Origin of the sequence: Variovorax sp. RTB1, from assembly GCF_035018765.1 — a bacterium.
Taxonomy (GTDB): domain Bacteria; phylum Pseudomonadota; class Gammaproteobacteria; order Burkholderiales; family Burkholderiaceae_C; genus Variovorax.
Genome location: NZ_JASJXG010000038.1, coordinates 1 through 49,951 on the forward strand (window position 1 = coordinate 1; position 49,951 = coordinate 49,951).

Genomic DNA, 49,951 nt, shown 5'->3' on the forward strand with positions numbered 1-49,951 from the left:
GGACGGGGCCGCGGGGACGGAGCCGGCGCGGTGATGCGAGGAACAGCCGGGATCGCTGGCGGCGACGGCACGACGCCGGACGGCATCACGGGAGTGACCACCGGCGGTGCTACGGCCGCTGTGACCTGGGCGGAGATCACCGGCTTCGCTTCAGGCACATGCACATGCACAGGCACAGGCACAGGGGCCAGGGTCGCAGCGGGCGTGGACTCCGTCGCCGCCGGCTTGACCGGCATCGAGATACGTCCAGCGCTATTCGCGGGCATCGCCGCGGCGACAGGCAGGCGCCGCGTCGGAAACGCGAACGCCGCTGTCGGCGGAGCGGCAAGCAGCGTAAGTGGCGCAGTCGAAGCTGAAGCCAGGCCCGTTTCCACTGCGACCAGTCGTCGCTCCAGCAAGTCGATTCGTCGCTGCAACGCGACGATGTCAGGTTCCGGCACCGGTCCGGCTTCGGACAGTGGCACCCCTGCCTTGCTTACCCTGCCCGTCTTGGCGACGAGCGGCAAAACGATCGCGCCGATCGCGCCGATGGCGCCGAGCACGAGTGCCGCGCCCATAGATTGAAAAACCGCACCGGCCAACAGCCCGGCTAGCAAACCGACAAACCACATCCCTGAACCTCGCTCTTTTTCGGCGAGTCTACGGTCGGCTCCTGAGGGGAAAGGCTAAACCGGCGTCAGCTTGGCCACCGATAGCGCCAACCATTTCACGCCGTGACGCGGAAAGTTGATCTGCGCACGCGCGTCGTCGCCGGTGCCTTCGAGGCCCAGCACGGTGCCCTCTCCAAACTTGTTGTGGAACACCTGCATACCCGAGCGCAGGCCGTGCGACGGCGCAGTCTTTTGCGGTGGCACCGGTGGGCTGGCGAACGAATCTTTCGAGAAGCCAGCGCCGCCGACCGGACGTGACGTCGCATAGCCGCCGCCATAGCCGAACGCCGATGGCGTAAAGCCCTGATTCTTCGGCGTAAGCCACTTCAACGCGCCTTCGGGCAGCTCATCGAAGAAGCGGCTCCTGACGTTGTAGCGCGTCTGGCCGTGCAGCATGCGCGTCTGTGAGTGGCTCAGGTACAGACGTTTGCGGGCCCGGGTGATCGCGACGTACGCCAGCCGGCGTTCTTCCTCGAGGCTCTCGTAGTCGTTCATCGAGTTTTCGTGCGGAAACAGGCCCTCTTCCATGCCGGTGATGAACACGCAATCGAACTCGAGGCCCTTGGCCGCATGAACCGTCATCAGTTGCACTGCGTCTTGGCCTGTCTTGGCCTGGTTGTCGCCGGACTCCAGCGCCGCGTGCGTGAGGAATGCGGCCAGCGGACTCAGCGTTTCGCCGGTTTCCGAATCGGGCGCCAGCGGCTCATCGATAACGGGCAAATTCGGGTCGAGCCCCTGGCTGACGAGCGACTGCCGCAGCTCGTCTATCGGCAGCGCCACCGCATCGCGGCCGAAGCCTTCCTGCGTGACGAAGCTCTCGGCCGCGTTCACCAGCTCTTCCAGATTCTCGATGCGGTCGGCGCCTTCGCGGTCGGCCTTGTAATGCTCGACAAGCCCGCTGTGGTCCAGCACCAGATCGATGATCTCGCGCAGGCTGATGCCTTGCGTCTGCTCGCGCAGCACGTCGATCTTGGCGACGAAGCCGGTCAGGTTGGAGCCGGCCTTGCCGGCCACTGCACCGACCGAGTCATGCATCGACTTGCCCGCTGCACGCGCCGCGTCCTGCAATTGCTCGATGGTGCGGGCACCGATGCCGCGGGGCGGAAAGTTGACGACGCGCAGAAAGCTGGTGTCGTCATCCTTGTTTTCGAGCAGTCGCAAATACGCCAGCGCATGCTTGATTTCGGCGCGTTCGAAAAATCGCAAGCCGCCGTAGACGCGGTACGGCACGGCCGCGTTGAAGAGCGCCGTTTCGATCACGCGACTCTGCGCATTGCTGCGGTAGAGCACCGCCATCTCTTTTCGGTCGAAGCCGTCGCGCACCAGTTGGCGCATCTCTTCGACCATCCATTGCGCCTCCGCGAAATCGCTGGTCGACTCGTACACGCGCACCGGCTCGCCGGGGCCTTGGTCTGTTCGCAGGTTCTTGCCGAGCCGCTTCTTGTTGTGGCTGATCAGCTCGTTGGCCGAGTCGAGGATGTTGCTGTAGCTGCGGTAGTTCTGCTCCAACTTGACCTGGTGCGTCACATGGAACTCGCGTACGAAATCGGCCATGTTGCCGACGCGCGCGCCGCGAAACGCATAGATGCTCTGGTCGTCGTCGCCCACTGCGATCACGCTGTTGTCGCCGGGGATGAAGGTGCCGTCGACGATGTTGCCCGACAGCATCTTGATCCACGCGTATTGCAGGCGGTTGGTGTCCTGAAACTCGTCGATCAGGATGTGCCGGAAGCGCCGCTGGTAGTGCTCGCGAATCGGATCGTTGTCGCGCAGCAGCTCGTAGCTGCGCAGCATGAGTTCGCCGAAATCGACCACGCCTTCGCGCTGGCACTGCTCTTCGTAGAGCTGATACAGCTCGACCTTCTTGCGGTCGTCGTCGCTGCGCACTTCGACATCGCGTGGGCGCAAGCCGTCTTCCTTGGCGCCGGCAATGAACCATTGCGTCTGCTTGGCCGGAAAGCGCTCGTCGTCGACCGCGTACTGCTTCATCAGCCGTTTGATGGCCGAAAGCTGGTCTTGCGTGTCGAGGATCTGAAACGTCGAGGGCAGGCCGGCCAGCTTCCAGTGCGCGCGCAACAAGCGGTTGCACAGCCCGTGAAAGGTGCCGATCCACATGCCGCGCACATTCACCGGCAGCATGGCCATCAGCCGCGCGGTCATTTCCTTGGCGGCCTTGTTGGTGAAGGTGACGGCCAGGATGCCGCCCGGCGACACCTGCCCCGTCTGAAGGAGCCAGGCGATGCGCGTGGTGAGAACGCGGGTCTTACCGGAGCCGGCGCCGGCCAGGATGAGGGCATTGCCGGCCGGCAGTGCCACGGCAGCGCGTTGCTCGGGGTTGAGGTGCTGGAGCAGCGGCGATTCCGCTGATTCGGAGGCAGTCGCGAGATCGATAAACATGCCCCGATTGTAGAAACCGCAGCGTGCGGTGGTTATATGAAATGCCATCGCCCCACGTCCAAACGACCGCGTAAACTCAGACACCGGGCCCAAGTTTTTTGCGCCCGGTTTTTTGTGGGCGCCTTATTGAGGCGGATGCTGCGAAAACCGGCCGGACCAAGCGCTCGTTCGTTATTTCAAACGACCTTCACAGGAGCTTGGGACCTTAGCTATGCAGATTTTCGACTACGACAACATCCTCTTGCTTCCGCGCAAATGCCGCGTGGAAAGCCGCTCGGAATGCGACGCCAGCGTCACTCTGGGCCCCCGCAGTTTCCGCATTCCGGTGGTCCCCGCCAACATGAAGACGGTGATCGACAAGACCATCAGCCTGTGGCTCGCCAAGAACGGTTACTTCTACGTGATGCACCGCTTCGACCTCGACAACGTGCACTTCGTGAAGCACATGCACGCGCAAGGCGTCTTCGCCTCGATTTCGCTGGGCGTGAAGAAGGCCGACTACGACACCGTCGACCTGCTGGCCGCTGAGGGTCTGGTGCCCGAATACATCACGATCGACATCGCGCACGGCCATGCCGACAGCGTGAAGAACATGATCGGCTACCTGAAGCAGAAGCTGCCGAAATCGTTCGTCATTGCAGGCAACGTCGGGACCCCCGAAGCGGTGATCGATCTGGAGAACTGGGGCGCTGACGCGACCAAGGTTGGCATTGGCCCGGGCAAGGTCTGCATCACCAAGCTCAAGACCGGCTTTGGCACCGGCGGCTGGCAACTGTCGGCGTTGAAGTGGTGCGCCCGCGTCGCGACGAAACCGATCATTGCCGACGGCGGGATTCGCGACCACGGCGACATCGCCAAGAGCGTTCGCTTCGGTGCATCGATGGTCATGATCGGCTCGCTGTTCGCCGGCCACGAAGAGTCGCCCGGCAAGACGGTCGAAGTCGACGGCGCGCTTTTCAAGGAGTACTACGGCTCGGCCAGCGACTACAACAAGGGCGAGTACAAACACGTCGAAGGCAAGCGCATCCTGGAGCCGATCAAGGGCAAGCTGGCCGACACCCTGATCGAGATGGAGCAGGACGTGCAGAGCTCCATAAGTTACTCGGGCGGGCAGAAGCTGATGGACATTCGCAAGGTCAACTACGTGACCCTGGGCGGCGGGGACAACGCGGGCGAACACCTGCTGATGTAGACCACGACCGCGGCGACACGGCTCACGCGCCCAGCAACCGCGATGCGTGCTGGTGCAGACGGTGAGTCGGGTCGATCAATGCATCGAGCACGCTGAAGTGATGCAGCCCCGGCAGGATGTCGCAGACCGGCACGGTGGCTTTGCCCCATGCGTCCTGAATTAGGCGCGCTTGCGAGGCGAATGCTTCGCTTTCATCACCGCCGGCCACGGCATACAGCGTGCGCGCCTTGGGCGCAGGAAACAGCGCCGGGCTTGCGCGCTGCGCATCGACTTCGTTCAGCCGCAGCGCGTCCATCAGGAACGGCGTGTGCTGAATCGGCCGAAGGTCGTGCACGCCGGAAATCGACAGGGCGTTTCGCACCAGGTTCGTCGGCAACTTGGCGGCGACCGCGCCCCACTCACACGCCAGCAGCGTCGCCGCCAGATGGCCGCCGGCCGAGTGCCCTGCCACGGTGATGCGCGACGGGTCGCCACCGTATTCGGCGATGTGCCGCCACGTCCATTCCAGCGCGCGCACCATGCACAAGACGATGTCCGGGATGCAGACGGGGCGATCCGGCGTGCCAGGGCAGAGCGGGTAGTTCGGCATCACGACGCATGCCCCTTCGCGCGTGAAGCTCGGCGCTATGAACGAGTGGCCGCTCTTGTCGAGCGAGCGCCAATAGCCGCCGTGGATGAAGACCAGGACCGGCGCGGAGGTCCTGGCATTCGCGTCTTCGGTTGCCGGAAAGATATCGAGCGTCTCGCGCGGCCCGTTGCCATAGGGCAAGTCCAGCGTGCAAGGCTCAATGGCTCGAACCTGCTCGGATTCGGTCGTCCAGCGCGCGAGGAATTCGGCATGATCGGGCACCAGCGCACGGTTGTTGTAGACACGATCGAGCCAGGCGGGGTCTTGCAAAGTCATGCGCAGATTCTGATCGATCGCAGTAGAATTTTTCTTGCTTGTTGGGGGGGTAGCTCAGCTGGGAGAGCGCCGCGTTCGCAATGCGGAGGTCGTGAGTTCGATCCTCATCCTCTCCACCAACATTCCCTTCAAACCGAACCGCTCGGGCACTGGCCTTCAACGTGCCCGCTGAACCGGTTGCGCTTTTCGACAACGAATCGGAGACAACATGACTCACAACACCTCCCCCGCCAAAGTAGCCCTCGTCATCGGCGCAGGCGATTCCACCGGTGGCGCCATTGCCAAACGCTTTGCAGCGGGCGGCTATACGGCGTGCATGACGCGGCGCGATTCGGAAAAGCTCAAGCCGCTGATCGAAGGCATCGAGGCAACCGGCGGCAAGGCGCATGGCTTTGGCTCCGATGCGCGCAAGGAAGAAGAAGTGATCGCGCTGTTCGACACCATCGAACGCGACATCGGGCCGGTCGAGGTGCTGGTCTTCAACATCGGCGCCAACGTACCGACACCGGTGGTCGACGAGACCGCGCGCAAGTACTACAAGATCTGGGAGATGGCCTGCTTCGGCGGCTTCTTGAACGGCCGTGAAGCCGCGCGGCGCATGAGCGAGCGCGGGCGTGGGACGATCATCTTCACCGGCGCGACCGCCGCATTGCGCGGCTCGGCCAACTTCGCGGCGTTCGCTGGCGCCAAGCACGCGTTGCGTGCGTTGTCGCAGAGCATGGCGCGCGAGCTGGGGCCGAAGAACATCCATGTCGCGCACGTCGTGGTCGATGGCGCCATCGACACCGAGTTCATCCGCACCAACTTCCCCGAGAAGTACGCGACCAAAGACCAGGACGGCATCCTGAACCCGGATCACATCGCCGAGAACTACTGGTTCCTGCACACGCAGCCACGCGACGCGTGGACCTACGAACTCGACCTGCGGCCCTGGAACGAGCGCTGGTAACTCACGCCACTTGCAACGCGGCCGCTGGCCGAGGTCGCGCCCTTAGCCGATCGTCATCAAGGTCGCGTTGCCACCCGCAGCCGCGGTGTTCACGCTCAACGCGCGTTCGACCACCAGGCTTTCAAGCGCGATGCCGACTGCGCCATGCGTCAGCGACCTGACGCCGACGATCGGCCCTGCGCGTCCTGCCAACGCCTGATTGATCTGCTTCAACGACGCAGCATCTCCATGGTGAAGCACCGCATCGAACATCACCGTATCGGCACGCCAGTCTTGCGCCATGACGATCGACTGCTGCACTGCAGGCGGTAGCGAGGCACGCAACCTTTCGACATGCGATCCGGCTGGCCAGACGGCCGTGCTGCCAACTGCAAACACGGCGGCGAGTTGCACCATGCGGTCGGCATCATCCTCGGCCAGGCACAACACGGCCTCGCGCGGCAGCAGCGTGTAGACGTTGCGCTCACCGGTCGGGCCGACCAGCGTGCGGGCATAGCCGCTGCGCGACAGGCCGGCGAAACGTCGGCATTGCGCAGCAAGCGATTCGCGACCCTCGCGCTGCGCCCAAGCCACGAGTGCCTTCATCGCCACACTCGACCCGCCGTCCGCCGAGCCATCGCTTTCATCGACCGCAACTGCATTGCCCGGACCCGCATCCGCCATCGCGCGCGCCATCACATCGTCCGGCCGTGCCGCCAGCATCCGGTACATGTACAACGGACCGCCCGCCTTCGGTCCCGTTCCCGACAACCCCTCGCCACCAAAAGGCTGCACGCCGACCACCGCGCCGACGATATTCCGGTTCACATAAACATTGCCCACCTTGGCCTGCTCGACCACTTGCGCGATCGTCTCGTCGATGCGCGTGTGCACACCCAGCGTCAATCCATAGCCGGTGCCGTTGATCCGGGCGATAAGCGCACCGAGATCGCGGCGCCGGTAGCGCACGACGTGCAGCACCGGCCCGAAAACCTCGCGCTGCAGCTCCGACAAGCTGTCGAGCTCGATCAGCGTCGGCACGACAAAAGTACCGTGCTGCGTCGCGTGATCGATGTCGCGCGCTGCACGGAACACCTTGCGGCCACGTGCCTCCATCGCAGCGACATGGCGCTCGATGCCACCACGCGCCTCGGCGTCGATCACCGGGCCGACATCGACTGCGAGGGTCGCCGGATTGCCGATGCGGCTCTCGGCCATCGCGCCCTTCAGCATCTCGATCACGCGGTCGGCCACCTCCTCCTGCACGCACAGCACGCGCAGCGCCGAGCAACGCTGGCCGGCACTGTCAAAGGCCGATGCCACCACGTCGACGACAACCTGTTCCACCAACGCGGACGAGTCGACGATCATCGCGTTCTGACCGCCGGTCTCTGCGATGAACGGCACGCTGCGCCCATCGACGCCGAGCCGTCGTGACAAGGTCTTTTGCAGGAGGCGTGCCACCTCGGTCGATCCAGTGAACATGACGCCCTGCATGCGCGCGTCGCCGACCAGCGCGGCGCCGACCGTCTCGCCTCGTCCCGGCAGCAACTGCACTGCAGCGCGCGGCACGCCGGCACGCCACAGCAACCGCACGGCTTCGGCAGCGATCAGTGGCGTTTGCTCTGCCGGTTTGGCGAGCACCGGATTACCAGCTGCCAACGCCGCGGCGATCTGCCCGACGAAGATGGCGAGCGGAAAATTCCACGGGCTGATGCACACCATCGGACCCAACGGCCGGTGCGTCTCGACGGCGAAGTCGGTACGCGCTTGCGCCGCGTAGAAGCGCAGGAAGTCGACGGCCTCGCGCACTTCGGCGATGCCGTTGGCGTAAGTCTTGCCGGCCTCGCGGGCTAGCAAGCCAAGCAGGCGCGGCATCTGTTCTTGCAGCAGATCGGCAGCACGATCGAGCTGAGATGCACGTTCGGCAGGGGGCGTTATGGCCCACATCGGCGCGAAGGCTTCCGCGTCGGCGACGGCAGCTTCCACGTCGGCCAGGGTCGCTTCCTGCACATGACCGATGACATCGCGGAGGTCGGCGGGGTTGCAGACCGCTTCGGCCGGCGCGCGCGGCGAGGCATAGGCGCCAGAGGCCAGCAATGGACCAGCGGCCCAAGCCTCAGACGCACTCCGGGTCAGTGCCTCGCGCAGCGCGCGCAGCCGATCGTCGTTGCCAAGATCGAGCCCGCGCGAGTTGGCCCGCGCTGCACCATACAAAGCCGCCGGTAGCGCTATCGAAGGATGCGGCAAGCCAACCGCGCCCTCGCTCTTCGCGATCTGCTCGACGGTCGCAACCGGGTCTTCCACCAGCACGTCGATGGCGATCGTCGGATCGGCAATGCGATTAACGAAGGAGGTGTTGGCGCCGTTCTCCAGAAGCCGTCGAACCAGATAGGCCAGCAGCGTTTCATGCGTGCCGACCGGCGCATAGATGCGGCAAGGACGATTCAGCTTGCCGAGTTCGATGGCACCGACCACCTGCTCGTAAAGCGGCTCCCCCATGCCGTGCAGACACTGGAATTCATACTGCCCCGGCAGGTACGTCGACGGGTTCGCCATCTCGTAAATTGCAGACAGCGTGTGCGCGTTGTGCGTGGCGAATTGCGGGTAGACCGCATCGGGCGCTGCCAGCAACCTGCGTGCGCACGCGAGGTACGACACGTCGGTGTAGGCCTTGCGCGTAAACACCGGATAGCCTTCGAGCCCGTCGATCTGCGCGCGTTTTATTTCGCTGTCCCAGTAGGCGCCCTTGACCAACCGCACCATCAGCCGGTGGCCGCTGCGACGCGCCAAGTCGACCACGAAGTCGATGACGAACGGGCAGCGCTTTTGGTACGCCTGAATGACGAAGCCGATGCCGTTCCATTGCGCGAGCGCAGGCTCGAAGCAGAGCTTTTCGAGCATGTCGAGCGACAGTTCGAGCCGGTCGGCTTCTTCGGCGTCGATGTTGATGCCGATGTCGTAGTGCCGCGCCAGCAGCGTGAGGTCGCGCAGCACCGGATACAGCTCGTCCATCACGCGCGCATGCTGGGCGCGGACGTACCGTGGATGCAGCGCCGACAGCTTGATCGAGATGCCCGGCCCTTCGTACACACCGCGGCCGGCCGATGCTTTGCCGATCGCGTGAATCGCCTGCTCGTAAGCCACGCGATAGTGCTCGGCGTCGTGCGCGGTCAACGCGGCCTCGCCGAGCATGTCGTACGAATAGCGAAAGCCTTCGGCCTCCAGCTGCTTCGCATGGTCGAGCGCCTGCGCAATGTTTTCGCCGGTGACGAACTGCTCGCCCATCATCCGCATCGCCATGTCGACGCCCTTCCGAATCAACGGCTCACCGCCCCTGCCGATCAGCCGTGTCAGCGTGTTCGACAGGCCGGCTTCGCTGTGCGTGGCGACCAGCTTGCCGGTCAACAGCAAACCCCATGTCGCTGCGTTGACGAACACCGACGGACTGCGGCCGGCATGCGCCTGCCACTGACCATGCGCGATCTTGTCGCGGATCAAGGCATTGCGGGTGGCCGCGTCGGGGATGCGCAGCAACGCCTCGGCCAGGCACATCAGCGCAACGCCTTCCTGCGACGACAGCGCGTATTCCTGGAGCAGACCCTGTACCAGGCCGGCGCGGCCGGTCGCGTTCTTCCGGTTCCGCAGTTGGGTGGCGATGCGATGCGCCAGCCTGTGCGCTGCCGCTGAAGCCTCGCCTTCCAGACGTGCGGCTTGCAACAGTGGCGCAAGCGCATCGGGCTCCGGCGTTCGATAGGCCGCCGTGATGTGGGAACGCAGCGGCGTCGCGGTGTCGAGGGCATCGGCGAAGTCGCTGAACGGCAGGGGCATCGAGCGCTGCAAGGCGATGTCGGAAGCGGGGTCCGACCTGTTGTTCAAAGCGATGTCCGGTGTGAAAGGTGCGACAGTGGCGGTCATGGCGGCGTTCTTTGGTGGTTAAACTGATAATGCCGGGCCTTGCACCGACGTTTATTTCGAATTCAGATGATTAAGCCGAAGAAACCACCAAAGACTTCCGCGCCACCCATAGAAGATCCTCCTCCGGGTCTGGATCGACTCGACGTTCGCATCCTCGCCGCTTTACAGGGCGACGGCCGCCTCTCCAACATCAAGCTCGCGGACACGATCGGCCTGTCGCCGACCGCCGTACTGGCCCGCGTCCAGCGCCTGACGCGCGAGGGCTACATCCTCGGCTACGAAGCGCGACTCAACCCGCTCAAGCTGGGCGCCAGCATGCTGGTCTTTGTCGAGGTGATGCTCGATCGCACGACACCCAACGTGTTCGATCAGTTCAAGGCAGCGGTACAAGTACGCCCTGAAATCATGGAGTGCCACATGGTCGCAGGCGGCTTCGACTACCTGCTCAAGACCCGAAGCGCCGACATGGGCGACTACCGCGCCTTCGCGGGCAGCGTGCTTTGGCAACTGCCGGGTGTGCGCGAAACCCGGACCTATGCCGTGATGGAAGAAGTGAAGAACTCGACGCACCTGCACTTGCGCGGCGGCTAGAAAACGCCGGGGCTGAGGGCGCTCCGACGAATCGGCCTAGCTCAGCCGCGCGCCGGACCTGACAGCCCCAGCAACGACAGCGCATGCGCGTAAGTCGATGACGTCGGGTCCGCCAAATCGTTTAGCACGCTCATGTGGTTCTTGCCGGCAACACGTTCGTTGGCCACGACGATGTCCGGACCCCATGCGGAAGACATCGCATCGGCCTGACGCAAGAACTCTTCGCTCTCGTCGGCCCCGACGACTGTCACCAGCGAGCCCATCGTGGGCGCGCGCATCCGCAGCGGACTCAGGCGCAGCGCAGATGCTTCCGTCAGCCCGATGTCGGCCGACAGAAACGGCGCATGCCGCAGCGGCTCCAGCTCATACACACCCGATATCGACAGTGCCGACTTGACCAGGTCGCGCGGCAGGTCCGGCGCCACGGCGCGCCAATCGCAGGCCAGCAGCATCGTCGCGAGATGACCGCCGGCGGAGTGGCCGGCCACCACGATGCGCTCGCGATCACCGCCATGTGCTTCTGCATTTCCATAGACCCATGCAAGCGCCTGCACCATTTGCAGCACGATGTGCTCGATGCCGACCGCGGGGCACAGCGCGTAGTTCAACTGCACGACCATCGCACCCGCGGCATGCAACGGCGGCGCAATGAAGGCATGGTCGCGCTTGTCGAGTGCGCGCCAGTAGCCGCCGTGGATGTAGACGAAGACGGGGGCGCCCGAGCGCGCAGGGAGGATGTCGAGCCGCTCGCTCGCATGGTCGCCATAAGCGACATCGAGCACCCAGTCCGGTCGCTTGAACGCGTCGGCGGATGCGTCGGCCCAATAGCGGAGGATGGCCGGATGCTCGGGGATGCGCGCGCGATTGTTGTACTGCGCGTCGAGCCACTCGGGATCCACGGCGACCGTGCTCTCTTGCGCGCTCGCGGCATCCGCGAGCGGCGGCAGCGGGTCGGGTCCGGACTCACGCAGTGCCGCGTCGATCAACGCATCCGCCATCCACAGCGCGGTGCGCTCGACCTCACGGTCACGCAGACCCCAGATGTCTTTCAAGATCACATACGGCTCGATGCCGTAGACGACCGACAGCGCCTGGTGCAAACGGTCGCGCACGTCCGGTCGCAGCAATGGAATCATCGGCTGCAGCGCATGTTCGAGAATGCCCACGCGATGGCCGCGCCGATAGGGTTCTTCCTCCAACAACCCTGCACGCTCCAGGCCCCACTGCTCCAGCGACAACTGCGCGGCAGCACGCATTTGCGCCTCGAATTCCTTGAAGCGCGGGAAGGTCTTGATGAACAGCTCGTGCACGCGCTCACGTCCGTTCGGCTTGTCCGAAGCAAGCTTGCGAACCGGCCCCAAAGAGCTGTCGACCACCGCTGTCACCAGCGCGCTGCGACTCGGAAAGTAACGGTATGCGGTGGCGCGCGAGACCTTCGATCGCGCAGCCGCCTCGGCGACCGAAGGGATACGACCCTTCAAACGAATGATGTCCATCGCGGCTTCGAGCAAGGCCTTGAAGGTCGCTGCGCGAACGCCGCCTTCGGGTGCGATCGGCGGATCGGTCAGCTTGTATTTGAGTCGCGGCATCGGGTTTGTACGGGTCAGGAAGGGTTTGTGTCGGCTTGTGAATTTCGTGACGCCGACCGTATGATGCGGCCAACCAGATTTGAGACGCAAGTCTCAAAAATGACTTCCGAGATCTCGTGGCGGCCAGTGAACACCGGCAAGACCACGGGGCAATATGGAGACAAAGTCTATGCGTTTTGCCAGCTGGAGTTGGGGTGGCCGCGACCATGTCGGCACCATTTCGCAGGATGGCCGCGAGGCCACGCCGTTGGCCGTGCGCGATCCTTCGCTCGGCACGCTGCCGCTGATCCAGGCGATGGCACGCGACGAAATGCTGCCACAAGCCTCGGGTGCACGACTGCCGGTCGATGTGATCACATTGCGCTCGCCATTGCCGCGCCCGCTGCGCAGCCTGTTCTGCGTCGGCCGCAACTACCACGCACATGCGGCGGAGCTGGCGGGGTCGGTGTTCAACGCAAAACCAGAAGCCGAAGCATGGCCGATCGTCTTCGGCAAGCTGGCCGAATGCGTGATCGGCCCCAACGACACGGTGCAGCTTCCGGCACCGGCTGCCTCGGTGCAGATCGACTATGAATCGGAGCTCGCGGTCGTCATCGGCCGCGGTGGCCGCAACATCCCCCGCTCGCGCGCCATGGACCATGTCTTCGGCTACACGGTCGTCAACGACGTGACCGCGCGCGACGTGCAGATGCGCCACCAGCAATGGGACCTGGGCAAGAGCTTCGATACCTTTTGCCCAATGGGACCGTGGATCGTGACGGCCGACGAGGTCGATGGTCGCGCCACCCGCGTGCGCGGCTGGGTCAACGGCACGTTGCGACAAGACGGCCAGACGCGCGACATGATTTTCGACATTCCGACGCTCATCGAAACCTGCTCGCGCGGCATCACGCTGTACCCCGGCGACGTGATAGCGACCGGCACGCCATCGGGTGTCGGCATGGGAATGAAGCCGCCGCAATGGCTGCGTTCGGGTGACGTCGTGCGCGTCGAGATCGACGGCGTCGGCGTCATCGAGAACCGCTTCGAATGACAACACCGACATCGCCATGACATTCCAGCTCATCGACCGCGTTGCGGTGGAAGAAGAAGGCGACGGCCCTGTCGTGGTCTGCGTGCACGGCCTAGGCGGCAGCTCCAACACTTACACGCCGTTGATGCCGGCGCTGGCGCGGCACCGCGTGGTGCGGGTCGACCTGCCCGGCAGTGGCCGGTCGCAAAGCGTCGAAGGCGCTCTTTCGATCGAGCGCTATGTCGACACGTTGCTTGGCATCTGCGAACGGCTGGGCATCGCGCGGGCGCACTGGCTCGGCCATTCGATGGGCACCATCGTGTGCCAGCACATCGCTGCGACGCGTCCGAAGCTGGTCGCCAGCATGAGCTTGTTCGGGCCGCTGATGGCACCGCCCGATGCCGCACGCGCTGCAATGCAGGCCCGCGCCGCCAAGGCCCGCGAAGGCGCTGCGGGCATGCACGACATCACCCAGTCGTTGCTGCAGGGCGCCATCTCCGCCGACACGCGGCAACGGCTTCCGGTGGTGGTCGCATTCGTGCGCGAGAGCCTGATGCGGCAGGAAGGCGAAGCCTATGCACGCAGCTGCGAAGCATTGGCCGGCGCGCAGGCTGCAGCCGTCGAGCAAATCGAAGCGCCGGTGCTGCTGGTGACTGGCGACGAAGACGGCGTGGCGCCGCCGCAAGCCGTGCGCGCCATGGCCGACCGGCTGCACCGCGCGGCCAGCAAGCGCGTGGTGGTGCTGCCCAAATGCGGCCACTGGACACCGGTCGAGCGGCCCGACGAATGCCAGCGCGAACTGCGCGAATTTCTTGCGACGCACGACCGCGTCCATCGCATCCAGTAGGGAGCACGACCATGGCAGACGTTCTCTTCACCAACGTGCGCGTCTTCGACGGCGGCGGCGAGGCGCCCTTCACCGGCGACGTGCTGGTGCAAGGCAATCGCATCTCGCGCGTCGTCAAGACCGCTTACGGCGCGAGGCAAGCTCCCATCCACGGCGCGCAAGTCATCGACGGTGCCGGCGCTTTCCTGATGCCGGGCATGGTCGAGGCGCACACGCACTTCTCATGGAACGACCAGCCGAGTCTCGATGCGATCCAGCGCATGCCACCGGAGGAGCACATCCTGTGGTGCGCCGAGGTCGCCAAGAAGTACCTCGACATGGGCTGGACCAGCTGCGTCGGTGCGGCAGCGGCCAAGCCACGGCTCGATGTTGTGATCCGCAATGCGATCGCCGACGGCACGATCATCGGCCCGCGCTACCTCGCCGCTGGACAAGAGATCACCGTGCCAGGCGGACTCGGCGACAGCACACAACCGCATCTGCCGCAGCCGGAGTTCGCGTTCGGCGCCGTCGTAAGTGGCGCTGAAGAGATGCGCCGTTGCGTTCGCATGATGGCCAAGTGGGGCGTCGACTCGGTGAAGATCAATCTGTCGGGCGAGTCGATTACCGGCATGTCGAGCGAGATGAGCCAGTTCACCGAAGAAGAGATCCGCGTCTGCGTGCAGGAGGCCAAGGCCTGGGGCAAACGCGTCGCCGCCCACGCGCGCTCGACCTGGGCCATCAAACAGTGCGTGAAGCAGGGCATCGAGGTGATCTACCACGCGAGCTTTGCCGACACCGAGGCGCTCGACCTGCTTGAAGCCCACAAGACAGAGCACTTCATCGCACCCGGTCTTGCATGGCTCATCAACACCTGCCACAACGCGAGCCAATGGGGTTTGACCAAAGAGGTCACGATGAAGATGGGCTACCACCGCGAGCTCGATGCCGCGGTCGAGAGCATGCGGGCGTTGCGCAAACGCGGCGTCCGGATCCTGCCCGGCGGCGACTACGGCTTTGCATGGACGCCGCACGGCACCAATGCCAAAGACCTCGAATACTTCGTCAAGTACGTGGGCATGAGCACGATGGAAGCGCTGCTTTCTGCCACCGCCTGGGGCGGTCCGATGATGCGCATGGGCAAGGTGCTCGGCTACATCCGCGAAGGCTACCTCGCCGACATCCTGCTGATCGACGGCGACCCACTGGCCGACATCACCGTGCTGCAAGACAAGTCGCGAATCATGGCCGTCATGAAAGACGGCGAGTTCCACCGCGCGCCGCCAATGCGTTCGGCACGCACCACCCGCTGGGCTGCTTGAGCAGCAAAGGAGCACGCCATGAACGATGTCGTCTTCACCAACGTCCGCATCCTCGACGGGACCGGACAGAACCCTTTCAGCGGCAGCGTGCTGGTGCGCGGCAACCGCATCCGGCAGGTCGGTCGAAGCACGGCACCGATCGCGCCGAGCGGGGCCACTGTCATAGATGGTGCCGGCGCGACCTTGATGCCCGGCATGTGCGAGGCGCACACGCACTTCTCATGGAACGATGCCGCCACGCTGTCGGCCATTCAGACACTGCCGCTCGAGGAACACGTGCTGTGGTGCGCCAAGGTCGCAAAGAGATACCTCGAAGCCGGCTTTACCTCGTGCGTCGGTGCGGCCTGCGCCAAGCCGCGGCTCGACGTGGTGATCCGCAACGCGATCAATTCGGGCCAGATTCCCGGACCGCGCTACCTGGCCGCCAGCCAGGAGATCACGGTGCTCGGCGGGCTGGGCGACGAGACCTTGCCGCACCTGCCGTTCCCGGAGTTCAGCTTCGGCGTGAACATCTCGGGTGCGGATGAAATGCGCAAGGCCGTGCGGATGTTCTTGAAGTACGGCGTCGACTCGGTCAAGCTCAATCTGTCGGGCGATAACTTCACGCCGCAGTCGCCTTCGGAGACGACATGGATGCTCGATGAAGAAGTCGCCGCGGCCATGCGCGAAGTCAAGATCCGCGGCAAGCGCGGCATCGCGCACGCCCGCTCGTCGGACAGCGTGAAGCAGGCACTGCGGCACGGCATCGACCTGATCTACCACGCCAGCTTCGTCGACAACGAGGCGCTGGACATGCTCGAAGCCGCCAAAGACCGAGTCTTCGTCGCACCGGGCATCGCCATCCTTTACGCGATGCTGAACGAAGCAGAAGCGTTCGGCATCACCAACGCGATGGCGACCGACATGGGCTACCAGATCGAATGGGACGCCGCGCTCGAGTCGCTCTCCAAGATGCACAAGCGTGGCATTCGCGTGCTGCCGGGCGGCGACTACGGTTTCGCTTTTACGCCGCACACGCAGAACGCACGCGACCTGGAGTTTTTCGTCAAGTACCTCGGCTTCACTCCCATGGAAGCCATCCGTTCGACCACGCTCTACGGCGGTCAAATCATGATGCAGCCCAACGAACTCGGCGTCATTAAGGATGGCTATCTGGCCGACATGCTGCTGATCGACGGCGACCCGCTCGCCAACCTGTCGATCCTGCGCGACCCCAAGCGCATCCTCGCGGTGATGAAGGACGGCGTGTTCGCCAAGGCGCCGAACATCGCGTCCGAGCGTGCCTGGGAACGCGTCGCATGAACGGCATGGCGCGCATGAATCGGAAGTCGCTGGCGCTCTGGCTGATTTTCGGAGTGCCCATCGCAGTGTTCTCTGTCTGGGCCATCTCCGACAACTACCCGCTCTACTTCAAGACGCTGCTCAACGGCCTCACGCTCGCGTCGCTCTACTTCCTGGTCGCGAGCGGCTTCACGCTGGTGTTCGGGCTGATGCGCAACGTGAACCTCGCGCACGGCTCGCTCTATCTCTTCGGTGCCTACGTGGGATGGTTCGTCGGCGAGCACACGGGCTCGTGGGTGCTCGCTGTCATTGCCGGCTTTCTGGCCTCGGCGATCCTCGGGCTGCTGATGCAGTTGCTGGTGTTCCGGCACATGCAGGGGCAAGACCTTCGGCAGACCTTGGTGACCATCGGCCTGTCGATCGTCTTCGCCGACTTGATGCTGTGGATCTGGGGCGCGGAGATCTACACCTTCGATCCACCCGCGTGGATCTACGGCTCGACCACCCTTCCCCTCGTCGCCAAGTTTCCAACCTACCGACTGTTCGTGTTGCTGGCATCGATCGTCATCGGCGTGGGCCTCTGGCTGCTGCTGGCGCGCACGCGCATCGGCATGATGATCCGCGCCGGCGTCGACGACCGCGGCATGCTGGCCGCGGCGGGCGTCAACGTGCAACTGGTGTTCGCGCTGACCTTCGCGATCGGTGCCGGGCTCGCCGGGTTGGCCGGCGTGGTGGGTGGCACCGCCCTGTCGATCTCGCCGGGCGAAGACACACGCTATCTGCTGGCTTCCCTGGTGGTGGTCATCGTCGGCGGCATGGGCAGCGTGGTCGGCGCCGCCATCGGCGCGCTGCTGATTGGCCTGGCGGAGCAGTTCGGGTTGGCCTATGCGCCGACCTACAGCGTGGTCTTCACCTTCGTGATCATGGTGGTTGCGCTCGCGTTCAAACCGCGTGGCCTGATGGGAAAAGCGACATGAGCGCAGCGCAGTGGCGACGGGCGATGAAGTCGCCGGCGGCCGGTGTCGCGGTGCTACCACGCGCCGCCATCACCACGCGCAGCACGCGCACCACAAGCACTACACGCCCGGCCGAACCACTGCCAGCGCACGGCGACCTCCCGCGCTGGCTGCGCGTGCTGTTCCGCCCGGTGCGCTGGCGCCATGTGCTGGTTGCCGCGCTGGTGCTGCTTTATCCCTTCTTCGCAACGCCCTTTTTCACCTTCCAGATTGGCGCGCAATCGCTCGCGCTCGGTCTGGTCGCGTTGTCGCTCACCTTCCTCGGCGGCTATGGCGGCATGGTGTCGCTGGCGCAAATGACGGTGGCGGGCTTCGCCGCCTACCTGGTCGCCATCATCGGCAGCAGCAGCAACGCGGCAATCAGCCTCGGATGGCCGTGGTGGCTGGCGGTGATTGCAGCGCTCTCGCTGTCGACCATGTTCTCCGCCGCGATCGGATGGTTGTCGGTGCGCACCGAAGGCATCTACACGATCATGATCACGCTGGCGGTGGGTGTCGCATTCTTCTATCTGGCGCAACAGAACTACACGCTCTTCAACGGCTTCCAGGGCTTCAGCAAACTCGCCGCGCCGATCGTCTTCGGGCTCGACCTGCGCGAGCCGATGCCGTTCTACTTCCTGGTGCTGTCCTGCTCGGTCGCGGGCTACTTCCTGGTAAAGCACCTCGTTCGCGCACCCTTCGGCGTGGCGCTGCAAGGCATCCGCGACAACCCGCGGCGCATGCAGGCGCTGGGCTACAACGTCACCGCGCACCGCGTGGCGGCGTATGCGGTGGCGGGCTTTCTGGCGGCCATCGGCGGCGTGCTGCTGGTTTGGTACAACGGCCGCATCTCGCCCGGCACCGTCGGTATCGGCGCGATGATCAACATCCTCATCATCGCCGTGCTCGGCGGCATGAAGCACCCGATCGGCGCGTTCATCGGCGCCGTGGTCTTCGTGCTTTTGCAGAACTTCGCCATCGACCTGGTCGACCGCGAGCGCTTCAATCTTGTGATCGGCGGGGTCTTCCTCGCGATCGTCCTGTTCTCACCCGACGGCTTGCTGGGCTTGTGGCAACACCTGCGCAGTCGCCTGTCGGGTCGAGGTCCCCAGCCGCGGCAGAGGCCGCATTCGACAACCACAAACAGGAGCGAGACATGACGGTTAAGCAAGAGCACAAGAAGATATTCGCGCGCAGCCTCGTCGGTGCCGCAGCGGCGCTGGCCATGGCCGGCCTCGCGGGCATGGCCCAGGCGCAAGAGGTCTTGAAGATCGGCCTGCTGGCCTCGCTCGAAGGTCCGTTCGCGGCGCCCGGGCAAGACGGCATGCGCGGCGCCGACCTGGCGCTGAAGGAAAAGAACGGCATGGCCGGCGGCAAGAAGATCGAGTTCATCAAGGTGTCGTCGGACGCGACACCCGACAAGGCCGTCAACTCGACGCGCAAGGCAGTCGAGCAGGACAAGGTGCAGATCATGATTGGTCCGCTGTCGGGCGACGAAGGCATCGCGGTCAAGAACTACGCCAAGACGCAGCCCAACGTCACCTTCATCAACGGCTCGGCCGGCGCACAGGCTGCCACGCTGCAAGACCCTGCGCCCAACTTCTATCGCTTCAACACCGAAGGCGCGCAGTGGATGGTGGGCCTCGGCGAGCACGCGCTGGCCAAGGGCTACAAGCGGACCTTCCTCATCGCCGAGGACTACGGCTTCCCCTATTCGCAGGTGCAAGGCTTCATGGCGAGCTACTGCGCCAAGGGCGGCAAGGTGATCGACAAGGCGTGGGTGCCGCTGGGCACCAAGGACTATGCGTCGGTCATCGCCAAGATCCCGAAAAACATCGACGCCCTGGTCGTCGTATTGGGCGGTTCCGACGCAGTCAACTTCCTGACGCAGTACGAACAGGCCGGTGGCGACAAGCCCATGATCGGCGGCTCCATCACGGTCGACCAGACTGTTCTCAACTTCAAGGGCAAGCGCCGCGAGTCGTTGCTGGGCACGGCTTCCGCAGGCCCGATGGCCGACTCGATCGACACGCCGGAGTGGAAGAAGTTCGTGTCCGACTACAAGGCGACGTTCAAGGACGGCTTCCCGAGCCCTTCCCTCTTTGCCTACCTGTACTACATCAACACCAAGGCGACGCTCGATGCGCTCGACGTGGTCAAGGGCGATCTTTCCGGGGGCCAGAAGGCGTATCGCGATGCGCTGCAAAAGACCGACTTCAAGGGGCCGGCGGGCGAGGTGAAGATCGACGCCAACCGCAACGGCGTGGGCACGACCTACATCACCGAAGTGGCCAAGGCACCGGACGGGTCGTTCTACAACAAGGTGGTGAAGTCGGTGCCCAACATCTCGCAGACGCTGGGCTTGCCGGAAGCAGAGTTCAAGAAGATGGGGCTGGGTACGCGCGACGTGCCGGATTGCAGGACTTGAAGCGCCAGGAACACTGAACGTGGCCACGATCACCCCGCTCCGATCCGCCGCTGTGCGTGGCCCCGCCACGCCCAGCCGCGCCGACACGCAGTTGCTCTCGGGCGATGCGTTGCGGCTGGACGGGGTGACGCGCGCCTTTGGCGCGTTGCGCGCGGTCGACGACGTCTCGCTCACGGTCACGGCCGGCCAGAAGTACGCGGTGCTCGGCTCGAACGGCGCCGGCAAGACCACACTCTTCAATGCGATCACCGGCGACTTTCCGCCGACGGCCGGTCGCATCTATTTCTTCGGCGAAGACATCACCGACCTCGCTCCGCAAGACCGCATTCGCAAGGGTATGCGGCGCACCTATCAGTCTTCGCTTTTGTTCCGCGACCTGACGGTGCGGGACAACCTTTTTCTCGCGGTGCGCGGCGTCGCCAGCGGCCGTTTCAGCTTTCGGCGCGCGGGCGCCGGGCACCCTTCGACACGCGCGACCGACGACTTGCTCGATCGGTCGCGGCTGAGCCACATCGCCGACGAGCGCGTGGCCAACCTGGCGCATGGCCAGCAACGCCAGCTTGAAATCGGCATGGCACTCGCCGGTGCGCCGCGGCTCATCCTTTTTGACGAACCCGCTGCCGGCCTCTCGCCCGCCGAGCGTCGCGAACTCGTTGCACTGCTGACCTCGCTGCCGGCGCACATGAGCTTCGTGCTGATCGAGCATGACCTCGACATCGCACTGCGCGTGGTCGACCGTGTCACCGTCATGCACAACGGTCGTGTGCTGCGCACCGGCAGCCCGGACGAGATCGAGAACGACGCGCAAGTGCAGGCGATCTATATGGGGAGCAAGCACTGATGGCATGGTTCAGCAGCGATCGCGATCCAGCGGCCAGCAAGTCGACGGCCCTCGTCATCGACGGGCTCGACGTGTACTACGGCCGCGCCCATGCGTTGCAGGGCGTGAGCCTCACGCTGGAGCGCGGCGTGCTCGGCATCGTGGGCCGCAACGGCATGGGCAAGACGACGCTGTGCAACGCGATCACCGGCATGGTTCCGGCGCGGGGCAGCATTCGCTTTGCCGGCGAAGAGATCCTCGGCATGGCGCCGAACGAGATCACGAAGCGCGGCATCGCCTATGTGCCACAAGGTCGCCGCGTCTGGCCTTCGCTGTCGGTCGATGAAACGCTGCGATTGGTGGCGAGCCGACGCCGCGATGTAGACCGGGTCTACACGATGTTTCCAAGATTGGCGGAACGCCGCGGCAATGGCGGCGCACAGCTCTCCGGTGGTGAGCAGCAGATGCTGGCGATCGGCCGCGCGTTGTTGCTGAACCCGAAGCTGCTGGTCATGGACGAGCCCACCGAAGGGCTGGCGCCGGTGATCGTCGAGCAGGTCGCGCAGGCGCTGCGCGAGCTGGCGGCGGACGGCATCGCGGTGCTGCTGATCGAGCAGAACCTGGGCGTCGCCCTGTCGGTGGCGGACCGAATCGGCTTGATGGTCAATGGCCGCATCGCGCAGGAGATGCCGGCGGCGGCGCTCGCAGCAGACCGCGAGTTACAGGAGCGACTGCTGGGTGTGCGCTCGGGCGGTCATGAGGATGAACTCGATGCGGAGCTGCCGGAGGCCGGTGCAGCGCCGTCGACCGGCACGCAGGTCTTCACCGTCCGGCGTGCGCATGGCGATGGGGCGCCATCGCTCGGCGACTTGGCGCCGGCGACGGTGCGCGGTTTTACGCGATGGAACGCTGGGGGGACTGCGGCGGCGGTGACGGATATTTCGCGGGAGGCGATCTCGCCGTCTTCCGCGTCGCTGTCGCCTTCGCATCGACCCTCACCCCAACCTTCTCCCGCTAACGGGAGAGGGGGCCATACCGCCGTCTTCGACTTTCCGGTGGCTGCCAGCAGCGAGCGCGCCGCCTATGTCGTGGGCACCTTCGACACCAAGGGACGCGAGCTCGGCTTTCTGCGCCAGTGCATCGAAAAGCTCGGCTTGCGTGTCGTCACGGTCGACCTGTCGACCTCGGGCAAGCCGTCGCCGGCCAGCGTCCATCCACGTGAGGTTGCGCGTCATCACCCCGAAGGCGAGTCGGCCGTCTTCAGCAATGACCGCGGGCGTGCGACGGAAGCGATGGGGCTCGCCTTCGAAGCTTTCGTGCGCACGCGTCGCGACATCGGCGGGGTCATTTCTGCAGGCGGCTCCGGCGGCACCTCGATGGCAACGCAAGGCATGCGCGCACTGCCGATCGGCTTGCCCAAGATGATGGTCTCGACCATGGCCAGCGGCGACACGCGCCCCTACGTCGGACCGAGCGACATCTGCATGATGTATTCGGTCACCGACGTGCAGGGCATCAATCGAATCAGCGAGAGCGTGCTGGCGAATGCAGCGAATGCGCTGGCCGGCATGGTCGCGCATCCGCCGGCAGTGTCCGCCATCACCCGGCCGGCCGTGGGACTCACCATGTTCGGGGTGACCACACCCTGCGTGCAGGCCGTGACCAAGGCGCTCGAAGAAAGCTACGATTGCCTGGTGTTCCACGCGACCGGCGTCGGTGGCCAGTCGATGGAAAAGCTCGCGGAGTCGGGCTTGCTGGCCGGAGTGATCGACGTCTCGACCACCGAAGTGGCGGACGAGATCGTCGGCGGCGTGCTGTCTGCCGGCCCGACACGGCTCGACGTATTTGCCCACCACGCACTGCCGTACGTCGGCTCGTGCGGCGCGCTCGACATGGTGAACTTCGGCGCTTTCGAGACCGTTCCCGAGCGCTTCAGGGCGCGCAAGCTGTATCGGCACAACACGACCGTCACGTTGATGCGAACGACCGTCGACGAGTGCCGCGCGATAGGCGAATTCATCGCGGCCAAGCTCAACGCGATGCGCGGGCCCGTGCGCTTTCTGATTCCCGAAGGCGGCGTCTCCGCGATCGACAAGGCCGGCCAGCCATTTCACGATCCCGAGGCCGACCGCATGCTGTTCTCGACCATCGAAGCAGGGTTCCGCGTCGGGCCCGACCGGCGTCTGCAACGCTTGCCGCTGCACATCAACGACGAAGCTTTTTCTGCCGCGCTCGTGGCCGCATGGCACGAGGTGTCGCGCACGCCGGTCGACGCGCGACGCGTCTGAATCGAATAAGCCAGAACCAAAAACCAAGGGAGACCGAACACCATGCCACGCATCGCAAGATCGACATTGCTCGAACGCTTCCGCGCCAAGATCGAGTCGGGCAAGCCGCTCATCGGCGGGGGCGCCGGCACCGGCCTGTCGGCCAAGTGCGAAGAGGCCGGCGGCATCGACCTCATCGTCATCTACAACTCGGGGCGCTACCGCATGGCCGGCCGCGGCTCGCTGGCGGGGTTGATGGCCTATGGCAACGCCAACGAGATCGTGTGCGAGATGGCGCGCGAGGTGCTGCCGGTGGTCAAGCACACGCCGGTGCTGGCCGGCGTCAACGGCACCGATCCTTTCATGATCGCCGACGAGTTCCTGGGCCGGCTCATCACGCTCGGCTTCTCGGGCGTGCAGAACTTTCCGACGGTCGGACTCATCGACGGCACCTTTCGCGCCAACCTCGAAGAGACCGGCATGGGCTACGCGCTCGAAGTCGACCTCATCGCCCGCGCGCACGCGCTCGATCTGCTGACGACGCCCTATGTCTTCAACGAAGACGAAGCGCGCGCCATGGCTGGCGCCGGGGCCGACATCGTCGTGTGCCACCTCGGGCTTACCACCGGCGGCGCCATCGGGGCCGAGACCGCGCTGACGCTGGCCGACTGCGTGCCGCGCATCGACCGCTGGGCGGCAGCGGCGCGCGAGGTCAACCCGAATGCCATCGTGCTGTGCCACGGCGGCCCGATCGCCACGCCGAAAGATGCGCAGTACGTGCTCGAGCAGTGCCGCGCATGCGACGGCTTCTACGGCGCCAGTTCGATGGAGCGCTTGCCGACCGAGACGGCGCTCACCGACACCACGCGACGCTTTGTCGAGATCACGCGATAACAGGAGACGATGTCCATGTCAGGTTCTCAATTCGGTAGTTTCATCCTCGGGCTGATCGTTGTCGCGATCGTCGTCGCCATCGCGGTCTGGCTGCTTCACTGGCTCTATTTGCGCAGCTCGAAAGAGCGCGCCTTCGTGCGCACCGGCTTGGGCGGGCAAAAGGTGGTGCTCGACGGCGGCGCCTTCGTGCTGCCGATCGTGCACGACGTGATACCGGTCAACATGAACACGCTGCGCATCGAGGTGAGCCGTGGCCGCGACAAGGCACTCATCACCAAGGACCGCATGCGTGTCGATGTGATCGCCGAGTTCTACGTGCGGGTGGCTGCCAATGCCGATTCGGTGGCAGTGGCCGCGCAGACGCTGGGCCTGCGCACCATGGAGCCCGATCAGCTCAAGGAGCTGGTCGAGGGCAAGTTCGTCGATGCACTGCGCACCGCGGCGGCAGAGATGACCATGGAAGAGCTGCACGAAAAGCGCGGCGCTTACGTGAAGCGCGTGCGCGAAGCGGTGGCCGAAGATCTCACCAACAACGGCCTGGAGCTCGAAGCCGCTTCGCTCACGCAGCTCGACCAGACCGGCATGGAGTTCTTCAACCCGAGCAACGCTTTCGACGCCGAAGGTTTGACGCGGCTGACAGAGCAGATCGAGCACCGCAAGAAGCAGCGCAACGACGTCGAACAGGACACGTTGATCGCGATCCGCAACAAGAACCTCGAAGCCGAAAAACTGTCGCTCGAAATCGATCGCGAGAGCGAACACGCGCGGCTGTCACAGCAGCGCGAAGTCGAGATGGCGCGCTCGCGTCAGCGCTCCGAAGTGGCGGTCGAACGGGCACAGCGGGAGCAACATGCAGAGAGCGCACAGATCGCCGCCAAGCAGAGCATCGACGCGGCGCGTATCCGATCCGAACAGACGATCGAAGAAGGTCGCATCGGCAAGGAGCGTGCCATTCAGAGCGCCGAACTGGAGCGGCGCATGTCGCTGGAGCTGGCCGAACAACAGCGCTCGATCGCGGTCGCACGCGAGAGCAAGGCCCAAAGCGAGGCACAGGCAGAAGCCGAGCTGGCGCGGGCGCAAGCCGTGTCGGCAGAAGAGAAAGTGTTCACCGCGCGCGAGGTCGAGATGGCCGAGCGCAAGAAAGCCATCGAGCTGATCGCGGCTGCATTGATCTCGGAGCGAGATGCTTTGCGGCTCACGTCGGCGGCGCAAGCGGAGAGCGATGCCAGCGCCAACCGCGGCGCGTCGATCCGCGCGCAGGCCGAAGCGGATGCGGATGCCGACAAGATCCGCTCGATGGCGTTGCGCATCCGTGCCGAGATCGAAGCTGAAGCGGCGCGCCTGATGAATGAAGCGCACAACATGCTCACGCCCGAGGCGCGCATGTCTGCCCTGCGCATGCGACTCGTCGAAAAAGCGGAGGGGATCATCCGCGAATCGGTACGCCCGATGGAGCGCATCGAGGGCATCAAGATCCTGCAGGTCGACGGCTTCGGCGGATCGTCGAACGGTGGCGGGCGCGATGGTGATGGCGTCGGTCTGGCCGATGGCTTGGTCAACTCTGCGCTGCGCTTCCGGGCGCAGGCACCACTGGTCGACCAGTTGCTGCGCGAAATCGGCATCGAGGGCGGCGACATCCAGAAGCTGGTCGGCAATGTGAGCGGCTCGCATGCTGCGCTGCCGTCGAACGCATCCAAGGCCAAGCAGGACTAAGAGGAACAGCGCATGGTGAATGTCTACGTTTCCAGCGTGATCGATGCGAGCGCCGACAGTGTGTGGTCGCGCGTTCGTGATTTCAACGGCATGCCGCAGTGGCATCCGCTGATCGCGGACAGCCGGATCGAGAACGGCCAGCCGGCCGATCGTGTCGGCTGTATCCGGCACTTTCATTTGCGCGATGGCGGCGCGATCCGCGAGCGCTTGCTCGCCCTGTCCGACTATGACTACAGCTGCACCTACGAGATCCTCGAAAGCCCAATGGGCGTGACCGACTACACCGCCACGCTCAAGCTGACGCCGGTGACCGACGGCACGCGTTGCTTCGCCGAATGGAGCGCCGAATTCGACTGCGACGAAGACCGTGAGCGCGAGTTGACCGAGTCGATAGGCGGCGGTGTTTTTCAGGGCGGCTTCGATGCTTTGAAGCGCCACTTCGGTAGTCGCTGATGCTTCAGAAGGTCGTCCGCTCGACCATCATCGACGCGCCGATCGAGCGTGTGTGGGCCGTCCTGCGCGACTTCAACAGCCATGCCGAATGGCACGACGTGGTCGAGTCGAGTCGCATCGAAGGCGACGAGCGTGGTGACCAGGTCGGCTGCGTCAGGAGCTTCACGCTGAAAGACGGCAACCGAATCCGCGAGCAGTTGCTGACGTTGTCCGACAAGGATCACAAGAGCACTTACTGCATCGTCGAGGCGACCTTGCCGCTGCAGCGCTACGTGGCGACGCTCACCCTCAAGCCGGTGACCGACGGCCGCCGGACCTTCTGGCATTGGGAGTCGACCTTTGGCACGCCGCCTGGACGGGAACGCGAGTTGCGCGAAACGGTCGCGCAAGGCGTGTACGAGGCCGGCTTCGTCAATCTGCGGCGGTATCTTCAGCAGGGCGGTGACCTTCACCACGGCGGCGGCACGACGTCTTCGTTGCCTCGCGCGTTGCCCGTGTCGACGCGATGTGTCGGCCTTTCGCACTATGGTGCCGCCGACGTGCTGCAGCCGCACAGCGGTGAAGCAGCGGCACCGCGCGCCGGCGAAGTACGCATCCAGCAGCGCGCCATCGGCATCAACTTCATCGACGTGTATTTGCGGCGCGGCTGGATTCCCTCCATGCTGCCGGTGTCCGGAGAGTCGCCCGGTGTGCCCGGCATGGAAGCCGCCGGTGGCATGCTCGATGTCGGCGAGAACGTCCACGGATTTTTTCCAGGCGACCGCGTGGCCTACCTCGGTCCGGTGCCGGGCGCCTACTGCGACGTGCGCACGGTGCCGGCGGCATGGGTGGTGCGCTTGCCACCGGCCATCGAAGACGAGGTTGCTGCGGCATTGCTGCTCAAGGGCATCACCGCCGACTACCTGCTCCATGATTTGGGGCGAGTGCAGCGCGGCACGCGCATCCTGGTGCATGCGGCGGCCGGTGGCGTCGGACTGTTGCTGTGTTCATGGGCACGGCACCTTGGCGCGACCGTGGTGGGCACCGTGTCGAGCGAGGCCAAGGCGCGCATCGCGCGCGAACATGGTTGCGAGCACGTCATCGTCACGCGCGATTACCGCTTTGCCGATGCCGTGCAGCATGCGTGCGGCGGTGTCGATGTGTTGATCGACGGGCTCGGTGAAGCGGCACGCGACGAAAACCTCGCATCGCTCGCGCGCCGCGGGCACTGGATCAGCCTGGGTCAGGCCACCGGCGCATTGACGGCGCTGTCGTCCGACATGCTCGGCGCCAAGTCGCTCAGCTTCTCGCGGCCCGTGGTTTTCGACTACGTGTCGGCGCCGGGACAGCTCGCAGAACGTGCGCAGCGCGTGTGGAACGCGCTGGCCGAGGGCGCCATCAGGACGCCGGTGATCGAACGCTTCTCGCTCGATGCCGCGGCCCAGGCGCACGCGCGGCTCGAATCCCGGACCAGCATCGGCGCGCTGGTGCTCATTGCATAACGAACTGAAACGGAGACAAAGATGATCGTCGGAATGAACCATTTCACCGTGACCGCGGAAGACGAAGCGAAGACGCTGGACTTCTATTGCGGCCTGCTCGGTCTGCACGTCGGTCATCGGCCGGACCTCGGCTTTCCCGGGGCCTGGCTGTATGGCACCGGCACGCAGGCGGTACTGCACATGTACTTTGGCCGCCCGGTGCCGACGCAGCGCACAGGCGTGATCGACCACATGGCGTTCACGGCCGAAGGTCTCCGCGAGGTCAAGGCGCGCTTCGATCAGCGCGGCTGGAAATACGAACTGGGGCAACAGGTCGGCTCCGGCATCTGGCAGCTTTTTTGCCACGACCCGAGCGGGGCAAAGGTCGAACTGGACTTCGATGCAAAGGAATCTTTAGCGGCCTCCTGAGGCGCCGAACGAATCCAATGTGAGCGGAGGACCGTATCAAGCGCAGCCAACGCACATCTTTGCGACGGCCTACCCCGAGAGGATCCCTCCAATGAAACGCAATCTTCACCGCTTCGCCTCCATCACCCTCGCCGCAGCCATGGCCCTGGGTGCCGCTTCCGCCATAGCCCAAGTGACCGTGGGCGGCGCAAAGATGTACCCGACCAAGGACATCATCGACAACGCTGTCAATTCCAAGGACCACACGACGCTCGTCGCGGCCGTCAAGGCAGCCGGTCTGGTCGACACGCTCAAAGGCCCAGGCCCGTTCACCGTTTTCGCACCGACCAACAAAGCGTTTGCAGCCCTGCCCGCCGGAACTGTCGACACTTTGCTCAAGCCTGAAAACAAAGACAAGCTGACCACCATCCTGACCTACCACGTCGTGGCCGGGAACATGGATTCGAAGATGCTGATGAAGGCCATCAAGGACGGCAAGGGAATGGCGTCGCTGAAGACCGTGTCGGGCGGCACGCTGACGGCAAAATCGAGTGGCAAGAAAGTCATGATCACCGACGAAAACGGCGGCACGGCAAACGTGACGATCGCCGACGTGAAGCAATCCAACGGCGTCATTCACGTCGTCGACAAAGTTCTTTTGCCGAAGTAACGACTCGCCAGCCGTCAAAATGTGGGGATTCGCTCCGGTTTCCACATAGGCCCACTGACCCGGGCTACGCACGGCCCTATGCATCCGCTCGTTCCCCTCGCCATCCTGACCGTATTGATCGGTGTACCCGCATTTCTTATGACTCCCCGAGAGAAGCGGGGAGTCTTCGCGCTGCATCTCGCGATGGTGACCGGCCTGACCGCTTATGTGGTTCTGGGGGACAGCCTGTAGCTGTCAGCTGTCGTGCAGCAGCGCGTTCAGCAGCCGAGTCCGCCGGTAATAACCAGAGTCAGCGCCTGCAGATGCCCAACACCAGCTCCTGCTCGGTGCAGTTTCTCGGACTTGGCAGCGCTGTTCCTCCAGCGGCAGAGAAACTGACAGCACTCCGCTTCGCGATGCAGGCGCGCATGCGTTTTTCTGTCGGCGCGTAGTAGCGCCATCCCTGGCTCAGTGGTGGGAGCTCCAGCCGCACCTGCTTCCACTTGGGATGTCCATTTGCCTGAAGCTTGTCGAAGTTGGCACAGAGCGACTCGGCAAAACGATTCAAGTTGATAACTGTCGACTGCAGTCCGTAGTCGTAGGTGACGAGGTAGGCTTTTACGGTCAATGTAGGCACGTCGTTCTTGAGCCACGCCGAATAACTGGCGGCACGTATCACCGCAGGAAAGTAAGCTTTCTTGGCGCGGGCCGACTCGGGTTCCGTATCGTCGAGCTTCAGGAGCTTGATGTAGTTGCGGGCCTCGGCCCTCATCTCGGTGAACAGCTTGGCTGGCTGACCCGCGACGATGATCGCAACGTCGATCGACTTGTCGACAGTGAGCTTGGCAAGTGCTTCTTCATTGCTGAGGTACTGCGTATTGGCAGGCGGCAGCGGCTCCCCGAACATCAGCTGATACAGCGTTCTCGACGTGAGGGCGGTGCCGCTTCCCAAGGGCCCGACGGCGATCTTCTTGTTCTTGATTTCGTGAATGCTGTTGAGCGGAGAATCGGCGCGCGCGACGAAATAGATCTCCTCGTCATAGAGCGGCATGATGAGGCGCAGAGGCTTGATGATGTCCCCGGCGTCGGCGTTGCCGGCCTTGGCTTCGTCCAGAAACGCCTGGTACACGTCCGACTGCACAAGCGCCAGCTTGACTCCCTGCTCGAATCGCATTCGCTGAATGTTTTCTGCCGAGCCTTTCGACTCGAGAACTTCCAGCGTAATGTCGGCGGGTTCCGCGACCAGCGTGGCCAAGTCGCGACCGATCTGAATGTAGGTGCCTGTTTTCGTCGCGGTGACGATCTTGTACTCAGCGCGAGGCGCCGCGGTCGCGCACAGAACGACAGAGATCCACAACAGGCCTGCTACCAGCAATCTGATGGGCATGTGGCTCCCTCCAAGCGGCTATTCTTTTGGGCACAGTGCCAATGCGGCGAGCGCCACACTGCACTCTTTCTGCGAGGCTCGAAGCGGGCCAGTGGCTTGCTCGAGGGGGTCGCTAGTCGGTGCGTCCGGCGTCTCAGGGGCACCTGGCGCTGAGTCATCCGATACAGACGCGTTGGACGCGATGCGAGAGGTGGCATCCAGCAGTTCGCTGCGCTGGGTAGACCGCTCCTGAATGCGCAGATCGAGGGCGTCTCTGAGAGATTGGACGGTGGGGTCGTCCGGATGACTGGATTCGATCGCCTCGAGAAGCTGGACGGCACTCCTCAGATCCCCGCGATTCAAGGCTGTCTGCACTCGCTCGGTGCCGACCTTGAAATCACTCCGGGTGTCGAAATAGCCTTGCCTCGCGCCCAAGAAAGCGACCGCCATCACTACCAGCGCCAAGGCGATTCCAGCCTTCAGGTTTTTAGGCGATAGACGCGCCATCCAGTCCGTCCTACCCCCAACGCCCAACACTTCTGTCTGCCAGTAGTCGCTGGGCTGGGCCAGTGAGATCCCGGTGTCTCCTTTTGCGTTGGGCGCCTTGCCCGCCGGGCCGGAAATTGGAATGACCTCCGCCGCGCTCGGGTGGACGGTGTCCGCGAATTCGAGTCCGATGGAGTCTTTCTCTTTACTGGAGGCGGATCTATGACGTGCAGACTCGGTTGCCGCTGCAGCATCTGTTTCTGCATCTCCATCGACCGGCGAGAACTGATCTTCCAGGCAGAACGGGCAAAACCGGTTCCACTCCTGCAACAGCCCGGCACATCGTTTACAGGGCACTGAGAACGATGGGTCCAACTCACGGGGGTTCGCAATGGTTCGATAACGGTCCATGCTGGCGGTGAAGGGTTTTGTGTATTTTGGACCTACTTTGCTGCGCAACCAAGGGGGTCGAATACAACTCGGACGGTGTGCAGACGAAAAAAAGCCACCCGAAGGTGGCTTTTTTCATTGGGCAAATCCCAAAATACTGGCGGAGCGGACGGGACTCGAACCCGCGACCCCCGGCGTGACAGGCCGGTATTCTAACCAACTGAACTACCACTCCTGGTAGACAACGTTCACTCTGTGAAGAGCCAAGTGCTGACGACTTGCTTGCCTCATCGACCGAAGCCGATTTGGCGACCCTACGGGGATTCGAACCCCGGTAGCCACCGTGAAAGGGTGGTGTCCTAGGCCTCTAGACGATAGGGTCAAAACCTTGGACTAATCCGATAACTTCCGATTCGACAACCTTGATGGTGGAGGTAAACGGGATCGAACCGATGACCTCTTGCATGCCATGCAAGCGCTCTCCCAGCTGAGCTATACCCCCTCGGGTGTCGAGCCTCGAATTATAGCTTGAAACTCAAGCCGCTCTCAACCTTGCGACAGCGGTTTCGCGAGTGAACAACGCAAGCACCGCATCGAGCGATGGTGTCTGAGCTGTTCCCATCGTTAAAACACGCACCGGCATGGCGAGCGCGGGCATCTTGATGCCATGTGAAACGAGCACTTCCTTGATGGCGGCGCCGATCGAAGGCTTGTCCCACGTCGCGTCAGAAAGCTTGTCGGCCAGCGCGAGGACGACCGGGCGGATCCCCTCGGTGACATGCTGCACGCGATCGGCCTCGCCGGGTGTCACATCTGCATAAAACGCCGCAGCCCAGTGGGCCAACACGACCGTGGTGTCGCAGCGGTCCTTGAACAGCGCGCAAATCGCAGGCAGCCGCTCGTCGGCCACGATGCCGCGCTTTTGCAACTGCACCGCAACCAGCGGCGCGAGCGCATCGTCGGGCTTCGCCTTGATGTACTGCGCATTGACCCAGGCCAGCTTGGCCGCGTCCCACTGCGCCGGGCTTTTGGACAGATGCGAGCCATCGAACCAGCTCACCATCTGCTCGCGCGTGAACAGCTCTTCGTCACCGTGGCTCCAGCCCAGCCTGGCCAGATAGTTGAGCATCGCCTCGGGCAGGTAGCCGTTCTCTTCGTACGCCGTCACACTCACTGCGCCGCGCCGCTTCGACAGCTTCTGCCCATCGTCGCCGAGGATCACCGGCACGTGGCCGAATCGCGGCAGCGGCGCGCCGAGCGCGTTGAAGATGTTGATCTGCCACGGCGTGTTGTTGATGTGCTCGTCGCCGCGAAACACGTGGCTGATCGCCATGTCCCAATCGTCGACCACCACTGCGAAGTTGTATGTCGGCACACCATCGGGCCGCAGGATGATCAGGTCGTCGATCTCGCGGTTGTTGATGGTGATCTCGCCCTTGACGAGGTCGTCCCATGTCACGTCGCCGCGCGTCGGATTGCAGAAGCGCACCACGGGCGGCACGCCTTCCGGCACCGGTGGCAGCACCTTGCCCGCCGCGGGGCGCCAGCGACCGTCGTACAGAGTTTTCTCACCGCGCGCACGTTGCGCTTCACGCACTTCTTCCAACTCGGCCGGGGTGCAATAGCAGAGGTACGCGGTGCCGGCCGCGAGCATCTGTGCAATGACTTCCTGGTAGCGCGCCAACCGCTGCATCTGATAGATCGGGCCTTCGTCGTAGTCCAGACCGAGCCAGTGCATCGAGGCGAGGATCTGGTCGGTCGAATCCTGCGTGGAACGTGCGACGTCGGTGTCTTCGATGCGCAGCACGAACTCACCGCCGTGATGCCGCGCGTAGGCCCACGAATACAGCGCGGTGCGCGCGGTGCCGAGGTGCAGAAAACCCGTCGGGGAAGGAGCGATGCGGGTGCGAACTTTGCCGGTCATGAAAGCGATCAGGTACTGAGTGTGTCGAACCCGCGCAGCAGGTCGGTCTTGATGTCGTCGATATGGTCGAGGCCGACCGCGAGCCGGATCAAGCCCTGCCCGATGCCGGCCGCCTGGCGCTGCGCTTCGGTCAGGCGACCATGCGAAGTCGTGCCGGGGTGCGTGATGATCGTCTTCGTATCGCCGAGGTTGGTCGCGATGCTGACGACGCGCGTGCTGTTGATGACGTGGAATGCATTGGCACGCGCCGTTTCCGGGTCGCCGCCGCGCACGTCGAACGACAGCACCGCACCGCCCTGCCCCGACTGCTGGCGCATCGCCAACTCGTGCTGCGGATGCGACTTCAAGCCCGGGTAGTAGACGCGCGAAACAGCCGGCTGCGTTTCGAGCCATTCGGCTACAGCCAAAGCATTCGCGCACTGCGCCTGCATGCGGATGCCGAGCGTCTCCAGGCCCTTCAAAACGACCCACGCATTGAACGGCGCAAGCGCCATGCCTGCGGTACGCACCACCGGCCCAAACACATCGACGATCAACCGCGAAGGCCCGCAAATCGCGCCCGCCATGACGCGGCCCTGGCCGTCGAGGTACTTGGTGCCCGAGTGAATCACCAGATCGGCACCCAACTCGGTCGGCCGCTGCAACGCTGGCGAACAAAAGCAGTTGTCGACCGCGAGCAACGCGCCCACGCTGTGCGCAAGGTCTGCGAGCGCGCGGATGTCGCAAACGTCGGTCAGCGGATTGGTCGGCGTCTCGGCGAACAGCAGCTTGGTGGTGGGGCGCAACGCGTCACGCCATTCGGTCACATCGGTCTGCGAAACGAAGCTGGTTTCGACGCCGAACTTTGCGAACTCCTTGGCGAACAGATTGAGCGTAGAACCGAACATCGAACGCGAGCAGATCACGTGATCGCCCATCTTCAGCAGACCCATGCACATCATGAGAATCGCACCCATGCCGGTCGATGCGCCGATGGCCGCTTCGGTGCCTTCCAGCGCTGCGAGCCGCTGCTCGAAGCTGGTGACCGTCGGGTTCGACGTTCGCCCGTAGGTGAAGCCTTCTTCGGTGCCGGCGAACCGGCGCATCGATGTTTCTGCATCGGGCTGCACGAAGCCGCTGGTCAAAAACAAAGCTTCTGAGTTTTCGCCGTGCTGGCTGCGCGGCAACGCGGTGCGCACGGCCAGCGTGTCGCGGTGCAGTCCGGGTGGCAAGGATCGATCGGTCACGGATTCTTTCGCTTCTTCGCAGGTTATTCGGAGCACTATTCAGAGAAATTCGGTAGCGCGAGCCGCGAGGAGTCTTCTTCCGTCTCCTCCATGCGCGGTCGGCTGCCGTTCATGCGGTTGATCGACTCAGTGTCGATGTCGCCGGTGACGTACACGCCGTCGAAACACGAGGCATCGAAGCCGTCGAGCTTGGGATTGAGTGAACCGATGGCTCGCTTCATGGCATCCACGTCCTGATAGATCAACGCATCGCAACCGATGAGTTCGCGGATCTCTTCGATGGTGCGGTCGTGTGCCACCAACTCGTCTTTGGTCGGCATGTCGATGCCGTAGACGTTGGGGTAGCGCACCGGCGGTGCCGCGCTTGCCAAGTAGACCTTGCGGGCACCGGCGTCGCGCGCCATCTGCACGATCTCTCGACTGGTCGTGCCGCGCACGATCGAATCGTCAACCAGCAGCACATTGCGCCCTTTGAATTCGCTGGCGATCACGTTGAGCTTTTGCCGGACCGACTTCTTGCGAATGCCCTGCCCCGGCATGATGAAAGTGCGACCGACGTAGCGGTTCTTGACGAAGCCTTCGCGGTACGGGATGCCGAGCAGATGCGCCAGCTGCGTGGCGCTCGGCCGGCTCGATTCCGGGATCGGGATGATCACGTCGATCTGGCTCGGCGGCACCGTCGACACCACGCGCTTGGCCAGTGCTTCGCCCAGGTTCAGGCGCGCCTGGTAGACCGAAATGCCATCGAGTGTCGAATCGGGCCGCGCCAGGTAGACGAACTCGAAAATACATGGCTTGAGGGTCGCCGTCTCGGCGCACTGGCGCGAATGCACCTGGCCTTGCAGATCGATGAACACCGCCTCGCCCGGTGCGATGTCGCGCTCGAACTTGAAGCCCGAACCTTCGAGCGCGACCGACTCGCTCGCCACCATGATCACGCCATCGGCGTTGCGTCCCATGCACAACGGGCGGATGCCGTACGGGTCGCGGAACGCCAGCAGGCCGTGTCCGGAGATCATCGACACCACGGCATACGAGCCGCGTAGGCGTTTTTGCATGCTGGTGACGGAAGCGAAGACTTCTTCGGAGTGCAATGGCACGCCGCGCGTCGCGCGCTCGAGTTCGTGCGCGAGCACGTTGAGCAGAACTTCAGAGTCGCTCTCGGTGTTGGTGTGGCGGTGATCGGTCGAAAACAGTTCGGCCCGCAGCGCATGCGCGTTGGTCAGATTCCCGTTGTGCACGAGCACGATGCCGAAGGGCGCGTTCACGTAGAACGGCTGAGCTTCTTCTTCGCTGTAGGCATTGCCGGCGGTCGGGTAACGCACCTGGCCCAAGCCGATGTTGCCGGGCAGTGCCCGCATGTTGCGCGTGCGAAACACGTCTTTCACCATGCCCTTGGCCTTGTGCATGAAGAACTTGCGCTCCAGCAAGGTCACGATGCCGGCTGCGTCCTGACCGCGATGCTGCAATAGCAGCAAGGCGTCGTAGAGCAGTTGATTCACAGGAGCGTTGCTGACAACGCCGACGATTCCGCACATGGGGACAATCCTCTCAAGGAAGGTAACTGGCCAACTTTTCCGGCAAAACGGGCTTCACGCCCTGCAAGGCCGTATCAAGAACAATGGCGCCGCGCGACTCCTTCCACAAGGCTCCGCCGCTCAACGCCAACAAATGAACCACCACCGCGACCACCATCAACGCGACGGCGCCGCGCACCAGACCGAAAGCGGCGCCGAGTGTGCGGTCGACCGGTCGCAACCCCACCGCGGTGATCATCCGGCGCGTCAATGAAGCCACCAGCCCCACAGCGAAAGCGACCGCAATGAACACCAGCACGAAGGCGACCGGGTAGCGCCACACGGCACCGGCCTCACCGATCGGTAACCAGTCCGCCACCGGCCCGGCAAACCACTGCGCGCACAAGAAGGCGGCAATCCAGCCCGCCAGCGAAATCACCTCGAACACCAGCCCGCGCATCAAGCCGAGCAACACCGACACCACGAGCACTGCAATACCGATCCAGTCGAGCAAGGCCACTGCAGCACGTAGGCGATTACAGCGTGAGCACCGAAGCCGCCAACGACAGGCTCTTGACGCGGCTCGCTGCGCGATCGGCTTCGGCCCGCGTGGCGAACGGGCCGATGCGCACGCGCGTGCGCTCACCGTCTGCCGTCTTGGCCACATGGGTGTAGGTTTTGAGACCGGCGCTTTCGAGTTTCTGCCGAACTTCGCGTGCCTTGGACGCATCTGCAAAGGCGCCGACCTGGACCACGAAACGGCCCGCCTCGTCGGAAGCCGCGGGCTGCTTGGCGGTTGAAGTCGCAGAGGCGGTGGCCGTCGTGGCGGCGGCGCTGCTGGCCACCTTGCCTTCGAGCAAGGCGCGGGCGCGGGCGCCGTCTTCGCTGGAGGCCGCCTTCACTTCCGTCGGCTTGGGTTTTGGCTCCGCTTTGGCCTCTGACTTCGGTTCAGGTTTCGGCTTGGCTTCAGCTTTCACTTCAGGCTTGGGCTTGACTTCCGGCTTGTGCTCGGGCTTTGGTTCTGGCTTCAGCTCGGGCTTGGCTTCGGCCTTCACCTCGGGCTTGGGATCAGGCTTGGGGACTGGCACAGTCGTCACCGGTTTGCTCGCCGAAATCTCGCTGCCATCGGCGGCCTCGGTGATCATGGCGCTCGATGGCGATGCGGCAGCGATGCGTGTGCTGGCGCTTCCTTTGCCGCCGTCCCCGTCCGGCGCAGCGGACGTAGGCGCCGGAGTGGTCGGCACGGTCAGCGGTTTGACCTTGTTGCGATCGGGAATTTCAATGGGAATATCGACCGAAACCGGCCGCGGTTGCGTGTCGAATAGCAGCGGAAAACCGATGACACCGACCAGCACCAGCACCGCGGCGCCGAGCAAACGATGCCGGGCCCGGCGGCGCATGGCTTCGACGCTCTCGGCCGGCGGTGACGCGACGCTGGCGCTGCGCCCTTCGTTGCCTTGAGAACCGCGGTTGCGGAACTTGAAAAACGCCATGAAAGTCGGTCCCTGATGTGTGCAGCGAAAGAAAAGAAAAATGCGCCGCGGACTGCACTGTCGGCTTAGGCCGATCGGGCGCTTGACAACAGGTGTTTGGCTTGCAGACGAGGTGTTCCGTTCACCAGCACGCCGCCCACTGTGAAGAACGATCCGAAGACCACGATTCTATCAGCGGGGTCTGCGCGATCGATGGCTGCCTGGAGCGCTTCGAGCGGCGCCGCATGCACCGTGGCCGCGACGTCGGTACGGGTGTTTTGCGCTTGCCAGAGTGCCATCATGTCGGCTGCTTTGGCGGCGCGAGGTGTCGGTAGGTCCGTGAAGTACCAGCGGTCGATCAGCGGCCCGATGCGCGCGAACATCGCTGCCAGGTCTTTGTCCACCATTACGCCGAAAACGGCATGCGTGGTCGGAAAGAAACCCATCGCGTCGAGGTTCTCGGCCAGCGCCGCGACGGCATGCGGGTTGTGCGCCACATCGAGTACAAGCGAGGGCTGGCCCGGCACGATCTGGAAGCGGCCCGGCAAGTCGACCATCGCGAGGCCGGTTCGCACGGCCTGCGCCGTGATCGGCAACAAGGGCCGCACCGCTTCGAGTGCGGCGAGAGCGCCTGCCGCATTGATCAACTGGTTGGCGCCGCGCAGGGCCGGGTATGCCATGCCGCTGTAGCGGCGGCCGCGACCCGACCAGCCCCACTGTTGAGGATCGCCAGAGACATTGAAGTCGCGGCCGAACAACCAAAGGTCGGCGCCGATCGCTTCGGCGTGATCGATCACGCTCTGCGGCGGCATCGGATCGCTCACGACGGCCGGTTTTCCGGTGCGAAGGATGCCGGCCTTTTCGAAACCGATGCTCTCCCGATCGGAACCCAGGAAATCCATGTGATCGAGATCGATGCTGGTGATGACCGAACAGTCGGCGTCGATGATATTGACCGCATCGAGACGACCGCCGAGCCCGACCTCGAGGATGACGATGTCCGGCTTTTCAGCTGCGGCACATCGCATCAGCGCCAGCGTGGTGAGCTCAAAGTATGTGAGGCTGATTTCTTCCCGCGCCGTTTCGACTGCAGCGAAGTGCGGCAACAATTTGGCGGCTTCGACCTGCTCGCCCCCCAGCCGCAATCGCTCCTCGAAATGCACGAGATGCGGTGACGTGTAAACCGCGGTGCGATAGCCGGCGTGCGTCAGGATCGACTCGAGCATGGCGCAGGTCGAGCCCTTGCCATTGGTGCCGGCGACGGTGATGACGGGGCAATCGAACTTCAGACCCATCCGCGCGGCGACGCGGCGCACGCGGTCCAGGCCGAGATCGATGTTCTTTGCGTGCAGGCGCTCGGCGTGTGCGAGCCAATCGGCGAGGGTTTCCATGGGACTCGGGATTGTCGCCGACGCGCCGGAGCGGCATCATTCATCGCAAATGATCACCCTCTTCGGCATCCCCAATTGCGACACCGTCAAACGCGCCAGAGCCTGGCTGGCCGACAAAGGCCTTGCCTACCGCCTTCACGATTTCAAGAAGGACGGCGTGCCCGAAGTGTTGCTGGACCAGTGGCTCGACGATCCAGGATGGGAGACGCTGGTCAACCGTCGCGGCACCACCTGGCGACGGCTGGACGACGCGGCTCGCGCTTTGGTAGTCGATGCGGCGTCGGCCAAGGCGGTACTGCTTGCGAATCCCAGCCTGATCAAGCGGCCGGTAGTCGCATGGGAAGGCACGAACGGCAGTACCACCTTTGGGTTCGACGCTGGGCAATGGCAGCAAGAAGCATCGCAACTGCCCAAGTAGATTCAATAACGCCAGGTAAAGGCAAACGTGGCCGACCGGCAGGCACTGAACCTGACGCCGACAATCGCATCCAACAAGTTCAACGCGGGGAAGGCCCTCGCCATCAGGAGTAAAAAAAAATGGTTATCTCGACTCGCAACATCGCAGTTCTTACCCTGTTGGCGGCGCTCGGCTCGGGCGCACCGCTTGTGCATGCGCAGCCGGCATCGCACATCGAGCAGGCGCGTGTGGTTTCCAGCACCCAACTCGCAGACGGCGGCTACAACGTCACGTACGAGTACGCTGGCCGCCGCTACACGACGCGTTCCGACATGGCGCCCGGCCGCACGATGCCGATTCAGATCAGCGCGATGGGGGTCACGACCAGCCCGGTGCTGTCATCGCAAATCGAACCGGTGGAAAGCGGTCAGCGCGCAAGTGATCCTGCCGCCTGGCAGAACGTGACGCCGGAGCCAGGCGTCGTTGTGTCCGGCAGTGGCGGCGCTCCCGTGTATCAGACGGCCTACCCGGCGCCGGTTTACGTTCAACCCGGATATGCCGCTGCTTATCCTGCCCCGGTGTACGTACAGCCCGGCTACGCATACCCACAGCCGTACTACGCATACCCACAGCCGTACTACGCATCACCGATCGGCCTTTCGCTCAACCTCGGCTATTCACGAGGCTGGGGCGGCGGCGGCGGGGGATGGCATCGCGGCGGTTGGCGTTGAGGTTTCAGGTGGTAACGTCTCTCGCGCTTGCTGTAGGACGCACACTAAGAAAGGTGTAGGAAAAAACACTGCGCGTTACACAGTTTTGGCTTAGAAATGCATAACGGTTCTTAAAATCCGTTTGTTTTTCACCAAAAAGTTGACGAATACATGAGAGAACTTCAATGCCTCGAGGCGCCGTTCGAGGCAAAGAGTGGGCCCAGTCAGTCAATTCATCAGGGGACCGTTACGCCGGCTCCTCCGGCTTTGCCCATCGATGAAATCAAGGACTTTGCCGCGATTGCGGCAGTTCCTGCGGGCGCTGCTGCGTTGTTGACGGCTTGCGGCGGCGGGGGTGGAGGCGGCGGCGGCAGCTTTGCCGGTCTGGCCGCCCCCAGCACGACAACGAAAACCGCGGATGCCGCCCAACCCACCATGGGTGTCGCGATTCCCGACTCGCCGATCGTCGCAGGTGCGGCGACCACCACGTACACCACACCCGCAAATAACAAAGATGCGGCGCGTTTCCTCTCGCAGGCTTCGCCGGGCGCCACCAAGGCGCAGATCACCGCGATGCAGGCGATGAGCTATTCGGCCTGGATCGATGCACAGTTCGCCCTGCCCCGCAGCCAGACGCACGTCGACTGGCTGTCGGGCCAGGGATACGGGTCGGCCACCTACCTCGGACAAGTCAACGGCCTCGACAACACGGTGTGGCGCAAGTTCATTTCGAGCCCAGACCTGCTGCGCCAGCGCATGGTGATGGCCCTCACTGAAATCTTCGTCGTGTCGATCGACGGGTTCAACGCTTACTACCCTCAGTTTTCGGTCGGCTACTTCCTGGACGTGCTGGAGAGCAATGCCTTCGGTAACTATCGCAACCTGCTGCTGGAAGTGAGCCGCACCACGGCCATGGGCACGTACCTGACGTTTGTCGGCAATCAGCTGGCGAACCCGACCACCGGCAGCCAGCCAGACGAGAACTACGCGCGTGAAATCATGCAGCTGTTCACCATCGGGTTGTACAAGCTGAACAACGATGGTTCGCAGGTGCTGGTCAACGACGCACCGGTCGAAACCTACACGCAAGCCGACGTCAGCGGACTGGCTCGAGTGTTTACTGGCTGGTACGACGACACCAGCGGCGGCCAGCAAACGCCGTCTGCCTACACCCGGCCAATGGTTCAGCTGAGCGCGCTTTACGAAGAAGGTGCCAAGACATTCCTCGGCACGACCATCCCGGCCGGCCCCAAGACCCAGGCCGGCGCCATCGACAGCCTTACCCGTGCGATCGACACGCTTTTCAATCACCCGAACATGCCGCCGTTCGTGTGTCGCCAGCTCATTCAGCGTCTGGTCACGAGCAACCCGAGCCCGGCCTATGTGAACCGCGTCGCCAATGCCTTCATCAACAACGGCAGCGGCGTTCGCGGCGACATGAAGGCGGTGATTCGTCAGATCCTCCTGGACGACGAGGCACGCAATCCGTTCATCAGTACGACGATCGCGTTCGGTAAGCTGCGCGAGCCGGTCGTGCGATTCCTGAATTGGGCGCGCGGCTGGGCCGCAACTTCGGCGAGCGGAGCGTGGAACATCGGCGACCTGTCGAGCGCGGCCGACGGCCTCGGCCAGAGCCCGATGCATTCGCCATCCGTCTTCAACTTTTTCAGGCCAGGCTACGTGCCGACCAACAGCGACCTCGGCAAATACAACCTCAACGGGCCGGAGTTTCAAATCACCAACGAGTCGACGGTGTCGGGCTACGTCAACTTCATGCAGAGCGCGGTGTCGGGTCAGATCCTCACTGACCTCAAACCCAACTACGGCACGCTGACCGCCATTGCCGCCAATTCAGGGGCGTTGCTCGACGAAATCAACCTGGTGCTGGCGGGCGGCGAGCTGTCTGCTGCCACGCTGGCCACGCTCAAGGCTGCCGTCGACACGATATCGGCCGACAACGACACCGGCAAGCTGAACCGCGTCTATGCCGCCCTCACGCTCGTGCTGGCCTCCCCCGAATACATCGTCCAGAAATAACGCGCCGCATGACAGATTCTTCTTTTCGCTCCGGCCGGCCTCCTTCGTCGGCTCACTTCCCGGGCGTCCAGCCCGACAACGCATCGCGCCGTGAATTTTTGCGTCGCACCGGCGCGCTGTCGATCGCGGCGTCGGCCACGCCATGGGCGCTCAGCCTGGCTGCCATGGGCGAGGCGGCAGCCGCCACGGCCGGCGACTACAAGGCACTCGTCTGCATTTTTCTGTATGGCGGCAACGACTACGCCAACACACTGGTCGCCTATGACCAGCCCACTTACAACATGTACAACAGTCTGCGCAGCAACATCGCGATCGGTCGCGACCTGCTGGCGTCGACCGTACTCGCACCTGCCATCGCCTTGCCAAACGGCCGCCAGTACGCACTGGCGCCGACGCTCGCACCGCTGCTGCCGATCTTCAACACTGGTGCACTGTCGATCGCGCTCAACGTAGGCACGCTGGTGCAGCCGACGACCAAGGCGCAGTACAACGCGCGCTCGGTTCCGCTGCCACCCAAGCTCTTCTCGCACAACGATCAATCCTCGTACTGGCAGGCCTCGGCGCCCGAGGGTGCATCGTCGGGTTGGGGCGGGCGCATGGGCGACCTGCTGGCCGGCGGCAACGGCAACGCGACCTTCACCTGCGTGTCGGTGGCTGGCAACGCGGTCTACCTGTCGGGCAGCCAGGTGTCGCAATACCAAGTGGCTTCGAGCGGACCGGTCTCGGTCGCTGGCATCAAGTCGGCGATGTTCGGATCAGCCGCTTGCTCGACCGCGCTCAACGGTTTGATGATGAACACGCGTACCCAGTTGCTGGAGAACAGCTACGCCGCGGTGTCGCGTCGCGCGCTCACCGCGAACGACCAGCTCAGCAGCGCACTCGCCGGTGCCGATGTCGCGACGACTTTTCCGACAGGCAACTCGCTGGCCGATCAGTTGAAGCTCGTCGCCAAAATGATTTCCGTCAGCAGCACGCTCGATGCCAAGCGGCAGGTGTTCTTCGTCTCGATGGGGGGCTTTGACAACCACGATGGCCTGGGCGGTGCCGGTGGCACGCACGCCTTGCTGCTCGCGGGTGTGGCCAACGCCATGTCGGCCTTCTACCAGGCGACAAAAGACCTGGGTGTCTCGCAGCAAGTCACGACGTTCACCGCGTCGGACTTCGGCCGCACGCTCAACAGCAACTCGAGCGGCTCCGACCACGGCTGGGGCGGCGTGCAGTTCGTCATGGGCGATGCCGTCAAGGGCAAGTCGTTTATCGGCGCCGCGCCCACGCTGGCCAACGACGGGCCCGACGACGTGGGGCAAGGTCGGCTGGTGCCGACCACCGGCGTCGACCAGTTCGGAGCCACGCTGGCCAACTGGTTCGGCGTGTCGCCAAGCGACCAGATTTCCGTGCTGCCCAACCTGAAGAACTACAGCACGCGCAACCTCGGCTTCATGGGGTGATGTGAATCGTCAGGCGCTGCGGCAACTAAAATCGCGGCCCCTGAAAAGCGAGTTCGCAATGACCACTGAAACCTTCGCAGACGTGAGCGTCACCACCAAGGCCAACGTCTACTTCGACGGCAAATGCGTGAGCCACGGCTTCACCCAGGCCGACGGCACCAAGAAGTCGATCGGCGTAATCCTGCCGTCGACCCTCACCTTCAGTACCGGCGCGCCGGAGATCATGGAGGGGGTGAGCGGCACTTGCGAATACCAGCTGGCCGGCACGACCGAGTGGAAGAAATCGGGCGCCGGCGAAAAATTCAGCGTGCCCGGCAATGCGTCGTTCCAGATCCGCGTGACCGGCGAGCCGTACAGCTACATCTGCCACTTCGGCTGAGCCACCGGCGGAGGGCTTGAAGGCTGCGACGGGTCAGTCGCCGCCGCCTCCACCGCACCCGCCGCCGCAGCCCGATCCGCTGTCTCCGGACGAGCCTCCGTCGCTCGACGAGCTGCCATCGCCGCTGCCACTGCTCGTCGACTCGCTGCCGCCGAAGCCACCGGCATCACCCGAGCCGCTGTCTGAGCTGCTGAAGTCGCTACCGCATTGAGTGGTCGAACCGTCGTGGCGTGCCGTCGCCTTGCAGTCGGGCACGTAGGTGAAGCCGCCAGCCACTCCGTACTTGGCGTCGAGCGCGAAGAGCAGCGGTAACCGGCTCGGCTTGCGCGGGTCGATGCTCTCTTCCTTGCAGGCCCAGTACCAGCTGCGGCGCAGCCCGTCGTTGCGGCGCGCGTCGCGACCCAGCACTTCGGACGGACTGTGATGCAGCATGACGCCGAACGCTGCCTCGCACCAGCGCTGGTAGCCCTGCGTGTGCAGGATGAACTCGTGCCACGCCGCATCGACCAGCTTCGATGGCATCGCGACAAACTTTTTGTCGCTGCGCAAATGCGCCATGAAGAACTGACGCAGGCCGCGCAGCACCAGCTCGGCATCTCTTTGGCCCATCGATGGATAAGCCTGGATGAGCTTGCCGACCAGGAACCGCGGCAGCTCCGCTTCACGCACGAACTGGCGGCGCAAGCTGGTTTCCCGCGCCTTGAGCGCCTGTGCCAGCAGCAGGCACAACATGACCACGGCGATGAGCGTGCCGAATTGACGACTCAGCACAAAAAGCGACAGCACCGCGATCACCCACAGGCCGCGGCGCGCCCACATCAAGCCAGTGATGCGGTGCCGAAAATTCGGGTGCAGCAGGTCGACGACCGCCTTGGCAACGAGCGTCGATGCACCGCGCCCTGGTCGCTCGGCACGCATGCTCAGACCACGACCGGCTCGGGCTCCAGCCGGATACCGAAACGCTCGTACACGCTGGTCTGTATGGCCTTGGCCAACGTCATCACCTCACCGCCCGTCACCGGGTCGGCATTGCCGCCGCGGTTCACCAGCACCAGCGCCTGGCGCTCGTACACGCCAGCGTTGCCAACCGATTTGCCTTTCCAGCCGCAGGCGTCGATGAGCCAGCCGGCCGCCAGCTTGATGCTGCCGTCGTCCATCGGGTAGTGCACGATCTTGGGATCGCGCGCGATGATGTCGGCGCACTGCTCGGGTGTGACTGTCGGGTTCTTGAAGAAGCTGCCGGCATTGCCGAGCACCCGCCAGTCGGGCAACTTGGCACGGCGGATTGCGACGATCCAGTCGAAGATTTGCATGGCGGTCGGCTCGATGTTGGCTGCCTCGGCCATCTTCTTTTCAAGATCGACGTAGCCGAGCACCGGCTTCCACGGCCGTGGCAAGCGAAAGCGCACGCGGGTGATCAGTGCACGGCCCGCCAACCCGAAGTCGTTGGGGCTGGCCGGCACGTGCTTGAATACCGAATCGCGATAGCCGAAAGCGCACTGCGCGGCATCGAGCGTAAAGGTGCGGCCGGTGTCGATGTCGATCGCATCGAGCGATTCGAAGCGGTCTTGCAGCTCGACGCCATAGGCGCCGATGTTCTGCACCGGCGCGCCGCCGACCGTGCCGGGAATGAGCGCCAGGTTCTCCAACCCCGGAAAGCCGTTTTCCACGGTCCAGCGAACCACCTCGTGCCAGTTTTCGCCAGCGCCCGCCTCGACGATCCATGCGCGCGGCGTTTCTTCGACCAGCCGCAAACCCTTGATCTCGACCTTCAGCACCAGCTGCTTGACGTCGCCGGTGAGCACGATGTTGCTGCCGCCACCGAGCACGAAGCGCGGCGCATCGCGCCACTCGGCATCGTCGCGCAGTGCCTGCACATCCGCCTCGCCGGTGATGCGCGCCAGATGCTGCGCGCGCGCGACGATGCCAAAGCTGTTGTAAGGCTGCAGGGGGACGTTGGACTCCACGATCATGGGAGAATTGTCGCACTCAGTCCCCCAGAATCAGGAACGTCCATGCCGTCTTTCGACACCGTCTGCGAACCCAACTTGCCCGAGGTCAAAAACGCCGTCGAGAACACCGCCAAAGAAATCGGCACCCGCTTCGACTTCAAGGGCACGGCCGCTGCGGTCGAGCTCAAGGACAAGGAGATCACCATGATCGGCGACGCTGAATTCCAGCTCGTGCAGGTCGAAGACATCCTTCGCGCCAAGCTCACCAAGCGCAGCGTCGACGTGCGCTTTCTCGACAAGGGCGACGTGCAGAAGATCGGCGGCGACAAGGTCAAGCAGGTCATCAAGGTCAAGAGCGGCATCGAGAGCGAGCAGGCCAAGAAGATCACGCGCCTGTTGAAAGACAGCAAGATGAAAGTCACCTCCGCCATTCAGGGCGATGCGGTGCGCGTGACCGGCGCCAAGCGCGACGATCTGCAGGCGGCCATGGCACTCATCAAGAAGGACGTGCCCGACATGCCGCTGTCGTTCAACAACTTCAGGGATTGACGTGTTTGGCCTGCGGCTCGCAGCGGCGTTGATGCTCGCGAGTGCTTCCGTGCTCGCGCAGGCCGAAACCTCGGTGATGCTCACCGGCACCATAGGCAGCCGGGCCATCCTGATCGTCAACGGAGGCGCACCCAAGACTGTTGCCGTCGGCGAGACCTTCCAGGGCGTGAAGCTGGTCGCGCTGCAGGCCGAACAGGCCACAGTCGAGTCAGGCGGCAAGCGCATTGCCTTGCGGATGGACACGCCCGCAAGCATCGGTGGCGGCGGCCCGAGCGGCGGTGGCAACCGCATCGTGCTGCCGGCCGACAGCCGCGGCCACTTCATGACGCAGGGCACCATCAACGGTCGCACGGTCAACTTCATGCTGGACACCGGCGCCACCACGGTTGCGATGTCGGCCGCCGATGCCACGCGCATCGGGCTCGACTACAGCAAGGGCACGCCAGTGCGCGTCAGCACGGCCAACGGTGTGACGGCGGGCTACCGGCTGCGACTCAATTCCGTGCGAGTCGGGGATGTCGAGGTGTACGACGTCGACGCCATCGTGTCGGAGCAGTCGATGCCATTCATCCTGCTCGGCAACAGCTTCATCAACCGCTTCTCGATGCGGCGCGACGCCGATCAGATGGTGCTGGAGAAACGCTTCTGAAGCGATGCTGAAGCGCCTGCGAAGGCGCGAGCTCAGAGCTGCGCGGCGGTGACGACTATCTCGATCTTGTAGGCCGCATTCGCCATCTTGGCCTGCACCGTGGCGCGCGGCGGCGTGTGGCCTGCCGGAATCCATGCGTCCCAGATCTCGTTCATCACCGTGATGTCTGCAATGTCATTCAAGAAAATTTGGGCCATCAGGATGCGCGACTTGTCGCTGCCCGCTTCCGCAAGCAGTCGCTCAACCATGCCGAGCACTTCAGCGGTCTGACCACGCATGTCCAGCGTGGTGTCGTCCGGCACCTGGCCCGCGAGGTACACGGTGCCGTTGTGCACGGCGGTTTCGGACAAGCGTGGGCCGACGTGGAAGCGGGTGATTTCGGGCATGGTCAAACTTTCTTTTTGGAGCCGAGCTTCGACTCGGTGCCGGCAGCGAGCCGACGGATATTTTCACGATGCCGCCAGAACAGCAACAAGCTCATGAGGATGAGCGCGACCAGTACGGTGCGATGCACGGGCCAGGCGATGTTGCCGCCGATCAGGTAGTAGGACGGTGCAAAGAACGCAGCCGCCAGCGAGGCCAGCGACGAGTACCGAAAAAACAGCGCGATGATGACCCAGGTCGCGCACGTCGCGAGCCCCAACAAAGGCGCGATGCCGACGATCACACCGATCGCTGTGGCAACACCCTTGCCGCCCTTGAACGAGAAGAACACCGGATACAAATGGCCGAGAAACGCTGCGAGCCCGGCCACCGCGGCGATGCCTTCGACGCCCGGACCCACGCCCCATTCCGCGCCGAAGTGCCGGATCAAAAAAACCGGTAACCAGCCCTTCGCTGCGTCCAGCAGCAAGGTCACCAGCGCCGCCGTTTTGTTACCCGAGCGCAGCACATTGGTGGCGCCCGGATTGCCGCTGCCGTAACTGCGCGGGTCCGCCATGCCAAAGGCCTTGCTCACGATCACCGCGAACGACAGCGAGCCGATCAGGTAGGCCGCGACGATGGCAATGATGGCGGCGGCAGGGAATGGCAGATATGAACTCAACGCAGGCTCCGGCCTCGACAAAAAAGGTCGCTCATTCTGCCAGCGCGCATTGCACCGGCTCGGCGTCGATCAAGCAGGCGTCTCGCTGCCGTGCTCCTTTTTCACATCGCCGGGTCGCGAATATCCCAGCGAATCTTGTCGATCTCGGCCAGTACCTCGGGCGACAACGTTGTGCCCCACGCATTCAGGTCTTCTTCGAGTTGCGCCACCGTCGTCACGCCGATGATGGTGCTGGCAACCTGCCATTTGGTGTAGCAGAAGGCGAGCGCCAGCTGCGTCGGCGTCATGCCGTTGTCGCGCGCGAGGCGGTTGTAGGCACGCGAGGCGCGCAATGCATCGGGGCGGCCCCAGCGTTGCTTGCGTACCGACTCGTAGCCCGAGATGCGCCCCTTGGGGGCATCGGGGCCTTCGGTGCCGCTCTCGTCGTACTTGCCGGTCAACAGGCCGAAAGCCAGCGGCGAATAGGCCAGCAACGACACGTCTAGCCGATGCATGGTTTCGTCCAGCCCGTTCTCCAGTGCGCGGCTGATCAGGCTGTACACGTTCTGCACCGTCGCGATGCGCGGCAGCGAATGCTGCTCGGCGAGACGAACAAATTCGTGCACGCCGTACGGCGTCTCGTTCGACAAGCCGATGTAGCGGACCTTGCCCTCCTTCACCAGACCGCCAAGCGCTTCGAGCTGCTCGTGAATCGAAGTCTGCGTACGCTCCTTGGTCGGGTCGAAATAGATCTGTCCGAACAACGGCGTGTTGCGCTCGGGCCAGTGGATTTGATAGAGATCGATCACGTCGGTCTGCATGCGCTTCAGGCTGGCATTGCACGACGCCACGATGTCGGTCGCCGTCATGCCGGTGCCTTCACGCACCCAAGGCATGCCGCGCGACGGGCCGGCCACCTTGGTCGCCAGCGTCAGCTTTTGCCGCGCGCCCGGGTTGGCAGCAAACCAGCGACCGATGATGCTTTCGGTCACGCTGTAGGTCTCTTGCCGCGTCGGCACCGAATACATTTCAGCGGTATCGATGAAATCGATGCCGCGCTCGAGCGAACGGCTCAGCACGGCATGCGAAGTGGGCTCGTCGACCTGCTCGCCGAAGGTCATGGTGCCGAGGCAGATCGGCGTGACGCGCAGATCGCTCTGGCCCAGCCTGACTTTTTCGAATGGGATGTTTTTCATGGCCGGAATGCTACCGCCGCCAGCGCTGTCGCGTGCAGGCCCGCGCTGGGGCTCGTGTGCGACAGCGCAGCGCCCGGTGCCTGCATATCATCGAGGTCATGTACCAAGCCCTCCGCGTCTCCCGCAGCGAATTCGTGCCCGTGCGAAACCTCGATTACCACGTGCGGCTCTGGGGCCAGCCATCGGCCACGCGGCCTCCGCTGGTGCTGCTGCACGGCTGGATGGACGTCGGCGCTTCATGGCAGTTCGTGGTCGATGCGCTGGCCGAGGAGCGCTTCGTTATCGCACCCGACTGGCGCGGCTTCGGCCTGACCGAAGGTGGCGGCGTCGACAACTACTGGATGCCAGATTACCTGGCCGATCTGGACTGGCTGCTCGACCACTACGTGGGTCAGGCAGGGGCCCCGGAGAGCGTGGCGGTCGACCTGGTCGGGCACAGCATGGGCGGCAACGTCGCGATGCACTACGCCGGCGTGCGGCCGCAGCGCATTCGCCGGCTCGTCAACCTCGAGGGCTTCGGCATGCCCGGCCTGGCGCCAAGCGAAGCGCCGCAGCGCTATGGCAAATGGATCGACGAACTCAAGCGCCTGCACCGCGGCGAAATGGCGCTGGCCGCCTACCCGGCCGCCGACGGCGTGGCGCGCCGCCTGATGAAGACCAACCCGAAGTTGACTCAGGACAAAGCGGACTGGCTGGCGAGTCACTGGGCCGGCACCAGCCTCAACGCCGATGGCAACGAGCGCTGGGAAATCCTGGGCGATGCAGCGCACAAGATCATCAACGCGCACATCTTTCGGGTCGACGAGGTGCTCGCCTTGTACGCCTGCATCACCGCACCGCTGCTGGCGGTCGAGGCGGCCGACGACAGCCTGAGCAAATGGTGGAAGGGCCGCTACTCATTGGATGAGTACCACGCGCGCTTGAAGTCGGTCAAAGACGCACGGGTTGCGCGCATCGAGGATGCCGGTCACATGCTGCATCACGATCGGCCGGAACGCGTGGCCGAGTTGATCCAGGATTTTCTTGCAGGCTGACAGCCGCCTGGGCCAGTCCGCGCGCACCCCTCGTACCGCGTGAGCGCAGCCGCGAACGCGCGGCTTTTTCCGACAGCGCCAGACGCCCTGGTCGGGCAGACTCCTAC

General features: G+C 64.0%; 44 protein-coding genes, 4 tRNA genes and 2 pseudogenes. 29 read left to right on the forward strand and 21 right to left on the reverse strand.

Annotated elements, in window-relative coordinates; genetic code table 11:
• Both QN397_RS19800 and QN397_RS19805 read right to left on the reverse strand, forming a co-directional pair.
• Positions 1–611 (reverse strand): annotated as a pseudogene (locus tag QN397_RS19800) (hypothetical protein); the annotation flags it as partial.
• A 54-nt stretch (positions 612–665) separates the two neighbouring features.
• Positions 666–3,047, reverse strand: a complete 2,382-nt coding sequence (locus QN397_RS19805; RefSeq protein WP_323501712.1) for a UvrD-helicase domain-containing protein — start codon at positions 3,045–3,047, stop codon at positions 666–668.
• Positions 3,048–3,258: 211 nt separating this feature from the next.
• Between QN397_RS19805 and QN397_RS19810 the strand changes: the two genes are divergently transcribed.
• On the forward strand, positions 3,259–4,239 hold the full coding sequence (locus QN397_RS19810) for a GMP reductase (protein WP_323498479.1): 981 nt from the start codon (positions 3,259–3,261) through the stop codon (positions 4,237–4,239).
• A gap of 22 nt (positions 4,240–4,261) precedes the next feature.
• Here QN397_RS19810 and QN397_RS19815 read toward each other — a convergent pair whose 3' ends face one another.
• Positions 4,262–5,143 (reverse strand): alpha/beta hydrolase, encoded by an 882-nt coding sequence (locus tag QN397_RS19815; RefSeq protein ID WP_323498480.1) that lies wholly within the window; start codon positions 5,141–5,143, stop codon positions 4,262–4,264.
• A gap of 43 nt (positions 5,144–5,186) precedes the next feature.
• Here QN397_RS19815 and QN397_RS19820 point away from each other — a divergent pair.
• Together QN397_RS19820 and QN397_RS19825 are read left to right on the forward strand one after the other, a co-directional pair.
• Positions 5,187–5,262, forward strand: a tRNA-Ala gene (locus QN397_RS19820).
• A gap of 89 nt (positions 5,263–5,351) precedes the next feature.
• The gene (locus QN397_RS19825) at positions 5,352–6,092 is read left to right on the forward strand and encodes an SDR family oxidoreductase (protein ID WP_323498502.1); all 741 of its coding nucleotides are present in this window, start codon (positions 5,352–5,354) and stop codon (positions 6,090–6,092) included.
• Between the two features lie 42 nt (positions 6,093–6,134).
• Here QN397_RS19825 and putA read toward each other — a convergent pair whose 3' ends face one another.
• Positions 6,135–9,989: a trifunctional transcriptional regulator/proline dehydrogenase/L-glutamate gamma-semialdehyde dehydrogenase gene (gene putA / locus QN397_RS19830; protein ID WP_323498503.1), complete on the reverse strand. Its 3,855-nt coding sequence runs from the start codon at positions 9,987–9,989 to the stop codon at positions 6,135–6,137.
• A gap of 66 nt (positions 9,990–10,055) precedes the next feature.
• Here putA and QN397_RS19835 point away from each other — a divergent pair, with 66 nt between their 5' ends.
• Positions 10,056–10,580, forward strand: coding sequence for an Lrp/AsnC ligand binding domain-containing protein (locus QN397_RS19835; protein WP_323498505.1), 525 nt, complete (start codon positions 10,056–10,058; stop codon positions 10,578–10,580).
• Between the two features lie 41 nt (positions 10,581–10,621).
• On the opposite strand, the gene QN397_RS19840 is transcribed toward QN397_RS19835, so the two are convergent.
• Positions 10,622–12,169 carry an alpha/beta hydrolase fold domain-containing protein gene (locus tag QN397_RS19840; protein WP_323498507.1) on the reverse strand — a complete coding sequence of 516 codons (1,548 nt, stop codon included), beginning with the start codon at positions 12,167–12,169 and terminating at the stop codon, positions 10,622–10,624.
• A gap of 169 nt (positions 12,170–12,338) precedes the next feature.
• Here QN397_RS19840 and QN397_RS19845 point away from each other — a divergent pair, with 169 nt between their 5' ends.
• From QN397_RS19845 to QN397_RS19925, 17 genes and pseudogenes are all read left to right on the forward strand, one after another.
• Positions 12,339–13,202 carry a fumarylacetoacetate hydrolase family protein gene (locus tag QN397_RS19845; protein WP_323501713.1) on the forward strand — a complete coding sequence of 288 codons (864 nt, stop codon included), beginning with the start codon at positions 12,339–12,341 and terminating at the stop codon, positions 13,200–13,202.
• 16 nt (positions 13,203–13,218) lie between these two features.
• The gene (locus QN397_RS19850; RefSeq protein WP_323498509.1) at positions 13,219–14,028 is read left to right on the forward strand and encodes an alpha/beta hydrolase; all 810 of its coding nucleotides are present in this window, start codon (positions 13,219–13,221) and stop codon (positions 14,026–14,028) included.
• Positions 14,029–14,039: 11 nt separating this feature from the next.
• Positions 14,040–15,329, forward strand: a complete 1,290-nt coding sequence (locus QN397_RS19855; RefSeq protein WP_323498510.1) for an amidohydrolase family protein — start codon at positions 14,040–14,042, stop codon at positions 15,327–15,329.
• An 18-nt stretch (positions 15,330–15,347) separates the two neighbouring features.
• Positions 15,348–16,631 (forward strand): amidohydrolase family protein, encoded by a 1,284-nt coding sequence (locus QN397_RS19860; RefSeq protein WP_323498512.1) that lies wholly within the window; start codon positions 15,348–15,350, stop codon positions 16,629–16,631.
• Positions 16,628–17,587, forward strand: coding sequence for a branched-chain amino acid ABC transporter permease (locus QN397_RS19865; RefSeq protein ID WP_323498513.1), 960 nt, complete (start codon positions 16,628–16,630; stop codon positions 17,585–17,587). The genes QN397_RS19860 and QN397_RS19865 overlap by 4 nt, the downstream gene beginning before the upstream one ends.
• On the forward strand, positions 17,584–18,765 hold the full coding sequence (locus QN397_RS19870; RefSeq protein ID WP_323498514.1) for a branched-chain amino acid ABC transporter permease: 1,182 nt from the start codon (positions 17,584–17,586) through the stop codon (positions 18,763–18,765). The genes QN397_RS19865 and QN397_RS19870 overlap by 4 nt, the downstream gene beginning before the upstream one ends.
• Positions 18,762–20,033 carry an ABC transporter substrate-binding protein gene (locus QN397_RS19875; protein WP_323498515.1) on the forward strand — a complete coding sequence of 424 codons (1,272 nt, stop codon included), beginning with the start codon at positions 18,762–18,764 and terminating at the stop codon, positions 20,031–20,033. The genes QN397_RS19870 and QN397_RS19875 overlap by 4 nt, the downstream gene beginning before the upstream one ends.
• A 19-nt stretch (positions 20,034–20,052) precedes the next feature.
• The gene (locus QN397_RS19880) at positions 20,053–20,874 is read left to right on the forward strand and encodes an ABC transporter ATP-binding protein (protein ID WP_323498516.1); all 822 of its coding nucleotides are present in this window, start codon (positions 20,053–20,055) and stop codon (positions 20,872–20,874) included.
• Positions 20,874–21,368, forward strand: a pseudogene (locus tag QN397_RS19885) (ABC transporter ATP-binding protein); the annotation flags it as partial. The gene QN397_RS19880 and the pseudogene QN397_RS19885, both read left to right, overlap by 1 nt.
• Before the next feature lie 540 nt (positions 21,369–21,908).
• Entirely contained in the window at positions 21,909–23,141 is a 1,233-nt protein-coding gene (locus QN397_RS19890; protein WP_323498539.1) for a Tm-1-like ATP-binding domain-containing protein, read from the forward strand.
• 42 nt (positions 23,142–23,183) lie between these two features.
• Entirely contained in the window at positions 23,184–24,014 is an 831-nt protein-coding gene (locus tag QN397_RS19895) for a phosphoenolpyruvate hydrolase family protein (protein WP_323498517.1), read from the forward strand.
• Between the two features lie 15 nt (positions 24,015–24,029).
• Positions 24,030–25,727, forward strand: coding sequence for a flotillin family protein (locus tag QN397_RS19900; protein ID WP_323498518.1), 1,698 nt, complete (start codon positions 24,030–24,032; stop codon positions 25,725–25,727).
• 12 nt (positions 25,728–25,739) lie between these two features.
• Positions 25,740–26,180 (forward strand): SRPBCC family protein, encoded by a 441-nt coding sequence (locus QN397_RS19905; RefSeq protein WP_187050997.1) that lies wholly within the window; start codon positions 25,740–25,742, stop codon positions 26,178–26,180.
• Positions 26,180–27,661, forward strand: a complete 1,482-nt coding sequence (locus QN397_RS19910) for an SRPBCC family protein (protein ID WP_323498519.1) — start codon at positions 26,180–26,182, stop codon at positions 27,659–27,661. The genes QN397_RS19905 and QN397_RS19910 overlap by 1 nt, the downstream gene beginning before the upstream one ends.
• A gap of 33 nt (positions 27,662–27,694) precedes the next feature.
• Positions 27,695–28,069 (forward strand): VOC family protein, encoded by a 375-nt coding sequence (locus QN397_RS19915; protein ID WP_323498520.1) that lies wholly within the window; start codon positions 27,695–27,697, stop codon positions 28,067–28,069.
• Between the two features lie 91 nt (positions 28,070–28,160).
• On the forward strand, positions 28,161–28,718 hold the full coding sequence (locus QN397_RS19920; protein ID WP_323498521.1) for a fasciclin domain-containing protein: 558 nt from the start codon (positions 28,161–28,163) through the stop codon (positions 28,716–28,718).
• A 78-nt stretch (positions 28,719–28,796) separates the two neighbouring features.
• A complete protein-coding gene (locus QN397_RS19925) occupies positions 28,797–28,949 on the forward strand; it encodes a hypothetical protein (RefSeq protein WP_323501714.1) in 153 nt (50 codons plus the stop codon).
• A 58-nt stretch (positions 28,950–29,007) separates the two neighbouring features.
• Here the strand turns inward: QN397_RS19925 and QN397_RS19930 are convergent, their stop codons facing one another.
• From QN397_RS19930 to folC, 11 genes are all read right to left on the reverse strand, one after another.
• The gene (locus QN397_RS19930) at positions 29,008–30,084 is read right to left on the reverse strand and encodes a TAXI family TRAP transporter solute-binding subunit (RefSeq protein ID WP_323498522.1); all 1,077 of its coding nucleotides are present in this window, start codon (positions 30,082–30,084) and stop codon (positions 29,008–29,010) included.
• 18 nt (positions 30,085–30,102) lie between these two features.
• The gene (locus tag QN397_RS19935) at positions 30,103–31,008 is read right to left on the reverse strand and encodes a hypothetical protein (RefSeq protein ID WP_323501715.1); all 906 of its coding nucleotides are present in this window, start codon (positions 31,006–31,008) and stop codon (positions 30,103–30,105) included.
• Positions 31,009–31,097: 89 nt separating this feature from the next.
• Positions 31,098–31,174 (reverse strand) — tRNA-Asp (locus QN397_RS19940).
• Positions 31,175–31,245: 71 nt separating this feature from the next.
• Positions 31,246–31,321, reverse strand: a tRNA-Glu gene (locus QN397_RS19945).
• 44 nt (positions 31,322–31,365) lie between these two features.
• Positions 31,366–31,441: transfer RNA gene (locus QN397_RS19950), tRNA-Ala, on the reverse strand.
• A 33-nt stretch (positions 31,442–31,474) separates the two neighbouring features.
• Positions 31,475–32,863: a glutamate--tRNA ligase gene (gene gltX, locus QN397_RS19955; RefSeq protein ID WP_323498525.1), complete on the reverse strand. Its 1,389-nt coding sequence runs from the start codon at positions 32,861–32,863 to the stop codon at positions 31,475–31,477.
• An 8-nt stretch (positions 32,864–32,871) separates the two neighbouring features.
• Positions 32,872–34,089, reverse strand: coding sequence for an O-succinylhomoserine sulfhydrylase (locus tag QN397_RS19960; RefSeq protein WP_323498526.1), 1,218 nt, complete (start codon positions 34,087–34,089; stop codon positions 32,872–32,874).
• 35 nt (positions 34,090–34,124) lie between these two features.
• Positions 34,125–35,627: an amidophosphoribosyltransferase gene (gene purF / locus QN397_RS19965; protein ID WP_323498527.1), complete on the reverse strand. Its 1,503-nt coding sequence runs from the start codon at positions 35,625–35,627 to the stop codon at positions 34,125–34,127.
• Positions 35,628–35,640: 13 nt separating this feature from the next.
• On the reverse strand, positions 35,641–36,126 hold the full coding sequence (locus tag QN397_RS19970) for a CvpA family protein (RefSeq protein ID WP_187050988.1): 486 nt from the start codon (positions 36,124–36,126) through the stop codon (positions 35,641–35,643).
• 16 nt (positions 36,127–36,142) lie between these two features.
• Positions 36,143–37,099, reverse strand: coding sequence for an SPOR domain-containing protein (locus QN397_RS19975; protein WP_323501716.1), 957 nt, complete (start codon positions 37,097–37,099; stop codon positions 36,143–36,145).
• 65 nt (positions 37,100–37,164) lie between these two features.
• A complete protein-coding gene (gene folC, locus QN397_RS19980; RefSeq protein ID WP_416352216.1) occupies positions 37,165–38,469 on the reverse strand; it encodes a bifunctional tetrahydrofolate synthase/dihydrofolate synthase in 1,305 nt (434 codons plus the stop codon).
• Positions 38,470–38,518: 49 nt separating this feature from the next.
• Between folC and QN397_RS19985 the strand changes: the two genes are divergently transcribed.
• From QN397_RS19985 to QN397_RS20005, 5 genes are all read left to right on the forward strand, one after another.
• A complete protein-coding gene (locus QN397_RS19985; RefSeq protein ID WP_323498541.1) occupies positions 38,519–38,887 on the forward strand; it encodes an ArsC family reductase in 369 nt (122 codons plus the stop codon).
• Between the two features lie 119 nt (positions 38,888–39,006).
• Positions 39,007–39,597: a hypothetical protein gene (locus QN397_RS19990; RefSeq protein WP_323498529.1), complete on the forward strand. Its 591-nt coding sequence runs from the start codon at positions 39,007–39,009 to the stop codon at positions 39,595–39,597.
• 246 nt (positions 39,598–39,843) lie between these two features.
• The gene (locus QN397_RS19995; protein ID WP_323498530.1) at positions 39,844–41,613 is read left to right on the forward strand and encodes a DUF1800 domain-containing protein; all 1,770 of its coding nucleotides are present in this window, start codon (positions 39,844–39,846) and stop codon (positions 41,611–41,613) included.
• Positions 41,614–41,621: 8 nt separating this feature from the next.
• Positions 41,622–43,061 (forward strand): DUF1501 domain-containing protein, encoded by a 1,440-nt coding sequence (locus QN397_RS20000; RefSeq protein ID WP_323498531.1) that lies wholly within the window; start codon positions 41,622–41,624, stop codon positions 43,059–43,061.
• Between the two features lie 58 nt (positions 43,062–43,119).
• A complete protein-coding gene (locus tag QN397_RS20005) occupies positions 43,120–43,440 on the forward strand; it encodes a pyrimidine/purine nucleoside phosphorylase (RefSeq protein WP_323498532.1) in 321 nt (106 codons plus the stop codon).
• A gap of 33 nt (positions 43,441–43,473) precedes the next feature.
• On the opposite strand, the gene QN397_RS20010 is transcribed toward QN397_RS20005, so the two are convergent.
• Together QN397_RS20010 and murB are read right to left on the reverse strand one after the other, a co-directional pair.
• On the reverse strand, positions 43,474–44,358 hold the full coding sequence (locus tag QN397_RS20010) for a hypothetical protein (RefSeq protein ID WP_323498533.1): 885 nt from the start codon (positions 44,356–44,358) through the stop codon (positions 43,474–43,476).
• 2 nt (positions 44,359–44,360) lie between these two features.
• Positions 44,361–45,413 (reverse strand): UDP-N-acetylmuramate dehydrogenase, encoded by a 1,053-nt coding sequence (gene murB / locus QN397_RS20015; RefSeq protein ID WP_323498534.1) that lies wholly within the window; start codon positions 45,411–45,413, stop codon positions 44,361–44,363.
• Between the two features lie 42 nt (positions 45,414–45,455).
• Between murB and QN397_RS20020 the strand changes: the two genes are divergently transcribed.
• Together QN397_RS20020 and QN397_RS20025 are read left to right on the forward strand one after the other, a co-directional pair.
• Positions 45,456–45,941, forward strand: a complete 486-nt coding sequence (locus QN397_RS20020) for a YajQ family cyclic di-GMP-binding protein (protein ID WP_187054931.1) — start codon at positions 45,456–45,458, stop codon at positions 45,939–45,941.
• A 31-nt stretch (positions 45,942–45,972) separates the two neighbouring features.
• Complete coding sequence (locus QN397_RS20025; RefSeq protein WP_416352217.1) at positions 45,973–46,590, forward strand: retropepsin-like aspartic protease family protein; 618 nt, start codon at positions 45,973–45,975, stop codon at positions 46,588–46,590.
• Positions 46,591–46,622: 32 nt separating this feature from the next.
• Here QN397_RS20025 and QN397_RS20030 read toward each other — a convergent pair whose 3' ends face one another.
• From QN397_RS20030 to QN397_RS20040, 3 genes are all read right to left on the reverse strand, one after another.
• Positions 46,623–46,976: a RidA family protein gene (locus QN397_RS20030; protein WP_187050981.1), complete on the reverse strand. Its 354-nt coding sequence runs from the start codon at positions 46,974–46,976 to the stop codon at positions 46,623–46,625.
• Positions 46,977–46,978: 2 nt separating this feature from the next.
• Entirely contained in the window at positions 46,979–47,635 is a 657-nt protein-coding gene (plsY, locus tag QN397_RS20035; protein WP_323498536.1) for a glycerol-3-phosphate 1-O-acyltransferase PlsY, read from the reverse strand.
• Between the two features lie 101 nt (positions 47,636–47,736).
• On the reverse strand, positions 47,737–48,810 hold the full coding sequence (locus tag QN397_RS20040) for an aldo/keto reductase (protein WP_323498537.1): 1,074 nt from the start codon (positions 48,808–48,810) through the stop codon (positions 47,737–47,739).
• A gap of 98 nt (positions 48,811–48,908) precedes the next feature.
• Between QN397_RS20040 and QN397_RS20045 the strand changes: the two genes are divergently transcribed.
• On the forward strand, positions 48,909–49,844 hold the full coding sequence (locus QN397_RS20045) for an alpha/beta hydrolase (RefSeq protein WP_323498538.1): 936 nt from the start codon (positions 48,909–48,911) through the stop codon (positions 49,842–49,844).
• Positions 49,845–49,951 lie beyond the last annotated feature (107 nt).

Coding starts and splice junctions, on each gene's coding strand:
- QN397_RS19805 (WP_323501712.1), bottom strand. CDS start 3,047: ATGTTTATCGATCTCGCGACTGCCTCCGAATCAGCGGAATCGCCGCTG.
- QN397_RS19810 (WP_323498479.1), top strand. CDS start 3,259: ATGCAGATTTTCGACTACGACAACATCCTCTTGCTTCCGCGCAAATGC.
- QN397_RS19815 (WP_323498480.1), bottom strand. CDS start 5,143: ATGACTTTGCAAGACCCCGCCTGGCTCGATCGTGTCTACAACAACCGT.
- QN397_RS19825 (WP_323498502.1), top strand. CDS start 5,352: ATGACTCACAACACCTCCCCCGCCAAAGTAGCCCTCGTCATCGGCGCA.
- putA (WP_323498503.1), bottom strand. CDS start 9,989: ATGACCGCCACTGTCGCACCTTTCACACCGGACATCGCTTTGAACAAC.
- QN397_RS19835 (WP_323498505.1), top strand. CDS start 10,056: ATGATTAAGCCGAAGAAACCACCAAAGACTTCCGCGCCACCCATAGAA.
- QN397_RS19840 (WP_323498507.1), bottom strand. CDS start 12,169: ATGCCGCGACTCAAATACAAGCTGACCGATCCGCCGATCGCACCCGAA.
- QN397_RS19845 (WP_323501713.1), top strand. CDS start 12,339: ATGCGTTTTGCCAGCTGGAGTTGGGGTGGCCGCGACCATGTCGGCACC.
- QN397_RS19850 (WP_323498509.1), top strand. CDS start 13,219: ATGACATTCCAGCTCATCGACCGCGTTGCGGTGGAAGAAGAAGGCGAC.
- QN397_RS19855 (WP_323498510.1), top strand. CDS start 14,040: ATGGCAGACGTTCTCTTCACCAACGTGCGCGTCTTCGACGGCGGCGGC.
- QN397_RS19860 (WP_323498512.1), top strand. CDS start 15,348: ATGAACGATGTCGTCTTCACCAACGTCCGCATCCTCGACGGGACCGGA.
- QN397_RS19865 (WP_323498513.1), top strand. CDS start 16,628: ATGAACGGCATGGCGCGCATGAATCGGAAGTCGCTGGCGCTCTGGCTG.
- QN397_RS19870 (WP_323498514.1), top strand. CDS start 17,584: ATGAGCGCAGCGCAGTGGCGACGGGCGATGAAGTCGCCGGCGGCCGGT.
- QN397_RS19875 (WP_323498515.1), top strand. CDS start 18,762: ATGACGGTTAAGCAAGAGCACAAGAAGATATTCGCGCGCAGCCTCGTC.
- QN397_RS19895 (WP_323498517.1), top strand. CDS start 23,184: ATGCCACGCATCGCAAGATCGACATTGCTCGAACGCTTCCGCGCCAAG.
- QN397_RS19900 (WP_323498518.1), top strand. CDS start 24,030: ATGTCAGGTTCTCAATTCGGTAGTTTCATCCTCGGGCTGATCGTTGTC.
- QN397_RS19905 (WP_187050997.1), top strand. CDS start 25,740: ATGGTGAATGTCTACGTTTCCAGCGTGATCGATGCGAGCGCCGACAGT.
- QN397_RS19910 (WP_323498519.1), top strand. CDS start 26,180: ATGCTTCAGAAGGTCGTCCGCTCGACCATCATCGACGCGCCGATCGAG.
- QN397_RS19915 (WP_323498520.1), top strand. CDS start 27,695: ATGAACCATTTCACCGTGACCGCGGAAGACGAAGCGAAGACGCTGGAC.
- QN397_RS19920 (WP_323498521.1), top strand. CDS start 28,161: ATGAAACGCAATCTTCACCGCTTCGCCTCCATCACCCTCGCCGCAGCC.
- QN397_RS19925 (WP_323501714.1), top strand. CDS start 28,797: ATGCATCCGCTCGTTCCCCTCGCCATCCTGACCGTATTGATCGGTGTA.
- QN397_RS19930 (WP_323498522.1), bottom strand. CDS start 30,084: ATGCCCATCAGATTGCTGGTAGCAGGCCTGTTGTGGATCTCTGTCGTT.
- gltX (WP_323498525.1), bottom strand. CDS start 32,863: ATGACCGGCAAAGTTCGCACCCGCATCGCTCCTTCCCCGACGGGTTTT.
- purF (WP_323498527.1), bottom strand. CDS start 35,627: ATGTGCGGAATCGTCGGCGTTGTCAGCAACGCTCCTGTGAATCAACTG.
- QN397_RS19975 (WP_323501716.1), bottom strand. CDS start 37,099: ATGGCGTTTTTCAAGTTCCGCAACCGCGGTTCTCAAGGCAACGAAGGG.
- folC (WP_416352216.1), bottom strand. CDS start 38,469: ATGGAAACCCTCGCCGATTGGCTCGCACACGCCGAGCGCCTGCACGCA.
- QN397_RS19985 (WP_323498541.1), top strand. CDS start 38,519: ATGATCACCCTCTTCGGCATCCCCAATTGCGACACCGTCAAACGCGCC.
- QN397_RS19990 (WP_323498529.1), top strand. CDS start 39,007: ATGGTTATCTCGACTCGCAACATCGCAGTTCTTACCCTGTTGGCGGCG.
- QN397_RS20000 (WP_323498531.1), top strand. CDS start 41,622: ATGACAGATTCTTCTTTTCGCTCCGGCCGGCCTCCTTCGTCGGCTCAC.
- QN397_RS20005 (WP_323498532.1), top strand. CDS start 43,120: ATGACCACTGAAACCTTCGCAGACGTGAGCGTCACCACCAAGGCCAAC.
- QN397_RS20010 (WP_323498533.1), bottom strand. CDS start 44,358: ATGCGTGCCGAGCGACCAGGGCGCGGTGCATCGACGCTCGTTGCCAAG.
- murB (WP_323498534.1), bottom strand. CDS start 45,413: ATGATCGTGGAGTCCAACGTCCCCCTGCAGCCTTACAACAGCTTTGGC.
- QN397_RS20020 (WP_187054931.1), top strand. CDS start 45,456: ATGCCGTCTTTCGACACCGTCTGCGAACCCAACTTGCCCGAGGTCAAA.
- QN397_RS20025 (WP_416352217.1), top strand. CDS start 45,973: ATGCTCGCGAGTGCTTCCGTGCTCGCGCAGGCCGAAACCTCGGTGATG.
- QN397_RS20030 (WP_187050981.1), bottom strand. CDS start 46,976: ATGCCCGAAATCACCCGCTTCCACGTCGGCCCACGCTTGTCCGAAACC.
- QN397_RS20040 (WP_323498537.1), bottom strand. CDS start 48,810: ATGAAAAACATCCCATTCGAAAAAGTCAGGCTGGGCCAGAGCGATCTG.
- QN397_RS20045 (WP_323498538.1), top strand. CDS start 48,909: ATGTACCAAGCCCTCCGCGTCTCCCGCAGCGAATTCGTGCCCGTGCGA.